Here is a 56,130-nt window from a genome sequence, read left to right as displayed (position 1 = left end):
GCGGGAAAGGCGATCAGGGTGGAGAGCGTCAGCGCATACAACGCCAGCGGCAGCGAGACCCACATCCGGTCCGCAATCATCTGCGATACGGGCGTGCGATAGGTGTAGGAGGTGCCGAAATCCCCCATCAGCATCCCGCCGACCCAATTGAAATACCGCTGCGCCTTGGAAACATCCAACCCAAGCTCGGCCCGTAACGCCGTCAGGGTATCCTCTTGCGCGTTTACGCCCAGCATGAACGAGGCCGGATCACCCGGCGCGACCTCGATCACCGCAAAGATGACCACCGAGGCGACGGCCAGGCTGATCAGCAGTGAAATCAGACGTTTGAGGGCATAGCGCAGCATCGAGGCCACGTTAGGCACACAACCCGCGCGGGTCCAGCGCCTAGGGCACCAGAAGATAGATGAATATCGCGTAGGCCACGATGGCGGCGTAACCCAGCGGGTAAATCCACTTGATCGCGTAATTGTCCAGCTTTCTGGCCGCACCCTCGCGCCCGGACACTTTCAGTTTGCGCAAGGCGACGTTGAACACGATCAGCGCCCCGGTCATCAGGAACATGCATTGCAGGATGAAATCCAGAAAGGTCAGATAGCCCAGCTTGGGCAGATCGGCGGAAATGGCCCAGTTGAAAGCCACGAAGACCAGCAGATTGCCCCCGGCGATCTCGATCCGGCGGCGGTATTCGTCAAGGAAGAACAGCGCCCAACCGACGGTGATCAGAACCAGCATCGGAAGGAACACCCGGATCACGTAATAGGTCAGATGCCGCTTGCCCTCGAAGGCCAGCGCCACCTGATCGCTGTCCCGACCGGACAATCCGATCACGGTCGAGCGTTCGACACGGGGGTTGTCGAGTATCCATTCCTCTTCACCCAGCATGTCACCGAGGCCCGAGTATTCTTCAAGCGGGTAAAAGGACACGTAGTCGGACGGAAAGACCGAGACGACCTCGAAAAAGAACTCCTGTGTGTCGAACGGGTACTTGCGGAAATCGAAATGCGGCGCCTGCAAGGTCAGCGAGGATTTCTCGACATAGACCACATGCCCGTCATGGCGCAGCGAGGCCGCGGATTCGTGGATCCATTTGTTGGATTGCTGGTTGTGGATGACAAACGCAGGGACAATCGCGCCCCGCCCCCGCGCGTGATCGGCCAGGGCCGGCGGGTTGAAGACCTGAAACTCGCGCCCGACCTCATCGCGATCAAAGGCCAGCGCAGGATCGGTCCATTCGGCCCGCAGAACAACGACGGCGCCATAATTCTCGGCCTTTTGATCGACGCTGGTGACCTGATCGATACGAATGCCGATCCCCACACGCAGCGGGTTTTCCGGCGTACCGACCAGCGGTCCCACCCCGCCTTCCAGCCCAATTTGCGCCTGCGCCTTACCACCAATGGCAAAGAGACAGGCAACAACAAGACAGAGGATGCGGACCAGGTTCATTGTCGGGCGTACTCGGAAACAGGAAACCGGGGCCGGCTGCGGCCCCGGAACGGGTTACTCGGACCAGCTGATCTGGGTCAGGTCAATCGCGGCGGTCGGCGCGTTCTTCCACAGACCCTGCACACCGGCCTTGGCCACCCCCAGCTTGGGCAGTTGGAACAAATAGCCGTTAACGTAATCCGTCGAGATCAGCCGCTGCATGTCGCCCAGCAGTTTCTTGCGCTCATCCGGGTCGGTGGTGGCGTTCAGCGTCTCCATCAGCGTCTGGGCGTCCAGACTGTCATACTGGAAATAGTAATCCGGGCGGGCATAGATACCGATATCCATCGGCTCGGTATGGCTGATGACGGTCAGGCCGTAATTCTTGCCCTTAAACACCGATTCCAGCCATTGCGCCCACTCCACATTGATGATCTCGGCCTTGATGCCGACCTCGGCCAGTTGCGCGGCAATGATCTCACCCCCGCGCCGTGCATAGGATGGCGGCGGCAGGTGCAGGGTGGTTTCGAACCCCTCTGCATAGCCCGCATCGGCCAACAGCTTGGCCGCCTGTTCCGGGTCATGGGCCGAGGTGCCGGTCAGATCGACATAAGCCGGGTTATGTGGTGCGAAATGGGTGCCGATGGGGGTGCCATATCCGAACATCGCCCCGTCGATGATCGCCTGACGGTCAATGGCATGGGCCAGCGCCTGCCGCACCCGGATGTCATCGAACGGAGGCTTCTTGTTGTTGGTCGACAGGATCGTTTCCCCCTCGGTCGAGCCAACCAGCACCTGAAAGCGCGGATCGGCCTCGAACTGAGCCAGATTTTCCGGCGCGGGGAAGTTGTCGAACACGTCCACATCCTCGGCCATCATGGCGGCGAAGGCTGCGGTCGGGTCCGAGATGAACTTGAACGTTGCAGTCTCTAATGCGGGCTGATCGCCCCAATAATCCGGATTTTGGTTCAGCGTGATACTGTCGCCCTGCACCCAGTTGCCAAAGGTAAAGGCCCCGGTCCCCACGGGGCTGGTCTTGATGTTCTCGATGCTGTCGGGGGAGACGATCACAGCATCGCCCCAAGCCATGTTGAACAGGAAATTGCCGTTCGGCTCGGACAGGGTGACCTTGACGGTCAGCGGGTCGATCACCTCGACGGCTTCGATCCCGGCAAACAGCGGCTTTTGCGCGTTGGCACTGTCTTCGGCGCGGGCGCGGTCGAGGCTGAACTTGACGTCCTCGGCATCCATCGCGGTGCCGTCATGGAAGGTCACACCATCCCGCAGCTTGAAGGTATAGACGGTGCCGTCCTCGGAAATTTCCCAGCTTTCGGCCAGCCCGGGCACGACCGAGCCATCGCCCATGAACCGGGTCAGCCCCTCGAAGATGTTGGTATAGACCACCGAGTCAATCGCCTGCGCCGCAGCACTTGTGGGGTCCAGATGCGGCGGCTCAAGCTGCATCGCGATGGTGATATCGGATTTGGCCAACGCCCCGGTGGCAAAGACACTGACCCCCAGCGCCAGGGCCGATGCAAAGGATTTCAACATCTGATTTGTCATAAAAATCTCCCACCGTTTTTATGGCTGAACCCGCTGTTTTACGGGCTATTCTGCGGTTAATGTCCCTTTAAACCTCGGGTCAATCAAGGAAATGTTCGCGCAACCGGGGTTTCTATGACCTTGTTCAATCTGCTATGCCGCGCTGCAACATGAACCCCGGAGGAGCAATCATGAGCGCCACCGCCCACAAAAAAGCCCCCAATGCCGAGGACATCCGCGCCCGCAAAGGCGGCACGCCGCTGGTCAGCCTGACCGCTTACACGACCCCGATGGCGCGGCTGATGGATGCCCATTGCGACTTTGTTCTGGTGGGCGACAGCGTGGGCATGGTGCTGCACGGGCTGGAATCGACGCTGGGCGTGACGATGGAGATGATGATCCTGCACGGCCAGGCCGTTGCGCGCGGGTTGGGCAAGGCGATGATGGTCATCGACATGCCGTTTGGCAGCTACGAACACTCTCCGGCGGACGCCTTCCGCAACGCCGCCCGCCTGATGGCGGAAACCAGCGCAGGGGCGGTCAAGCTGGAAGGCGGGGTCGAGATGGCCGAGACCATCCGCTTTCTGGTCAAGCGCGGCATCCCGGTGATGGCGCATATCGGCCTGACGCCGCAATCAATCAACACGCTGGGCGGCTACAAGGTGCAGGGCCGGGACGAACAGGCCGAGGCCGTGCTGGCCGACGCCCGCGCCGTGGCCGAGGCGGGTGCGTTTTCGGTGGTGCTTGAGAAGGTGCCGCAAGGTCTGGCCGACCGGATCACGTCCGAGGTCGCCATTCCGACCATCGGCATTGGTGCCTCTGCCGGATGCGACGGGCAGATTCTGGTCGTCGATGACATGGTGGGTTTCTTCACCGCCTTTAAACCGAAATTTGTCAAACGCTATGCCGAACTGGGCCCGCAGGCCGAAGCCGCCATTGCCGAATATGCCGCCGAAGTGCGCGCCCGCGCCTTTCCGGCCGACGAGCATGTGTTCGCGGATCAGGCGCCCTCCAAAGGACCCAAGACATGACAGCCCCCATCCTGCGCCGCCTGGCCGACCTGCGTGCGCTGACGACCGAATGGCGCCGCAACGGTGAAACCATCGGCGTGGTCCCGACCATGGGCGCGCTGCATCAGGGGCATCTGTCGCTGGTCGAGGCTGCAAAGGCCGGTACCGACCGGGTGATCGTGACCATCTTTGTGAACCCCAAACAGTTCAACAACCCCGAGGATCTGGCCAAATATCCGCGCACCGAACACGAAGACGCGCAGAAACTGGCCCCCTTCGGCGTCGATGCAATCTACGTGCCCGAACCCGAAGAGATCTATCCGCAGGGCTTTGCCACCAACATATCTGTCGCGGGCCTGACCGATGTGATGGAGGGCGAATTCCGTCCCGGTCATTTCGACGGCGTCGCCACCGTGGTCGCCAAGCTGTTCCTGCAGACGCAGGCGGATCGGGCCTATTTCGGCGAAAAGGACTACCAACAGCTGATGGTGGTCCGCCGCATGGCGCGCGATCTGGACATTCCCATCGAGGTGATCGGCTGCCCCACGGTGCGCGAACCTTCGGGGCTGGCGATGTCGTCACGTAACCTGCGTCTCTCGCCGGATGGGCTGGCGATTGCCGCCAACAAGCACCGGATCATGCAGGGCGTGGCTCAGTCGCTGAAAGCCGGTGCTGCCTTCGCTCCGCTGGCCGCAAAGGCCGAAACCGATCTGCTGGCCGCAGGGTTTACTCAGGTCGAATATATCCACCTGCGCTGCGCCGACACGCTGGAGCCTTTGACTCATGCCGACCGTCCTGCGCGGCTGTTTGCGGCGGCTTGGGCGGGTGGGGTCCGGCTGATCGACAACATTCCGGTCTGAACGCTCTGGCCCCCGCGCCGATGTTTGCGCTAAAGTCCCGCAAAACCAACGGGAGGGGCGCGAGGGATGACCTATATTCTCGCCATTGATCAGGGCACCACATCATCGCGGGCCATTTTGTTCGACGCAGAATTGCAGCGCGCAGGCACCGCGCAGCATGAATTCACCCAGCATTTCCCGCAGGAAGGCTGGGTTGAACACGATGCCGAAGAAATCTGGGAAAGCGTGTTGCGCGTCTGCCGCGAAGTGATGGAGACGACCGGTGTTACCCCCGATCAGATCGCGGGCATCGGCATCACCAACCAGCGCGAAACCACCGTGGTCTGGGACCGCACCACCGGCAAACCGATCCACAATGCCATCGTCTGGCAGGACCGACGCACCGCCGAGATCTGCGCCCGCTACAAGCAGGCCGGATGCGAGGATGACGTCACCGCCCAGACCGGTCTGCTGCTGGACCCGTATTTCTCGGGCACCAAGGTGAAATGGCTGCTGGATACCGTACCCGGCGCCCGCGACCGTGCCGAGGCCGGAGAGCTGATGTTCGGCACCATCGACTGTTTCCTGATCTGGCGCCTGACCGAAGGGCGCAGCCACGCCACTGACGCCACCAACGCCGCCCGCACCTTGTTGTTCGACATCCACAAGGGCGAATGGAGTGCCGAGATCTGCGACCTTCTGGACGTGCCGATGAACATGCTGCCCAAGGTGCACGATTGTGCCTCGGATTTCGGAAATACGACCCTAATTGGAGGAAACATCCCGATTCTGGGCGTGGCCGGAGACCAGCAGGCCGCCACCATCGGGCAGGCCTGTTTCCAGCCCGGCATGATGAAATCCACTTATGGTACCGGCTGTTTTGCCCTGCTGAACACCGGGGACCAGCCGGTTGAATCGAAAAACCGCCTGCTGACGACCATTGCCTATCAGTTGGACGGCAAGCGCACCTATGCGCTGGAGGGCTCGATCTTTGTCGCCGGGGCCGCGGTGCAATGGCTGCGCGACGCGTTGCAGATCATCGAAACCGCCCCCGAAAGCGGCGAGCTGGCGCAGCAGGCCGATCCGAACCAGCATGTGGTGTTGGTGCCCGCCTTTACCGGCCTCGGCGCGCCCTATTGGAAGCCGGACTGCCGGGGGGCCGTCTTTGGCCTGACCCGCAATTCAGGTCGCGCGGAATTTGCCAAGGCCACGCTGGAAAGCATCGCCTACCAGACCCGTGACCTGTGGCACGCCATGCAGGGCGACTGGGGGGCCGACACCGACGTGACCCTGCGTGTGGATGGTGGCGCCAGCGCCTCGGATTGGGCGATGCAGGGCCTGTCAGACTATCTGGGCGCCGAGGTTGACCGCCCCGTCATGCAGGAAACCACGGCGTTGGGTGCGGCCTGGCTGGCCGGGATGCGGGCGGGTGTTTATCCGGACCAACAGGGATTCGCGGAAACCTGGGCACTGGACCGCCGGTTTGAACCGGAACTGTCAGCCGAGGACCGCGACGCCGCCTATGAGCGCTGGAAACGCGCCGTTTCGGCGGCAATGGCGTTCTGAGCCAGGGGAAGGATCAGCTATGATCCTTCATCAACCGCTGCTTCTGACGTGACCAGTCACGTTTGGCCTGCGTCTCGCGCTTGTCGTGCAGCTTTTTACCTTTGGCGATGCCGATCTTCAGCTTGGCCCGGCCCTTGTGGTTGAAATACAGAACCAGCGGCACCAGCGTCATGCCCTTGCGCTGGGTCGCATTCCACAGGTTGGCCAGTTCCTTGCGCGACACCAGCAGCTTGCGGCGGCGGCGTTCCTCGTGTTTGAACACCTTCGCCTGCTCGTAGGGCGCGATGTAGCTGTTGATCAGCCACAGCTCTCCGTCATCGACCGAGGCATAGCTTTCGGCGATGTTCGACCCGCCCGCGCGCAGGGATTTGACCTCGGACCCCTCCAGCACGATGCCGCATTCGATATCGTCTTCGATCGCATAGTCGAAACGCGCACGCCGGTTTTCGGCGATGACTTTGTAATTCGGGTCTGAGTTCTGCTTTTGCTTGGCCATGACGCGTTGATTTAGGCGGCTTGGGCGGCCCTTGCAAGCCGTACCGTCAGGTCTTGGCCGAGATGATCAGATCGGGACCAAAAATCGTGTCGGCATGGTTATGCAGATAGATTTTCAGCCACGGCGTGAACCGCGTCGGATGCCGCTGCACCTCGGCCAGCAGATCGTGGTAGTCGATCCAGCGGATCTCCATGACTTCGTCCGGGTTAGGCTCGATTTTCAGCGGGCCACGCACATGCGCCAGAAAGACATCGACCACCTCATGCTCGACCATGTTGTTGCCGACATCGGCGTGATATTCCAGCCGGTGACGATATTCGGGATAAAGCCCGGTGATCCCCAGCTCTTCACGCAGACGGCGCACGGCACATTCCGAGGGCGTCTCACCCCAATCGGGATGGGTGCAGCAGGTATTCGCCCACAGGCCCGGCGTGTGGTATTTGCCCATCGCCCGGCGCTGCAGCAGAATCTCGGTGCCGCGGACGACAAAGACGGACACAGCCTTGTGTCTGAGGCCCTTTTCATGCGCCTCAAGCTTGTCCACGGGGGTCAATTCGCCATCAACCCAGGCCGGGATCATGATTCCCATCTGTCGTCTCCTGCTGCCGATCTGCCTGAAGGGCCATTAATTCGAAAGTGACTTGGGCCGGATCGGCGTGGCTTTGCGCAATCATGCGGGCAAGGCATGACGGATCGCGCATACCCAAGGTGGCGCTGATCTTTCCTGTGATCAAGCGCACGAAAGGCCGCAGGGGCTGCGGCCTTTTGTAACCTTAAGCGACGCGTGGCGTCAGGCGTTATTCGCCCGAAACGCTGACGATATAGGCGTAGACGTCTTCGCCGCCCTTCTTCAGCTTGAAGGTCATCTTGGATTTGGCAGCGGTGTCATCCAGATAGGTTTTCAGGAATGTCTTGGGGTCCTGAGCGTATTCGACAAAGGTGGCTTCGTCCCAGACCAGACCGTTTTCACCGGCTGCAACAATGCTGTCGCCATATTTGAAGCCTTCGACAGTGCCCGCAGTGCGGCCCGCGATGCCATAAAGGTTCGGACCGGTCTTGCCACCTTTGACGATTGCCTCGCCGTCGGGGGTGGCGATTTGGTGACAGGACTTGCATTTGTTGAAGGTTTTCTTCCCGGCCTCGGCGTCGCCTTCGGCGTAAACAGGTGCGGCCAGAAGGCCGATAATTGCGGTAGCGAGGATGCGATTCATAGCTTGTGCTCCGATACAAATTGGCTGCGCCGAATGGACCGTCAGCGCAAAAAAGAGTCAACGCGCAGATTGCCGCGCGCCGGCACTGTGCCACTGCGGCATATTGGTCGTCCTTAACTTAAGTCATGTGGCGCCGACCAACAGGGCAAAAGATCGCCCGCTGCCGGAGTGGCCAGATAGATCGCCCGCGCGATCGCCCGCGCAAGGCAGACCGAGGCCGCATGGCCGATCAGCCCCAATTCCGATTCAGCCGTGACCGGACGTGCGCCTGTGCCGACCCCAAACACCAGATCGCCGTCGCCCGGCGTGTGGGCAGGCAGGATCGCCCGGGCAATGCCATCATGGGCCGCCACCGCCAGCCGCTGGCATTGCGGTTTCGACAGCGCGGCATCGGTGGCAACGATGGCGATGGTGGTGTTGCCTTTGTCCGGCTCGGTCAGGCGCATGGCCTGAGCCTTGAGGCTGGGCGCGGGCTGACCAAGGCTAGCACTGGAATCAGGCCCTAATCCGCCGAATTCCCCGTTACACTCGAAGGGCGCGGCCCAGAAATGACGATCTCCGGGCGTGGTGACGCTGCCCAACGGGTTGGCGGCAACCAAGGCGCCAACAGTGATTCCATTGTCCAGCACCAGCGAGGCAGAGCCCAGCCCGCCCTTGTGCCGTGCAGTCATTGCCCCGGTGCCTGCCCCTGCCGTTCCCAGCGCGAAATCCGCAGCAGCAGCTTCGAATGCGGCCCGGCCCAGGGCGCGATAGGGGTTTTCGACCCAATCCTTGTCGCCGCCATTCAACAGATCAAACAGGATCGCACCGGGTACGAGTGGCACCACAGTGTCGCCAACCGGGTATCCCCGGCCCTGCGCCCGCAGCGCATCCGACACTCCGGAACAGGCGTCCAACCCAAAGGCCGACCCTCCGGACAGAGTAATCGCATCCACCTGCGAGACGGATTTGTCAGGAGCCAGCAGATCGGTTTCCCGCGTCCCGGGTGCGCCGCCCATGACGTGGACCGAAGCGGAAAAGGCCTGATCCGCCGTCAGGACGGTTGTCCCGGATTTCAGCGCAGCGTCCTGCGCGTTGCCGACCCGCAGGCCGGGGACGTCGGTGATCAGATTTCTGGGTCCGGGGGTCATTGCGGTCTTTGATGTTGAGGCCGGAAAGCGCGCAGGCGCGCTGCCTTCGGCGAGAGTATTTTGGAAAAGATGAAGCGCGGGTCAGATGCAGCGGCCACCGTCGACCTCCAGAGCTGCGCCGGTGATCATGCTGGCCTCGTCCGAGCACAGGAAACAGGCCGCGTTGGCCATGTCCTCGGGGGTCGAGAACCGGCCCAGCGGAATGGTCGACAGAAACTTGGCGCGCATTTCCGGGGTGTCTTCGCCCATGAAGGATTTCAGCAGCGGCGTTTCCCCCGCCACCGGGCAGATGGCATTCACCCGGACGCCCGAGGGGGCCAGCTCTACCGCCATGGTCTTGGTCGCGGTGATCATCCAGCCCTTTGAGGCGTTGTACCAGTTCAGGTTGGGGCGCGGCGACAGGCCCGCCGTCGAGGCCACGTTCAGGATCGCCCCCTTTCCCCGCGCTTTCATCGCAGGCACCAGCGCCCGCGCGGTCAGGTAGACGGATTTCATGTTCACGTTGAAGACACGGTCGAAATCGTCCTCAGCGACCTTTTCCAGCGGCATCGGCATATGGGTGATGCCGGCATTGTTCACCAGAATGTCCAGATGCCCGAACCGATCCCGCACAATGTCCGCCATGGCCTGTACCGAAGCTGCGTCCGCCACGTCCACCAGCTGCGCAATCGCGTTGGGTCCGAGCTGCTTGGCCTGAACCTCGGCCGCGTCGCCGTTGACATCGGCAATCATCACACGCGCGCCTTCCGACAGGAATTTTTGCGCGATCCCGGCGCCGAACCCCGACGCGCCGCCGGTGACGATTGCGGTTTTTCCCTCCAACCTCATGATCTTGCTCTCCCTTACCGGGTCAGACTAGCAAGGCGAGGCGAAACTACCAGATCAATCTTCCGAGACCTTGCCGCGCAGCGCTTTGACGTCCCCGCGCGCCTTTTTCGCCGCCAACCGCCGTTTGACCGACCCATAGGTGGGTTTCGTCGCAATGCGCCGCTTGGGTTTGACCAGCGCGCGGGTGATCAGTTCGGCCAGCCGGGCGCGGGCAATCTCGCGGTTGCGGGCCTGACTGCGCGTTTCCTCGCACTGAATGATGATCGCGCCGTCCTTGGTCCAGCGCCGCCCGGCCAGACGCTTCAACCTGTTCTTGACTGGATCGGGCAAGGACGGCGACCGTGCTGCCTCAAACCGCAGCTCGACCGCCGTTGACACCTTGTTGACGTTCTGCCCGCCGGGACCGGAGGACCGCACGAAGCTTTCCGTCATTTCCCAGTCTTGCAGGGTGATATCGTCGGTGATGCGCAACATGGGGTGGACCTTATCCGGCACAGGCAGAAACAAAAAGGGCCGCCCCGGCGGGACGGCCCTTCGAAAGTGTAAGGAGGTCGGGTCGGTTAGATCAATCGACCAGCCGGAGCGAACGCTCCACCAAGGGCTGCCTTAACAGGCGATCCCCCCGGTTGTTCCGACACCTCTCTCCAATCTCTTTCTCGACACTGGATCACCTCCTTTTCTATCTGTTGCGGTTAACTTTGAGCCTGACACAAGATGCGCCATTCTCAAAGCGTTTTTTTACGCAGGCTGTGCAGACAGGCGTGCAACGATCACCTTGAACGGGATCAAGGCGATCAGCGCCAGCGACAGTTTCACCAGCCAGTCGGCAAAGGCCAGCGTCACCCAAAGCGGGGCCATCGGGCCGGACAGCATGAAGGGCACGGGCTCCCACGCCCAGTTGATCGCGGCGTCTGCATTGGCCCCAAAGACCGTGACCGAGGCGGAAAACGCGATGGTGAAGAACAGCGCCGTATCCAGCGCCGAGCCGATCAGGGTCGAAACCAGCGGCGCGCGCCACCAGCGGCCACCGCGCAGGGAATTGAACACGGTCACGTCGGTCAATTGGGCGATCAGGAAGGCGGTACCGGACGCAACAGCGATCCGCAGCGGCACGGCGGCATAGGTGAAGCCGTCACCCTGCAGCATGATCTGGCTGCCGATCAGCGAGCAGATGATGCCGGTGATGAAACCTGCAAACACCACCTTGCGGGCGGTGGCCACGCCATAGACGCGGTTCATGATGTCGGTGACCAGAAAGGCCAGCGGATAGGTGAAGGCACCCCATGTCAGCAGCCCGTCAAAGATCAGGAACTGGACCAGGATGTTCGAGGCCACAACAATGGCGGCCATGGCAAGAATGCCGGGAATAAAAGCGCGTTGCATGTTTTGATGCCCGTTTTGACAAGGTAGCGGCGACTTGGCCGAGGGACCGTCCCAAGGCAAGCCGTGCGTTTAGACCCTTGGATGCCGCATGTCAATCCGGCAGCAGATATTCCACCAGTTCGGTGCGTTGCAGGGCCAGAAAGTTGTCATCCGAAATCATCGTGGCCCGCAGACGCCCCTGATCGTCGCGCCAGACCGACAGCCCTTCGAGGTTGTCATGGGCGCCGGTGCCGCTGGTGAACAGGGTTTCCTCGTCCCCGGGCACGTCCCCCGTGATCTGCCAGCGGCGCAGGCGAGTACGGAACCCGGTCAGCGACAGGCTGCGCTCCAACAGATAAAACCGACCGTCAGGTCCGAAATCGGCAGAGACGGGCAGAAACTTGCCCCGCTGCGGCAGCACAAAAGGCGTCGACCAGCCCTGCCCGTCCCAGCGATAGACGGGGATGTCACCCTGCCGGGTGCGGCTTTTCTCGGGCAGGGTATAAAGATGCCCCCGGTTGTCGATGGCCAGCGCCTCGAACGAACCGTTCTGTTTCAGGTCTTCAAACGCCTTAGGGCGCGGCAGCACCCGTGCGTTGGCATCGGGGGATGTATAGCGGGCCACGCGATGCAGCCATTCGAATGAGATGTAATAGCTGCCATCCGGCGCGACCGCGATGCCCTCGGAATCCCCGGTACCGCCCGACAAGGGCCGACCCTTGCTGGACAGAACCGGCCAGTTTCCGATGATCCGAACCCCAGTGATCTGATCCCCATCCCGCGCGATGGCCGCGCGGACAAGAACCGCCCGGTCGCTCAGCGCGATCATCTGGCGTCCGTTATCCGAGACATGCAGCGCCGAAAACCCGCCAAACCACTCGGCCTTGTGCCGCCACGCAAAGCTGTTCAGTTGGGTGGCCGTCTTGACCTCGACCGCCCAGACCGATCCGGCCAGCAGAACAGCAATCAGTTGGATTGCAAGACGGCTGCGCATTGCTGAGGCAAATCAGTCAGAACATATTCCCGGCGTTTCTTCGGCGGCGGCGCGTTCGGATCGGGCGGCGGCGGGTTGAGGATATTGCGCACCCATTGCTGCGCCTCGGCACAGCCATCCCCCGTGGGCGGCGGGTCCTGATTGACGCAGCCGCGCGAGCCTCTGGGACAATTCAGACGCACATGGAAGTGATAGTGATGGCCCCACCACGGCCTGATCTTGCGCAGATAGGCGCGATTGCCCTTCTCATCATTGCACATCTGAACCTTGGCACCGGGAAAGACGAAAATCCGCGCCACGCGCCTGTCCTTGGCGGCCTCGCGCAGCACTGCGTGGTGCTGTGCCGTCCAGTTACCATTCACATAGGCCCCGTTGGCGCGACGCAGGGAAACAGACGAAATTTTCTCGCGCGCCTTTCGGCTGAGACGCATGTTGTCACCGGGCAGCATCCAGATATCGATATCCAGACCCAGTTGATGCGAGCGGTGGCCCGAGGTCATCGGCCCGCCCCGCGGCTGGCTGATATCCCCGATATAGAGACCATTCCACCCCGGCTGCCGCGCCGCAAACCGGCTGAGGTCCTGCACATAGTCGATCGCCACCGGATGGCCCCAGTTGCGATTGCGCGACAGACGCATGGCCTGCCATGTCGGCCCGGTTTCGGGCAATTGCACCGACCCGGCGGCACATCCGCGCGAATAACTGCCGAACGCGGCCGGTTTTTGTTGTGAACTTTGCTTTTGCGCTCCGAACAATTGCTTGGCCAAGGGTTGCGCCCCGGCCGTTCCTGCCAATGTCATCGCGGCAATTAGTGCCAAAAAACGTAGTAAAATCATCTGCTCTGATCCCCTTCCGGTTTCACCCAGCGCATTAGGAACAGGCCCAGAATAAACAACAGAATGATCGGTGACACCCCTAGCCGTGCGCTACCGGTGGCAGCTGTGGCAATCCCGATCAGCAAGGGCGCGGCAAAGGCGGTAGCACGGCCCGAAAGACCGTAGAGACCAAAGCTTTCGACCGGCGCCTTGGGATCGGTGTGACGCACCATGAGCGAGCGGCTGGCCGATTGCAGAATGCCCCCCATACCGCCGATCAGAACGCCACAGCCAAAGAACACGATGTCCGGCAGGCCCGAGCCTTCAGGCAGCGCGATGCCGTAAATCTGCGTCCGGTCCATCGACACCACGGTGATGCAGACAAAGATCAAAACCCAGATCGCCACCAGAATGACCGGTTTAGGGCCGTATTTCTTGTCCATCTTGCCGCCGATCCACGCAAAAATAGCCGAGGCCAGCACGCTGACAATTCCGAACACGCCGATCTTGATCAGCCCCCACTCCAGCACCAGCCGCGCATAAACGCCGCCAAAACTGTAAAGCCCGTTCAGCGCGTCTCGATAGAACATGGACGAGCCCAGATAGGTCGCCAGACTGACCCGGTGGCGCAGGTCCGAGATCGATTTGCCCAGCAGGCGCAGCGCCTCACCAAAGCTGCCCGATTTGTTGCTGTCCGGATCATCGCGCACCCACAGGAAATACGGCACCATGAACAGGACGAACCACCCGGCGGTGAAGGGGCCGACGAACCGCGTTCCCTCTTGCTTGGCGGCGTCCAGCCCGAACATCGGCTCCATCCCGATCAGCGTTTTGCCGTTGGGCTGTTCGACAAACAGCAACAGCATGATCGCCAGCGAGATCAGCCCGCCGAAATAGCCAAAGGCAAAGCCCGAGCCCGAAATCTCTCCGACCTCGTTGTCATCGCCCAGATCGGGCAACTGCGAGTTGATGAAGATCAGCGCGTATTCCGCACCCACAAAGCCCAGCCCAAAGGCCGACAGCATCAGCCACATGTTCGAGCCATCCGGCATCGTGAACCACAGCGCCGCCGAGCCCACCGCATACATCACCGAAAACGCAAATATCCACGGGATACGCCGCCCCGACACATCGGCCATTGCGCCCAAAAGCGGCGCCCCGAACGCGATGATCAGCCCGGTGATCGTCAGGCAGTTGGCCCAGACCGTCTGCGCCCGCGCCGCTGCCGCCTGCGGCTCTAACCCGGTGCCCGAGAAATACCCCGCCGCAACCCCGGCGAAATAGGGACCAAAGACAAAGGTGACCAGAAGGGTGTGAAAGGGTTGGCTGGCCCAGTCGAAAAACCACCAGCCCCAAATGCGCTTGCGCTTGGAAATCTCTGCCATGACCGCCCCTGATTATCGTTGCGTTCATAAGACGGGCCTTTGTCCCGTTTCGCAAGCGTTCTGTTGGCACGGGCTTGCTCTTTGACGCGGGGGCGCTTAGGTCTCGTCAGACCAATACTCCGGAGGCCCCATGCTGTCGCTGATCCAAATTCTGCTGCTGATCCTGGACATTGTCTGGTTCATCATTCTGGCCCATGTGATCATGAGCTGGCTGATCAACTTTCAGGTGCTCAACCTGCATCAACAGCTGGTCGCGCAAATCTGGTACGGCCTGAACCGCATTCTGGAACCGATCTATGGCCCGATCCGCCGCTTTCTGCCTTCGATGGGCGGGCTGGACCTGACGCCTCTGGTCGTGCTGGTCGGCGTCTACGCGCTGAGGATCATCCTGATCAACAATATGGTCTATTTCGTCTGACCTCTTGTTCACCGAATCCTAGTATGTGATTGTCCTGTCTTGAGAGCAGATAAACCTTAAAACAGGGCAATCCCCACATGTTCGACGCCGCGCCTTTGCTGCGAGATGTCTTTGGATTCGACGACTTCCGCCCCGGTCAGGAAGAGATCGTCGATGCCGTGACCGCAGGCGAGAACGTGCTGGCCATCATGCCCACGGGCGGCGGTAAATCCCTGTGTTTCCAACTGCCTGCCCTGCTGCGCGACGGGGTGACGGTGGTGATTTCCCCGCTGATCGCCCTGATGCGCGATCAGGTGCGCGGGCTGCAAGAGGCCGGTGTCGAGGCCGGCGCCCTGACATCCGGCAACACCCCCGAAGAAACCGACGCCGTGTGGGAGGCGTTGGAGGCCGGACGGCTGAAACTGCTCTACATGGCCCCCGAACGGCTGGCCGCCGGGTCGGCGCTGGGAATGCTGCGCCGGATCAATGTCAACCTGATCGCCGTGGACGAGGCCCATTGCGTCAGCCAATGGGGCCACGATTTCCGCCCCGATTACCTGCGGATCGGAGAGCTGCGGCGCGCATTGGGCGTGCCTCTAGCGGCCTTCACCGCCACGGCAGATGCGGAAACGCAGGACGAGATCGTCGAGAAACTGTTCGACGGCACCGCGCCGCGCAAGTTCCTGCGCGGGTTTGACCGGCCCAACATCCATCTGGCCTTTGCCGCCAAGGACGGGCCGCGCAAGCAGGTGCTGGATTTCGCCGCCGCCCGCAAAGGGCAGTCCGGCATCGTCTATTGCGGCACCCGCAACAAGACCGAGGTGCTGACCCAAGCCCTGCGCGCCGAGGGCCACGTGGCCTGCCACTATCACGGCGGCATGGACCCCGAAGATCGCCGCATAGTCGAGACCCGCTTTGCCCGCGAGGACGGTCTGATCGTCGTTGCCACTGTGGCCTTTGGCATGGGCATCGACAAACCCGATATCCGCTGGGTCGCCCACGCGGACCTGCCCAAATCCATCGAGGCGTATTATCAGGAAATTGGTCGCGCCGGGCGCGATGGCGGGCCGGCTGAAACGCTGACCCTGTTTGGCCCCGACGACATCCGCCTGCGCCGCTCGCAGATCGACGAGGGGCTGGCCCCGCCCGAACGGCGCATGGCCGACCACGCCCGCCTGAACGCCTTACTTGGGTTGGCCGAGGCGCTGATCTGCCGCCGTCAGACCCTGCTGGGTTATTTCGGAGAACAGGCCGCGCCTTGCGGCAAATGCGATCTTTGCGACACCCCGCCCGAAGTGTTCGACGGCACCACCCCCGTCCGCATGGCCCTGTCCGCGATCCTGCGCACCGAGGAATGGTTCGGCGCGGGCCATCTGATCGACATCCTGCTGGGCAATGACACCGACAAGATCCGCGCCCGCCGTCATGATGCACTGTCCACCTATGGCATCGGCAAAGAGTGGTCGCGCCCGCAATGGCAGGCGATCTTCCGGCAGATGATGGGCCACGACCTTGTCCGCCCCGATCCTGAACGCCACGGCGCCCTGCGCATGACCGAGACCGCCAAGCCGATTCTGAAGGGCGAGGAACAGATCAGCCTGCGCAAGGATACGATCCGTAAGGCCACCCGCCGCCCCGCCGTCAAAATGATGGTGTCCGAAGAAGACGCGCCGCTGCTGAGCGCCCTCAAGGCCAAACGCCGCGCGTTGGCAGAAAGCGCGCGCGTTCCGGCCTATGTCATTTTCCCCGATCGCACCCTGATCGAGATGGCCGAAAACCGGCCCGTAACACTGGACGACATGGCCCGCATCGGCGGCGTCGGGGCCAAGAAACTGGAACGCTATGGCGATACCTTCCTTGAGGTGATCGCAGGTGCGGTCGAAACCGTGCACCCTGCCCGCCGCAAATTAGCCGGGCGCGATCAGGGCGAGATTTATGACCGGCTGCTGGAAGTTCAATCGCAACTGTCGCGCGGCCCCGACGGGATCGACAAGCCGTTGACCTGCTCGGCCTCGCAATTGGCCAAGGTGGCGCAATTGCGCCCCGGCGATCAGCGCGGGTTGGAACAAGTGCTGGGCGATCGTCGTCACGAAAGGTTTGGGGCCGCTTTTCTGGACGTCTTGCAACAAGCGGACTAGATACCCCGAACAGGCAAGCGAAGAGGGCGGATATGCTGGTAGTGATTTCCCCGGCCAAACGGCTGGACTGGGCAGAACGGGACGTCAAAGTCACGCAGCCCGACTTTCAGGACGACGCGATCCGCCTGTCGAAAACCGCCCGCAACCTGACGCTGGGCGATCTCAAGAAACTGATGGACCTGAGCGATGATCTCGCGCGTCTGAACCGCGACCGCTATCGCGCCTTTTCCGATGCGCCGGAAGCAGACGTCACCCGCCCCGCCGCGCTGGCCTTTGCGGGCGATACCTATCAGGGGCTAGAAGCGGCCTCGCTGGACACCGAGGAAATGGCATGGGCGCAGGATCACTTGCGCATTCTGTCCGGTCTCTACGGCGTGCTACGCCCGCTGGATGCGATTCAAGCCTATCGGCTTGAAATGGGCAGCAAGCTGAAAACCCGCCGCGGCAAGAACCTGTATGAATACTGGCGCGATCAGCTGAGCAAAGCCCTGAACACACAGGGCGTCGAGATTGGCGCGGACGTGCTGGTGAACTGCGCCAGTCAGGAATATTTCGGCGCGGTCGATCCCAAGGCGCTGAAACTGCGGGTGATCACCCCGGTCTTCATGGAAGACAAGGCAGGCACCCCCAAGATCGTCAGCTTCTTTGCCAAGAAAGCCCGCGGAGCCATGGCGCGCTACATCATCCAGCACCGCCTGACCGATCCCAAAGGCCTGCTGGATTTCGACACCGGCGGCTATGAATACCGCCCCGACCTGTCAGAAGAAGACAAACCCGTCTTCCTGCGTCCTTATCAGGCCTGATCCAGCATCGACCGGTCATAAGCAACAAGTTCGACCGTGTTGCCTTCGGGGTCTTCGGTGAAGATGCCGCGCCATCCGATCCAGCCGAAATGTTCGACGCGGTAAGGCTGGCTGATTTTGTCATACCAGCGCATCACAGCCTGTTGTTCCTCAAACGGCAGGGACAGCGCGATGTGGTGCAGCGAGGATCCGGCCCCGGTCGCGGGCCTGCTGGCACCGCTCGGGTGCAAACCGGGCCGCGGGGCAACCGTATGATGAAACAAGGCCAGCACCTGCGTGTGGCCGCCGAACCCTTCGGCAATGCGAAAGAATGTGATGGCGCTGTTGTGGTCGCCGGTCAGGCGTTCCAGCCCGATTACATTCTCATAAAATTCGACCATCGCACCCATATCGGCGCAACGAATGGCAATCTCGCCCAATGCACGGGGCTGAAATCCACGGTCTGACATTGGATCAGGCTAGCTGGTGGTGGCGTCTTCGGCAATGACGGGCAAAGCCTCTTCGGGCTGGTGATCCAGAATCATCTGATGGATTTTCCGTTTCTGCAGCGGCTTGGTCAGATAGTGATCCAGCCCCGCCGACAGGATACCCTGATCATCCCCGGCCATCGCATGCGCGGTCAGGGCCACGATCGGCACATGCCGTCCCGTTTCGATCTCACGCCGCCGGATTTCTGCCGTGGCCTGTTTGCCATCCATTTTGGGCATCGAGATATCCATGAAAATCAGATCGGGATCGAAGTCCTGATGTTTGTCCACCGCCTCGACTCCGTTGCCCGCGAATTGCAGGTCGATGTTCAGGTCCTTGACCATCTTTTGCAGGATCAGCTGATTGGTCCGGTTGTCCTCGGCGGCCAGCACGCGCATCTGCCGCTGGCGTTCGCTGGGCTGCGCAGGCGGGGGTTCCGGCGCCTCCGGTTCCGAGTCCGGTGCAGCGGACGACCGCCCCAGCGTGGTCAGGCGCGCATACAGCTCGGCCCGGGGGATGGGCTTCTGCAATACCCCTTCGATCAGGTGGCGGGCCGGGTTGGCGTGGATAACGCCGGGATTGGCCGACATCACCACCACAGGCAAATCGCCCCAACCCCTGTCCTTGAGCGTGGTCGCCAGCTCAAGCCCGTCCATGTCCGGCAGATCGTGATCGCACAGCAGCAGGTCGACGCTGTCATCGACGGCAGCCAGCGCCTCACCCCCCGAGGCGCAGACGGTAACCCGGGACCCCAGCCGCCCCAGCTGTTTCGAAAGGATGGCGCGGTTCACGGCCAGATCCTCGACCACGATCACATGACGCAGGCGATCCGCCAGATCGGGCGGCAAGGGTTGCGGGCCTTCGACGGTGGGCAGCGAAACCCGGAACCCGAAACACGACCCCTGCCCCGGTTCGCTCTCGACCCAGACCGTTCCGCCCATCAACGTCACCAGCCGGTTCGTGATGGCCAGCCCCAGCCCGGTGCCCTCGAATTCGCGGTTCTTCTCGTCTTCGACCTGATTGAATTCACCAAAGATATGCCCGATCTTGTCAGCCTCGATCCCGATGCCGGTATCCTCGATCGCGACGTGGATATCGCAAGTGTTGGTGTCTGAATTCGGCACTCCGGTCACGCGGATCAGCACATGCCCCTCAGCGGTGAACTTGACCGCGTTGCCCACCAGATTGGTCAGCACCTGCCGCACGCGTCCGGGATCGCCCACAAACAGGGTCGGCAGGAACAGGTCATAATCCACCAGCAGCGACAAACCCTTGTCACGCACGCTGGGCTGCAACAGCATCGCGACCTCAAGAATACAGCGTTCGAAATCGAACTGTTCAGGGTGCAGGATCAGCTTGTCGGCCTCGATCTTGGAATAATCCAGCACATCGTTGATGATCACCAGCAATGCCTCGCCCGAGTTGCGGATGGTGTTGAGATACAGGCGCTGCTCCTCGTCCAGCGGGGTTTCCGACAGCAATTCCGTCATCCCGACAATGCCGTTCATCGGCGTCCTGATCTCATGGCTCATATTGGCCAGAAAGGCGGATTTGGCCCGGTTTGCGGCCTCGGCCCGTTCGCGGGCGGCGTTCAGTTCGGCCTCATGCCGGACCGAGGCGGTGATGTTCAGGCCCAGGCTGACCACGTCGCCGCCATTGCCGCGCTGGTCGATCATCTTGAAATATTCGCCGTTCCACAGCTTGATCACCACCGGATCCGGATGCGGTTGCGCCCAGCGCGCCTGCATTCTTGCCTGCCAGTCCGCCGCCTTTTCCGCCCCGGTATCGACCAGCCCCTCATCTGTCAGAATCTCGAGGATACGGGCGTAGGTGATGCCGGGCTCTACCTCATCCAGACCGTCAAACAGGCTGAGGTAAGTCGCGTTGGCCCCGATCATGCGGTTTTGATGGTCAAAGAAGGCAAAGCCGTCCTGAATGGTCTGCATCGAATGCCACAAGCGGCGTTCGGCCACCTCGATCTTGGCATTGGCCTCGGTCAGGTCGGATTTGACCTTTTCATTCTCGTCCCGGACGGTTTCAACCTCGGCCTGGGTTTCGCCGATGCGTTTGGTCAGCGCCACCGCGTGCAGGCCCAGCTTCCGGTTGGCCGAGGAAAGCTCGGCCTGTTTCATCGCCAGCAGACGCTCGGCCGCCAGCCGCGCGCGCCGTTCCTGTGCCAGTTTGTTTGCAAGACTCATCTTTGGTGATCCCGGACCGTTCCGCGACCAGCATCCGGGCAGAGCGTGAAAAAGTGTTTAAGCCGTTGCCGGACCCGCGCGCCCCGTGTCAAAGTTTCAAAACCGGAGGTCTGCCATGCGCTTTACTCTCGCCACATCGGCACTTTGTTTTCTTGCCTCAATCGCATCGGCGCAGGCCGATTGCGCCACGGATGCGCAGATGGATCAATACGTGCAGGACTATCTGGCCAAGACGCCCACGCTCGCCCTTTCTGCCGGTGGCAGTATAGAGGGCGCGTTGTGCACCCAAGCCAAGATTATTGCCGCATTAGAGCCACATTTAGGCCCGGTCATCGGCTACAAGGCAGGCCTGACCAGCGCCCCGGCGCAGGAGCGTTTCGGAGCGTCCGAGCCGGTTCAGGGCGTCCTGTTCCGCGACATGATGCTTAAGGACGGCGCAACGGTGCCGATCACATGGGGCGCCCGTCCGGTGTTCGAGGCCGATCTGGTTCTGGTCGTCGGGGACGCGGGCATCAATCAGGCCACGACACCCGCCGAGGTCATGGCACACATCTCGGGCATCCGCCCCTTTATCGAACTGCCCGACCTGACACTGGCCGAGGGCGAACCGATCACCCCGGTGACCCTGACCGCCATCGCGGTTGCACCGAAACTGGGCGTGTTAGGCTCTGAAGTACCGGTTTCTGACCCTGTGGCGATGACACAGGCGCTGGCGGACATGACCGTCACGCTCAGCGCCGCGGATGGAGAGGTTCTGGCACAGGCCCCCGGCACGGTGGTTCTGGGGCACCCCGCCAATGCAGCCCTGTGGCTGATGTCCAAAGGGATCGCGTTCCAGCCCGGAGACATGATCTCGGTTGGATCCTTCGGACCGCTTGTGCCGCCTGCCAAAGGCAAGGGCGGCGCATCGGCCACCTATACCGGATTGCCCGGCGATCCGACGGTCAGCGTGATGTTCGAGTAATCAGCGCCGCCCCTCGCGCAGCCAACCGGCCAGCAGGAACCCTCCGGCCAGCACCAGCACCAGCCACGGCGGCAGCAGCCCGGCCTGCGTGACGTCGCGCGTTTCATAAGCGTTGCGCGGGGTCAGGCCGATCCAACCGCGACCCGAGGCCGGACGCCCGGCGCGGACATTGCGGATTGACGGCAACCCGTCCTCCAACCGCATCGCACCGCCGCGCAACTCGTCCAGCACAGGTTCCAGAACCTCACTGGTGGCAATGGTGCGTTCGAACTCCTTCGGCGCGGCGGGGCCCAGCCCGATCACCGCCATCTGGTCACCTTCCTGCAGACGGTAAAGGCCGATCTCGGGGCCGTAATACAGCGACTCGAACCGGCCCGGAGACACTTCGTCCAGCGTGATCTCAAGCGTTTCGCCATTGGGAAGGGTGATGGTCACAGGCCCGACCTCATCTTCCAGCGTCTGCCGGATGATACGCATGAATTGGCCGTTGGCCTCGGCCCACAGGGCTTCTTCCTCCAACTCGGGCTCTTTCATCATCCAATGGGCCAGACGGCGCAGCAGTTCCAGCTGCGGGCCGCCGCCCTCAAAGCCCCGGCTCCAGAGCCACGCATGGTCCGAGGCCAGCAGCGCCACGCGCCCGTCGCCCACACGGTCCAGCACCAGCAAGGGGCGTTCATCCACGCCGGTCATCAACAGCTCACCCGTGCGGTGGTTCACGTCAATCTGGCGCAGCCACGCGCCCCAATCCTCGGAATCGCCCAGATTGGTCGTCACCGGATGGCGATGACCCAGATCGGTGACCATGGGCACAAAGCGTTCCTCGATCACCCGCGCGGTAGGTTGCGCCGGCAGGATCGACGCCAAGGGCGAGCGGAAGATGCTGTCGGCGCTGGCAAAATCCGGCCCTGCGGCAATCAGGACCGCGCCGCCTTCGTTGATATAGTTAGTGACATTGTCCAGATAGATCGCTGGCAGGATGCCGCGCCGCTTGTAGCGGTCAAAGATGATCAGGTCGAAATCGTTGATCTTTTCCAGAAACAGCTCACGCGTGGGGAAGGCGATCAGCGAGAGTTCGTCCACCGGCACACCGTCCTGTTTCTCGGGCGGACGCAGGATGGTGAAATGCACCAGATCGACCGAGCTGTCGGATTTCAGCAGGTTGCGCCATGTCCGCCCGCCGGGGTGTGGCTCGCCCGAGACCAGCAGCACCCGCAGCCGGTCGCGCACGCCGTTCATCTGGATCAGCGCGGTGTTGTTGCGGTCGGTCAACTCGCCCTCGGCCTGCGGTACGGTGAATTGGATGACGTTGCGGCCGCCATGGGGCAGCGTGATGGGCAGTTCGACATCAATGCCGATGGGGATGTTCAACTGTTCCGGCTCGGCCCCGTCAACCGACAGCTCAAGCGGTGCGGTCACGGCCCCGGCGGGCGCAGCCCCGCTGTCCTCGATCCGCAGGGTCAGGGTCACGGGCTCGCCGATAATGGCAAAGGCGGGGGCGTTGCGGACGATCAGGCGACGATCCCAGTCGCTGTCGCGCCCGGTCTGCAGCAAGTGCAACGGCGCGGGTAGGTCCGGGGCCTGATCGACGTCATGCACGATGCCATCCGACACCACCAGAATACCGGCGATCCGGGCACGCGGTTCCTCGGCCAGCGCCTCGTTCAGCGCGGTCATGACCTGTGTGCCTTCGTCGCCGTTGCCATCACCCACCCTGATCCGGCGCAGTTCTGTATTGTCGCGAGATTCGATTTCGACGGCTAGGTCCTCAGCCGCCTGCGCGGTCTGCTCGGCCCGGTCCGAGAGGGTCTGGCTGGCGCTTTCATCCTCGATCATCAGCACGATGTCGGTCAGCGGCGCGCGGTCTTCGACCTGATAGACCGGTTCCGCCAGCGCGGCGATCACGACCAAAGCCGCCAGCCCGCGCAAGGCCCAACCGGACAGGCCGCGCCACAGGGCCAGACTGACACCCGCCACCGCAATTGCGGCAACGATGGCCAGAACCGGCCACGGGATCAGCGGATCGAATATGACGGTTCCGGTCATTGTCCCAACCTGTCCAAAAGCGCAGGCACGTGGACCTGATCGGATTTGTAGTTCCCGGTCAGCACATGCATCACCAGATTGACGCCAAAGCGATTGGCCAGCTCGCGCTGACGTTCACCTGCATAACCGCGCCCCACCGGCAGCAGCGCCTGCCCGTTGCGGTCCACCGCCCAGGCCGAGGCCCAGTCATTGCCTCCAATCACCACCGGGGTCACGTTGTCGTTGAGGTTGCGGAAGGGCATCCCTTCGATCTGTTCCGCATCCATCGGCGCGGCCTCGACCCAGACCTCGGTGCCTGCATACCGGCCCGGGAAATCCTGCAGCAGATAGAAGGCACGGGTCAGCACATGGTCACGAGGAACAGGCTCTAACGAAGGGATATTCAACGGCCCGGCCAGCTGCTGCAGCTTGCGTCCATTGGGGCTGGCGGCGCCATACCGCGCCACATCCGCATCCCGCGTGTCGAACAGGATCATGCCGCCCGAGCGCAGATAGGCGTTGAGCTTGGCATAAGCCTCGACCGAAGGCTGCGGCTGATCCGGCGTGATCGGCCAGTAGAGCAGCGGGAAAAATGCCAGCTCATCGCGTTCCAGATCCACCCCGATCGGTTCGATCGGCTCGACCGAAGTACGGTAATACAGCGTTTGCGACAGCCCACGCATCCCCGCGCCGGCCACTTCGTCAACCTGCGCATTGCCGGTCAGCACATGGGCCAGCACCAGTTCCTGCGTGGCGCTCAGGGCAAATTCGGTCTCTTCCGGCGTCTGCGCCTGCGCCTCGGGCACCAGCATTACCGCACCCAGCGCGACCGCCGCCGCTTTGGCCAGACCGAGACGACCGGACAGGGCCAGCGAGGCGATCACGTCCAAGGTCAGCAGCAACAGTGCAAGGCTGAGCAGCAGCCCCCCGATCGGTGTCTCGTTGTTTACTTCCTGCCCCTTGATCGGCACATCCGAGGGCCAGCTCACCGGGTTCAGCACCGCATCCTCGGACAGAACATTCAACGCCAGCTTCTGCTTGCCGCTTTCATAAAGGCCGGGCTGCAAATCCGGCCCGATGGTGCCCGAAATCAGGTCAGAGCCCTCAACACCCGCCAGATTGCCCGCATCCGAAAGGGTGCCAAACCCGTCCATGACCTGTATCGGCTCCCACGTGGTGCCTTGCAACTGAGCCTCCTGCCGGGATTTGGCGGCCGAGGCCACGGCAAGGCGATCCAGCATTTCGACAAACAGACCGGACAGCGGCAGGCTGGACCATTCTGCATCGGCGGTCACGTGGAACAGCACCACCTGCCCCAGCCCCAACGCCTTGCGCGTGACCAGAGGCGTACCGTCCGATAGTGACGCAATGACCCGATCCGCCAGGTTAGGGTCTGGTTGCGCCATGACCTGCGTGGTCACCGTGACATCGTCCGGCACCTGCAGCCCGTAGAAAGGCGAGTTTTCCGGGAAGGGCGCCAACCCTTTCGCCTCACCCCAGCTCATCGCGCCACCGACCGAGCGGCCACCACTGCGCAGACGAACGGGCAACAGGGGATCCTCGGCATCGCGTCCCATATCGCTGGCGGCCATGCGCGGGCCGGCAAAGCGCAGCAGCAATCCGCCCTGTTCCACCCATTCGATCAGCGCGGCCTGTTCGCCGTCGGACAGTTTTGCCACATCGGCCAGAACGATCACATCCGGGTTGGCGGGCAGAACCTCCAGCAGCCCGCCTTCAACAAAATCCGCCGTGGGTTTCAGAACCTGCGTCAGGTAATGCAACGGGGACAGCAGCTCCAACCCTTCGCGGTTCAGCGTCCCGGCGATCAGGGCGACCTCGCGCCGACGCAGGCTGTCATCGGTCAGCGTCACCGCTCCGGCGGAACGCTGGCCTTGAATTTCGAACCTTGTGATCCGGGCGCGCAGCTCGGATGGCAGGGCCAGATCCACCTGCGCTAACGTTTCTCCGCTGGGGAATTCCATCTCGGCCGATTGCAGGACACGCATCGCACCGGCCGGATCGCGGCCCTGCGCCAGCACGGTAATTCGGTCGGCGGGCCCCGGCACCGCGCGTTGGGCGGTCAACTGGATCACACCATCCTGATAGGCGGCAGGCAGGATCGCGACCACCGGTGCCGCGGATTGATATACCGTCACCGCTCCCCGCGCCTGCGCCGCCGCCAGAACCCGGTCATGGCCGTCAAAGGCCAGGCGGTCACTGAACCAATGAGTATCAAACCCTCCGTCCAGTTGATCCAGCGCGGCCAGCGCCTGATCGATCTGAGTTTCGGTGGGCTGCCACGGGGTTGGCGTCAGGCCCGGCAGGCGTCCGCGCCACGCCTCGGCGGCCTGGAACACCGGCACTTCGGGTTCGGTCAGGCGCAAGATGGCCACGGTGCGCCCGGCCCGCCCGGCCTCGGTCAACTGCACGTCGATCTGATCCAGCGTCGAAGACCACCGCGTCGCCCCCGCCCAGCTGGCATCCAGCACCAGCAAGAGCGGCCCCGTCCCGGTTTCATCCCGCGAGGGATTCAGGACTGGTCCGGCCAGCCCGATGATGATCGCCGCCGCCGCCAGCATCCGCAACAGCAGCAGCCACCACGGCGTGCGGTCCGAGACGCTTTCGTCATCCTTCAACCCCAGCAGCAGCGTCACCGCCGGGAACAGACGGCGGATCGGTGCGGGCGGCACGGCGCGCAGGATCAGCCACAGGATCGGCAGGGTCAGCAGACCCAGCAGCACCCATGGGGCGGTAAAGCCAATGCCCGCCAGAATCGTCATCGCGTACCCCCGTCCAGCGCCCGATAAAGCCACAACAGAGCCGCTTGTGCGCTGTCCTCAGTATGGTGCAGACCCAACTGCCAGCCGGTCGCGCGGCACAGCTGCGTCAGCGCGTCCTTGCGCTTGGCAAGGCGTTCCAGATAGCGCTCGCGCAGGTCTCCCGCCTTGAGGGTTTCGTGCCGGACCGAGCCGCCAACGCTTTCAAAGATGGTCCGGCCGCGATAGGGAAAGGTCTCTTCACCGGGATCGAGAACCTGCAATAGAACCCCCCGAACACCACGGTCGGCGGCTTTGGTCAGGGCAAGTTCGACCTCGTCCAAAGGGCCAAGAAAATCGGAAATGAACACGGCGCGGGCATGGGGGATCATGGCCCGGTGTTCGGGTGGGGTATAGTCGGTGTCGGAATCTTCGGACCAGGCCTGCGCCAGACGGATGACCTGCGCATTGCCGCGCCGGGGCGGCAAGGTGGTGCCGGTCAGGCCGACCCGCTCACCGCCGCGCACCAGCAGGATGGCCGTGGACAGGCCCAGCAGCCGCGCGCGGTCGGCTTTGGAGGGCAGAGACTTGTCGGAGGCAAACCGCATCGACGCGCCCTGATCCACCCACAGCATCACCGATTGCGCAATCTGCCATTCGCGTTCCCGCACAAACTGCTGATCCCCGCGGGCCGAGCGCCGGTGGTCAATCATCCGGCGACTGTCGCCGATCTGCGCCGGGCGGTATTGCCAGAAGTCATCGCCAAGGCCTGAGCGTCTGCGCCCGTGGTCGCCCAGCAGCACCGTTCCGGCCAGATGTTCCGCCCGCGCTAAAAGGGGCGGCAGCCGGGACGCCTCGGCCTCGGATCTTTCGCGAAGGGTCAGCGCGGCATTCACGCCGCAGCCTCGGTGCGGATCAGCCCGGCCGCGGTCGAGTCGATCAGATCGGCCAGACTGTCACCGCGCGCCCGTGCCGCAAAGTTCAGCGCCATCCGGTGGCTGAGCACCGGGCGCGCCATGTCCAGCACATCCTCAGCATTGGGCGCCAGCCGCCCTTGCAGCATCGCCCGTGCCCGCACCGTCATCATCAGCGCCTGCGCCGCGCGCGGACCAGGGCCCCAAGCGACGGTTTCGGCCACCCGTTCGGACACGCCAGCCTCTTCGGGGCGGAAGGCGCGGACCAGATCGAGGATAAGCTCCACAACCGACTCTCCCACCGGCATCCGGCGCAGCAGGACCTGCGCGGCCAGCAATTCCTCTTTGGTGAAAATCTCGTGCGCGTCATCTTCTTCGACGCCGGTGGTCGCCAGCAGGATATCGCGTTCGGTCTGACGATCCGGATAATCCACGTCGATCTGCACCAGAAAGCGGTCCAGCTGCGCCTCGGGCAGCGGATAGGTGCCCTCTTGTTCGATCGGGTTTTGCGTGGCCAGCACGTGGAAGGGTTCACCCAACGAGCGATCCTCGCCCGCCACGGTCACCGTGCGTTCCTGCATCGCCTGCAGCAGCGCCGACTGGGTGCGCGGGCTGGCACGGTTGATCTCATCCGCCATCAGAAGCTGACAGAAGATCGGGCCGGGAATGAACCGGAAATGGCGGCTGCCGTCATCGGCGGTGTCCAGAACCTCGGACCCCAGAATATCGGCAGGCATCAGATCGGGCGTGAACTGAATGCGATTGCCGTGCAGGCCCATCACGGTCGAAAGCGTCTCAACCAGTCGCGTCTTGCCCAGACCCGGCAGACCGATCAACAATGCGTGACCACCGCAAAGCAACGCGGTCAGGGTCAGATCCACGACCCTTTCCTGCCCGATAAAGCGGCGGGTGATCGAGGATTTGGCCTCTTGCAGCTTATTTTCCAACGCTTCGATCTCGGACACGAGGTCGGCAGGTTCGGTCATGACTTTCCCTTCCGTGGACTATTATGATTGAAGTGTATCGCGCTGAGAGGAAATGGCAAAAGCAATGAGCGGACAAAAACCTGTGACACCTTCGCCTGATGGCCTGGCTGCATCAGTCAAAGCGGCCAAATCCAGGGGATTGCCCCCCGTTCACCTGTGGAATCCTCCGTTTTGCGGCGATCTGGACATCCGGATCGCAAAAGATGGCACATGGAGTTATTTAGGCTCGCCCATCAACCGGTTCGAGCTTGTGAAGCTTTTTTCCTCAATTCTTAAGAAAGAAGACGGGAAATACTATCTGGTGACCCCGGTCGAAAAGGTGGGAATCACCGTCGAGGACGCCCCCTTTGTTGCCGTCGATTTCGATATCGAGGGCGAAGGTGAGGCGCAAAACCTGAGTTTCACCACCCATGTCGGTGACACGGCCGTGGCCGGGCCAGACCATCCGATCCGCATTGTCATTGATCCCGAAACAGATGAGCCGTCACCCTATATATTGGTGCGCGCAAACCTTGAGGCGCGGATCGACCGCAAAAGCTTCTACCGCCTCGTGGACATCGCCGAACACAGTGGCGATTGGTTCGGCGTCTGGTCCGGCAGGCAGTTTTTCCCGCTGATCAAGTCAAACGACCTGCCCGATTAAGCGGGGTTCGCGACCTTCCGGTCCTGCGCCAGCACAACCGCCATCGCCACGATCCCCGCGCCCAGCGCTCGGGTCCAGTTCCACTCCTCCCCCAGCACCAGCATGATCAGCATCACGTAAAACGGCGCGATGTTGATGTGGAACGAGGCCAGCGCCACACCCAGCCGTCCGACCGATGAGATGAACAGAACCTGGCTGATGCCCAACGCCACCAGCGCATAAATGCCCAGCATACCGACCTGCTGAACGTCGATCGGCGCGGTCGGCATGACCTCCATCCCAAATTGCCCCGCCACAAAAAACAGCAGCAAAGCCACACCCAGCCCACCGGCAAAGGTAATGGTGCTGCGCCCGGTCTGGCTGAGTTCGGGAAAGTCCCGCGCGGTCGCCATGCAGGCCCAGCAGAACAGCCCGGTGGACACGATGGCACAGGCCGCGCCCAACCCCAATTGCGCCGGAGCCACGGCGCTGGTGGCGATCAGGCCGCCAATGATCGACACGACCACGCCAAGGGCAAAGTTCCACCGCAACCGCCGTGTTCCCGCCGCCAGCTCGATCAGCGTCGCAAACAGAGGCGCGCAGGATGCGATGATCGCCACGGTCACCGGGTCGGTCATCTTTTGCGCCAGAATGATCAGGAACATGCCCGCGCCCAGCATTGCGCCGACAAACAGCGCATGCCCCCAGCGCGCCCGCAACACACGATCCCAACCGTCGATCAGAAACCAGACCGGCAGCATGACCGCGACCGCCAGCGCCAGCCGTGCAGCAAACAACGCGACCGGAGGCCAGCTTTGCAACAACACCTCAGCCGCCGGGAACCCTGCTGCCCATGTCAGCATCGAGGCCACGGCCAAACCATTGCCGGACAAGGCAGAATTGCCGCCACCAGACACAGAGAGAGTGTTCCCGCGCGCGGGGTCAGGGCTCATTGCCATGGGGTTCATACCTTCTGTTGGCACGGCGCCGTTGAAATGATTCGCCGTCTAACTCGGACCGTCTCTGATTCACGGGCGGCGTTCTGGCCGATTTTCGACAATCTGTCGTTTTTGATCCTCTTTCGCTGAAAACGCCTCGCCGCTAATCTCCGCGCAGAAACTGACCGAGACCGCCCATGCCCAGATTTGCCGCCAATATTTCCCTGCTCTTTACCGAACTTCCCTATCTGGAACGCTTTCAGGCAGCGGCCGAAGCCGGGTTCAAAGCGGTCGAGATCTTGTTCCCTTACGAACTGGCCGCCAAGGAAACCCGCCGAGCGCTGCTGGTCAACGGGCTCGACCTGGTCCTGATCAACGCCCCGCCGCCCAATTACACCGGAGGGCAGCCCGGCTATGCCGCCATTCCGGGCGGCGACGCGCGGTTCCAATCCGATATCCGCCGCGTGCTGCGCTATGCCGATATCCTGCGGCCGGGGCTGATCCACATCATGTCCGGCTATGCCTCCGGGCAGGATGCGTTGGAAAGCTTCGTGCGCAACCTGCAATGGGCCGCCGACTTCGCCCCGCAGCAACAGTTCACCATCGAACCGCTCAACCCGGTGTCCCAACCCGGATATTTCCTGAATGACTATGATCTGGCAGTGCAGGTGCTGGACCGGGTGGACCGCCCGAATATCGGCCTGCAATTTGACAGTTTCCACGCCCATATGATCCACGGCGATGCGCAGACGGTCTGGGACCGCTTTCACCCTCGGGTCGTCCACGCCCAGATCGGTGCCGCCCCGGATCGCCGCGAACCAGGGCGCGGGCCAACAGATTTCGGTCACCTGTTCACCGCCATGGACGCCGCAGGCTATGCCGGTTGGGTCAGCGCCGAATACACGCCCTCAACGCCCCGCACTCCCGACAGTCTTGGCTGGATGCGGGTCTAGCTCTGGTCTTTTGCCGGAAAATGCAGCACATCTGGAGCGACTCGACCCTTAGGATGTCCAAAATGATTTCTGCCCGTTATGCCCGCGCCGTGTTCAGCCTGATCATGTCGGGCCTGATGTCCTGCATCGTGACCGGTATCGCGACCGTGAAAGCCATTGGATTTGGCCCCAACACCCTGGCGGACTGGTTGGCGTCCTGGGCCTTTTGCTGGCCCATCGCCTTCATCGTCATCCTGTCGCTTGGCCCATCGGTGCAACGGCTGGTGAACCGCATGGTCAGTCCGCAGGGCTGACCCGCTGCGAAGAGGGCCCGCCGGGCCTGATGAGCGGCGCCCCCCTAGTGCGCCTCGGCCCAGTTCGCACCCTGGCCTGCATCCGCGACCAGCTTGATGTCCAGCTTCACCGCCGGGTCCGCCGCGCCCTCCATGACGTCGCGCGCCACGCCGATCACCTGATCCACCGCGTCTTCGGCCACTTCGAACAGCAATTCGTCATGTACCTGCAACAGCATCTTGGCGGGCAGCCCGTTGATCGCATCGGGCATCCGCACCATCGCCCGCCGGATCACATCCGCCGCCGTGCCCTGAATCGGCGCGTTGATCGCCGCCCGGCGCGAAAAGCCAGCATGCGGCCCCTTGGCATTGATCTCGGGCGTGTGGATTTTGCGTCCGAATAGGGTCTGCACATAGCCATTCTCTTTGGCAAACGCGACCGTGTCGTCCATATAGCGGCGAATACCCGGGAAGCGTTCGAAATAGCGATCGATAAAGCCCTGCGCCTCGGCCCGCGGGATGCGCAGATTGCGCGCCAGACCAAAGCCCGAAATGCCGTAGATCACACCAAAGTTGATCGCCTTGGCCTGACGGCGGATATCCGGTGTCATCTCGTCCAGCGGCACATCGAACATCTCGGACGCGGTCATGGCGTGAATGTCCAACCCATCCGCAAAGGCCTGTTTCAGGGCGGGGATATCGGCGATATGTGCCAGAATGCGCAACTCGATCTGGCTATAGTCGAGGCTGACCATCACATTGCCCGGCTCAGCAATGAACGCCTCACGAATACGCCGCCCTTCTTCGGTCCGTACCGGGATGTTCTGCAGGTTCGGATCGGTCGAGGCCAGACGCCCCGTATTCGCGCCGGTGATCGAATAAGACGTATGCACCCGGCCCGTATCGGGATTGATATGGGTCTGCAGCGCGTCGGTGTAGGTCGATTTCAGTTTGGAAAGCTGCCGCCAATCCAACACCCGGCGGGGCAATTCGTGCTCGGTCGCGAGGTCTTCCAGAATATCAGCGCCAGTCGAGTATTTCCCGGTCTTGCCCTTCTTGCCGCCCTCAAGCCCCATCTTGTCGAACAGGATTTCACCCAGTTGCGCGGGCGATCCGACGTTGAAGTTTTCTCCGGCCAGTTCGTGGATTTCAGCCTCTAACCCGGCCATTTTCTGCGCAAACGCGTTGGACATGCGGCTCAGAACATCGCGATCAACCTTGATGCCGTGCATCTCCATCTCGGCCAGCACCGGCACCAGCGGACGTTCGAGCGTTTCATAGACCGTCGTCACCTGCACCTGATGCAGTTGCGGCTTGAACAGTTTCCAAAGGCGCAGGGTGATGTCCGCATCCTCGGCGGCGTAAGCCGTGGCCTCGTCAATCGGCACCTTGTCGAAGGTGATCGCCGACTTGCCCGAGCCCAGCAGCGGTTTGATCGGGATCGGCGTGTGGCTCAGATACCGTTCGGACAGCGTATCCATGCCATGCCCATGCTCGCCTCCGTGCATGGCATAAGACATCAGCATCGTGTCATCGATCGGGGCCACGTCGATGCCATAACGCGCGAAAATCTTGGCGTCGTATTTCATGTTCTGCCCGATCTTCAGGATCGACGAGTCTTCGAACATCGGTTTTAGCAGTGTTAGAGCCTGTTCCACCGGCATCTGTCCCTCGGCCAGCGCGTCCGAGCCGAACAGATCATCGCTCGCGCCCTCGCGGTGGGTCAGAGGGATATAGCAGGCCTCACCGGCCTCAACGCACAGCGAAATGCCCACCAGATCGGCGATCATTTCGTTCAGGCCGGTGGTCTCGGTATCGACGGCGATCCAGCCGCGCTCATAGGCCCGGTCGATCCACTTTTGCAGGGCACCGGCGTCGCGGACGCATTCGTACTTCGACGCATCGAAGGGCAGCGCCTCAGCTTCTTCGACCTCGGCAACCGGCGCGGGCGCGTCAGCAATCACCGGAGCTTCGGCCCCCAGCTTGTCCGCGATGCGCTTGGTGAGGGTGCGAAACTCCATATCCGCCAGAAAACCCAAGAGGGTGTCGGGATCGGGATCCTTCACCTCCAGATCGTCCAGGGTGAAATCCAGCGGTGTCTGCTCATCCAATTGCACCAGCTTCTTCGACAGCTCGATCTGCTCGCGCTTTTCGATCAGGGTCTGGCGGCGCTTGGGCTGTTTGATCTCTTCCGCGCGGTCCAGCAGCGTTTCCAGATCGCCATATTCGTTGATCAGCAGGGCGGCGGTCTTGATCCCGATCCCCGGAGCCCCCGGCACGTTGTCGACCGAATCCCCGGCCAAGGCCTGCACGTCGACCACCCGTTCGGGGCCAACGCCGAATTTCTCGAACACACCATCGCGATCAATGCGCTTGTTCTTCATCGCGTCCAGCATTTCCACGCCGCCGCCGACCAGTTGCATCAGGTCCTTGTCGGAACTGACAATGGTCACACGGCCCCCCGCCTCGCGCGCCTGCACGGCCAGAGTGGCAATGATGTCGTCGGCCTCATAGCCCTCAAGTTCCTTGCAGGCGATGTTGAAGGCACGCGTTGCCTCTCGGGTCAGAGGCATCTGCGGGCGCAGGTCCTCGGGCATCGCCTCTCGATTGGCTTTATACAGGTCATACAGATCGTTGCGGAAGGTGTGAGAGCCTTTGTCGAAGATCACCGCCACATGGGTCGGCGCATCGGGGCCCGCGTTATCCTCGACATATTTCTGCAACATGTTGCAGAACCCCGACACAGCGCCAATCGGCAAACCATCGGATTTCCGCGTCAGCGGTGGCAGCGCGTGATAAGCCCTGAAAATAAAGGCCGATCCATCGATCAGATGCAGGTGACACCCTTTTCTGAAATTGCTCATGCGCGCTCTCCCTGTCGGTCTGGAATGGTTCTGCCACAGGGCCGGACGGGTGGCCAGCCAAGAACGCGCCTCGCCATCATTGCGGCGGGCGGTTTCTGCGTTCCGTCAGGCGATGCTGAAGGCGCGTTGCGCCTTGTCCCAGTGCAGCCCGGTCCGCCCGGCAATCAATTGCATCTGCTTGTTCAGCGAGCGGTCGTTCAGCCGACGGCTCAGCGACCGCAGCGGGATGAGGTTACGCTCTCCATACCCGTCGATCAGGAGGAACATCCGGGCCCGGCCGCGAACACCGTAGACAATGTTCTGTTCGTGAATGTCCCGGCCGACGATCTGAAGCTCGAACAGCTTGTGCACAAAACTGTTGAGATCGGCCAGAATCTCATCGTTGAGCAATTGCTGCTGGCTCATCCATAACAGGTGATGCGCAAGTTGGCCGTCATCGGATTGTATCCGTTCAACCACAACCCCCGGCCCGACATCCGTCTGCACCACGCCAAAGGACCGCGCCAACGGCAGCTGCGCAATATCACCGCCGCTTTTCAGCGCCGCCTTCATCTCGCACTCAAGCTCTTTCAACGCATTGCGAAAGGCCGAATCCGGTAGGATCCGCCGTATCAACCGCTTGGAGAAGGAACGATTCGGGCGTGTGCGTGGCCGTGTCACCTTGATCAGAAGCTCTGGCTGGCCCGGACAGGCATACACGTTTCTGTGGCCGCCTTTTGCCAGCAGGTCCTGATCGGATAACCGCAAAAGCTGTAGTGAAAAAAACATCCAGCCTCCGCGCTGTATCAGGTCATCGACACCCCGCGGGCTTTGACGGATCACACGCCAGCCGGGAACATGTCACTATATCAGGCTTTGGCCTCGGCCCCAGCCAGCACATATTTGCAGTCGCAATAGGGGCACTCGACCCAGCCGGTATCCTCGGGGATCTGCAGCCAGACGCGCGGATGGCCCAATGCGCCTTCGCCGCCATCACAGGCGACACGGGCGGTTTCGACGGTCTTGGTTTCCGGCGCTTCGATTGTCACGGCTTGCGATCCTTCTTCGGTTGTCGGCCTCGCGGGCATGTAATAGGTGCGTTTATGAGCGATGAGCAAACCGGGGGCAAGAGCCACATGAGCGATGCGGCAATCAGGATCGACGGGCTGCGCAAGACCTATCGGGGCGGCAAGGGTCAGCCCGAGAAACACGCGCTGAAAGGCATTGACCTGACGGTTCCGCGCGGTTCGGTCTTTGGACTGCTGGGGCCGAACGGGGCGGGGAAATCGACCCTGATCAACATTCTGGCCGGGCTGGTGGTGAAATCTGCGGGCAAGGTGTCGATCTGGGGTTTCGATCAGGACCAGAACCCGCGCTCGTCCCGCGCCGCGATCGGTGTGATGCCGCAAGAGCTGAACCTGGACCCGTTCTTCACCCCGCGCGGCGCGCTGGAGGTTCAGGCCGGGCTTTATGGCGTGCCTAAGGCGCAGCGACGCAGCGATGAGATTCTGGAACTGGTCGGCCTCAGCGACAAGGCCGAGGCCTATGCCCGCACCCTGTCCGGCGGGATGCGGCGGCGTCTGCTGCTGGCCAAGGCGCTGGTACATCACCCCAAGATTCTGGTGCTGGACGAACCCACAGCGGGCGTGGATATTGAGCTGCGCCAGATGCTCTGGACCAATGTGCGCAAGCTGAACGAACAGGGGATGACCATCATCCTGACCACCCATTACCTGGAAGAAGCGCAGGAAATGTGTGACGAGATCGCCATCATCAACCACGGCGAAAAGATTGCGCAGGACAGTACCGCCAACCTGCTGGGCCGCATGGACAGCCGCACCATGGTGATCGCCCCGGACAGCCCGGTCACCGATCTGCCCGCAACTGAAGGCGTCGAAGCCACGCTACGCGATGATGGCAGCCTGGTGCTACAATACCGCAGCGCCCAGACCAGCGCCGAGCAGGTGCTGGAATCCGTCCGCGCCGCCAACATCCGCATCCGCGACGTTCGGACCGAGGAAGCCGACCTTGAGGATGTGTTTCTCGCCCTCACCTCTGCGCGTGGGGATAAAACCCCGGCAGATGATCAGGATCAGCCCCGCCGGGGGATGCATCGGGTCAAGCTGTGATGCTGCCAACCCGCCGCTGAAAGCGACGGCATCAGTTGCAATTAGGCCAGTTCCTTCTTGATCCTCGCAACGATCTTGTCGATCAGATCATCCTCGTCGAAACTTGCGTAAACCGGTTTGGTCGCGTTGAATTTTCTGTTTTGAGCATCAGAAATTCTCTCGCGGAGGTAATCCCCGACTTCCACAACATCCCCCGGCTTGGCCATATGAGGCAGCCACATGATATCCCACTTGTCCTGCGGCACGCCCAATGTGACATCGACCTCTTCGTGCGAAAGAACGTGGCGGCGATCGATTGGGATATCATAGGTTTCCGCATATTCGGCAACCATGTCGATGAACACACCCAGCTGGGTCTCTGTCATCGGGTATTTCCCCTTCTTGAAGGGTCTCTCCTTCGCGCCCTGCATACAGCACATTGCCAGACCAATCGACCCTGTGTTCTTGGCCCTGACATGCGCGGCATAGTCTCCGTCATTCACGTTGTTGTTGGCTTCCGGTCTCCGCTTGCAAAGCCGGCGCGTTCCGTCGCCCTCAACAACTTCGTGGTATTTGTCATAGTCGCTACCGGACATTTCATACTGCCCGGCAGTCCAATGCATTACGATTCTCTGTGGCTTGGAAACGGCCATAATAATTTCCTTCCAAAATTGTTCTGTTAAATTGAGGGGCGTATTATAGCACAAACCCCTCCCTTCTTCCTCGGCCCCCATCATCCAGGTCAAACCACCGCAAAAACGTCAGTCCTTACGCGCATTGCAACTGACAGTGTTTTTTTGGGCGGCAGCCGCTATTTGGGACATCGGACTTACCCTCAATCTCAGCAAAGGACTCGGAAAAAGAACAAAACGTGAATATAATATGGAATCGCCATGTATGCCGAGTTGTCGATCACGTCGAACTTCACCTTCCTCACCGGGGCCTCGCACCCCGAGGAATACATGAAACGTGCCGTCACCCTAGGCCTGCCCGCCATCGCGATTGCCGATGACAACTCGGTCGCCGGGATCGTCCGCGCCCATACCCAAGGGCGCGAGATCGCCCGCAAGGTCCGCGAACGGCAGGCGTGGGAGGCGCAGAACACCCCCATAGGCCCGCCCTGCCCCGATCACATCCCGAAACCGCCGTCATACCCCGTCCACGCCGTGCCCCGCCTGATCCCGGCGGCACGGCTGATCTTCACCGATGCGCCCACCGTCACCGCCCTGCCGCTGAACCGGCAGGGCTGGGCCAACCTGTGCCGCATCCTCTCCAAAGGCCGCCTGCGTGCCGCGAAAGGCGACTGCATTCTGCATCTGTCGGACCTGCTGGAGTTTTCTGACGGCCTCCACCTGCTGCTCTGGCCACAGGTGACCCCGTCGAAGGGCGGCGCGAGCGTGTGGCGGACACAGGCGCAACAGCTGACGCGCCGCTTTGCCGGGCGGATGCATCTGTTGATGCACCCTCGGTATGACGGTGCAGACAGTGCTTACTTCTCTTTATTAGAGACTGAATCACAGCAGCTCGGCATCCCCACCCTCGCCAGTGCCACGCCGATGATGCATCACGGGGCCCGCCGCAAACTGGCCGACGTCCTGACCGCCATCCGCCTGCGCCGCAAAGTCGACGATCTGGGCCGGGACGCGCTGGCCAATGGCGAACAGCGCCTACGCTCGGAACCCGAGATGTTGCGCCTTTTCAAAGGCCATGAAGGGGCGGTCGCGCGGGCGCATACGCTCAGCGAGGACCTCACATTCTCATTGGACGAACTGCGCTATGAATACCCCAATGAAGGCAGCGAACAGGAAACCCCGGCCGAACGCCTGCACCGACTGGCGCATGAAGGGTTGAACTGGCGCTATCCCGAAGGGGCGTCAGGCAAGGTGAAGAAAATGCTGGCGCATGAACTCAATCTGATCGGCAAGTTGAAATATGAACCCTACTTCCTGACTGTCCGCGACATCGTCAAATTCGCCCGGTCCCGTGATATTCTATGTCAGGGGCGCGGCTCGGCTGCCAATTCCGTGGTTTGCTACTGCCTCGGCATCACCGAGGTCAGCCCCGAAAAAGGCACGATGGTCTTTGAACGCTTCGTGTCCGAGGCGCGGGACGAGCCTCCTGATATCGACGTCGATTTCGAACACGAACGCCGCGAGGAAGTCATCCAATGGATCTATGACCACTACAAACGCGAATGCGCCGGTCTCTGCGCCACCGTGATTCATTATCGCGGCAAACGTGCGATCCGCGAAGTGGGCAGGGCGATGGGCCTGACTGAAGACACCATTGCGGGCCTCAGCTCCCAGCTTTGGGGATTCTTCTCAGCCAATGGGCTGGAGGCCGAGCGGATGCGCGAGATCGGCCTCGACCCCCAAGATCGCCGCCTGAAACAGACTCTAACACTGGTCTATGAGATCGACGGCTTCCCCCGTCATCTCTCACAGCATGTCGGCGGTTTCATCATCACCGAGGGGCGCCTGGACGAGCTTGTCCCCATCGAAAACGCCGCGATGGAAGATCGCACGGTCATCTGCTGGGACAAGGATGACATCGACTCGTTGGGTATCCTCAAGGTCGATGTGCTCAGCCTTGGGATGCTGACCTGCATCCGCAAGGCGTTCGACCTGATCCAACGCCATCATCACACCGGCTATACGCTGGCCACCCTGCCACCCGAGGACCCGGTGGTTTATGACATGCTCTGCAAGGCGGACAGCATCGGCGTGTTTCAGGTGGAATCACGCGCACAGATGAACTTTCTGCCCCGGATGCGCCCGCGCAATTTCTATGATCTGGTGATCGAGGTCGCCATCATCCGTCCCGGCCCCATTCAGGGCGACATGGTCCATCCCTATATCCGCCGCCGGAACGGAGAAGAAGAGGTCAGTTTCCCCTCGGACGAACTGGGTGAGGTGCTGGGCAAAACGCTGGGCGTGCCGCTGTTTCAGGAACAGGCGATGCAGATCGCCATTGTCGGTGCGGGTTTCACCCCGGAACAGGCGGACCGCCTGCGCCGCTCGCTGGCGACCTTCAAGAAACACGGCAATGTCAGCGAATTCCGCGCGTTGTTCCTGCGCGGCATGAAACGCAACGGGTATGAGGACGACTTCGCCGAACGCTGTTTCTCGCAGATCGAAGGCTTCGGATCGTACGGCTTCCCCGAAAGCCACGCGGCCAGCTTTGCGCTGCTGGTCTATGCCTCGGCCTGGATCAAATGCCACCACCCGGGCATTTTCGCCTGCGCCCTGCTGAACTCGCAGCCTATGGGATTCTATGCGCCCGCCCAGATCGTGCGGGACGCGCGCGAACATGGGGTGCAGGTGCGCCCGGTCTGTATCAACGCCAGTTTCTGGGACAATGTGATGGAGCCCGACGGCTGCGGCGGGCTGGCCCTGCGGCTGGGCTTCCGCCAGATCAAAGGCCTCAGCGAAGAGGATGCCGGCTGGTTAACGGCAGCGCGCGGCAACGGCTACACCCAAGTCGATGACGTCTGGCGGCGCGCGGGGCTTGGGCCTGCGGTGATCGAGCGGCTGGCCGAGGCCGACGTCTTTGCTGCCTGTGGCCTGACCCGGCGCGAGGCCTTGTGGCAGGCCAAGGCGATTGCCACCGCGAAACCTCTGCCGCTGTTCTCGCAGGATCTGGAGGGCGAGGCGCTGGACGAGCCCGAGGCCTATCTGCCGCAAATGACCTTGGGCGAGCAGGTGGTCGAGGATTATGTCGCCACTCGCCTCAGCCTCAAGGCGCATCCGGTGGCCTTGATACGGCACCTGCTGACGCCAGAGCCGCGCGACAAAACCACCCCTGTTGGGTAAAAGCTGGACAAGGTATTGCCCACGAACAGAGTCGAATTTCGGGACCTTCATGACCAGACCAACCCTGCCGCCGCGCTTTCCGGCCACGCCGGACCAGATCAACGCGCAGGTCCGCGCCTTTTATGCCCGCGTGCGCGAGGACGCAGTGCTGGGTCCGGTCTTCAACACCCATGTCACCAACTGGCCCGCACATGAGGACAAGATCGCCGCCTTCTGGCGCAATGCGATCCTGTTTGAACGCAGCTATGACGGCAACCCGCAGCGGGTCCATGCCGAACGGCCCGACGTGAAACCCGAAATGTTCGCCCATTGGCTGGACCTGTTCGAAGAGGTCGCCACCCAGACCCTACCCCCGGAAACAGCCACCCCGTGGGTCGCTCTGGCCCGGCGGATCGGGGTGGGGATGAAGGCCGGTGTACAATCGGCGCGCCAACCCAAGGACGCCCCGCCGGTCTTGCGATGACCTTGGATCATGGCAGCCATGCGATGTTAGCGATAAAATAGGGGCTATGCGCCCTGCCAAATTCGGTTTACTTGAGGGCAAGACAGCCCCTTTCGCGCTGCGCACCTACACCGACACATCACCCGAGGCCGATTCATGAGCACTCAGAACACCACCCTTAGGGGTCTTGGCTATGCGTTTGCGGGCTTTGCGGTCTTTGCCAGCCATGACGCGCTGATCAAGGTATTGGGCGGCACCTATTCGGTGATGCAGATCATCTTTTTCGCCACATTGTTTTCCTTTGTGCCGATGGCTGTCACGATACTGGCCGACCGCACGACCGGGAACTTCCTGCCGCGCCACCCGTGGCTGGTGCTGCTGCGCTCGGCCCTCGTGGTCACGTCCATGGTCTGCGCCTTCTATGCGTTTTCTGTGCTGCCGCTGGCCGAGGTCTATTCGCTGCTGTTCTCCTTCCCGCTGATCGTCACGGTGCTGTCGATTCCCATATTGGGAGAGATCGTCCGCGCCCAACGCTGGGCCGCCGTGGGGGTCGGCCTGATCGGGGTGCTGATCGTCCTGCGCCCCGGCGCGACCGAGATCACACTGGGCCACCTCGCCGCGCTGACAGCGGCGTTTTGCAGCGCATTAGGCTCTGTTTTGGTGCGCAAGATCGGCAATGAGGAACGCTCGGCGGTGCTGATCCTCTATCCGATGCTGCTGGCCATTGTGGTGATGAGCCTTGCGCAGCCTGCCGTATATCTGCCCCCGTCACTGCTGCATCTGGCGATGATGGCACTGGTGGGTGTGTTCTCGGTGATCGCACAGCATCTGATCATTCTGGCCTACCGCGCAGCCGCTGCGGGGGTTGTGGCCCCCAGCCAGTACAGCCAGATCATCTGGGCCACGCTGTTCGGCATGATCTTCTTTGACGAGCGCCCCGACGCTTGGGTCGCAGTCGGGGCTGGCATCATCATCGCATCGGGTGTGTTCGTGGTCTGGCGCGAGAGCCGCTCGAACGCCTCGGTCAATACACCGGTTCTGCGGGTCCGGTCGCCGCGCTCAGATACCGGGGCATCGCGGCCGGGCAAATGAAAACGGCGCGCCAATCAGCGCGCCGAATAAGCAATTTCAGCTGATTTAGAGCCTCAGTAAACCACAACCGAACGGATGCTCTCGCCCTTATGCATCAGGTCGAAGCCGTGGTTGATGTCGTCCAGCCCCATGGTGTGGGTGATCATCGGATCGATCTCGATCTTGCCTTCCATGTACCAGTCGACAATTTTCGGCACATCGGTCCGGCCCCGCGCGCCGCCAAAGGCCGTGCCGCGCCATGACCGGCCCGTGACCAGCTGGAACGGGCGGGTCGAAATTTCGGCCCCCGCAGGCGCCACGCCGATGATGATCGATTCACCCCAGCCCTTATGCGCCGATTCCAGCGCGGCGCGCATCACGCCGACATTTCCGGTGGCGTCAAAGGTATAATCACCGCCGCCCTTGGTCAGATCGACCAGATAGGGGACCAGATCGCCCTCAACCTCGGCCGGGTTGACGAAATCTGTCATGCCGAATTTGGTGGCCATCTCGACCTTGGCGGGGTTCAGGTCGACACCGACAATCTGGTCGGCCCCGGCCAGACGCAGGCCCTGGATCACGTTCAGACCGATACCGCCCAGACCGAACACGATGGCGCGGCTGCCGATTTCCACCTTGGCGGTGTTGATCACCGCGCCGATACCGGTGGTCACGCCGCAACCGATATAGCAGATCTTGTCGAAGGGCGCGTCCTCACGCACCTTGGCCAGCGCAATCTCGGGCAGAACCGTGTGGTTCGAGAAGGTCGAACAGCCCATGTAGTGCAGGATCGGGTCACCATCCAGCGTCGAAAACCGCGAGGTGCCGTCGGGCATCAGCCCCTGCCCTTGCGTGGAGCGGATCGCCTGACAGAGGTTGGTCTTGGGATGCAGACAATATTCACACTCGCGGCATTCGGGCGTGTAGAGCGGGATCACGTGATCGCCCGGCTTCAGGCTGGTGACGCCCGGGCCGACCTCGACCACGACGCCGGCGCCTTCGTGGCCCAGAATGGCCGGGAACAGGCCCTCGGGGTCGGCACCCGACAGGGTGAATTCATCGGTGTGGCAGATGCCGGTGGCCTTGATTTCAACCAGAACCTCGCCCGCCTTGGGGCCTTCGAGGTTCACATCCATCACTTCCAAAGGTTTGCCCGCCTGAACGGCGACGGCGGCACGGGTACGCATGGTGCTTGTCTCCCAGTCAAATTTGCCCCGACCCTGCGTCAATTGCAGGGTGTTTTCAACTGTCGTTTCGTGACAGATTGGCTAATGACTTGATATTGCAGAAACGACATTGCCGGAAAGAGGAACGCCAATGCACCGTTTTATCCCGATCCTGATCCTGCTGGCCGCCTGTGCCGAGACACCGCCCGCACCCGAAGACGCCCGCCTTGCACCCGAGGCCGCTCCGGTCGATCTGGCCTTTTGCGAGGGCGACGCCTTTGCCAGTTCCATCGGTCAGCCGGTCTCGACCATTCAGGCTTCGCTGCCCGAACGTGCGCGGGTGCTGGGGCCGGACGGGTTGGCCACGCAGGATTACCGCATCGACCGGTTGAACGTGTTTGTTGACGAGGCCGGGATCGTTCAGCGCCTGACCTGCGGGTAAGCGTGGACTCTGCAGGCGATTCTACGGTAAGAACAAAATGGGAACATTTTGATGTCTGCCGATGCCCAAACGCCGAATACTCTCACTGTGGTTCCCCCGTCTGGGGGCTGAACGGCTGGTCCGCGCCGCGCGGGGCCTGCAGGATGGGCCTTTGGCTGTGGTGGCCGAACAATCGAACATGCAGGTCATCACCTCGCTGAATGCTGAGGCTCAGGCCGCCGATTTGCGCGTCGGTCAGCCGGTGCGCGATGCTCATGCCATGTGTGCGGCGCTGGTGACGCGCCCCCGCAACGCCCCGGCCGAGGCCGTGTTTCTGACCGCGCTACGTCGCTGGGCGGGCAAGTTCAGCCCGTGGGTGGCCGAAGAGGCGCCGGACGGGCTGATTGTCGACCTGTCGGGCTGCGCCCATCTGTTCGGCGGCGAAGAGGCACTGATGCGCGCGCTTGAAACCGACTGCGCCGATATGGGGCTGAGCGTTCAGATGGGCATTGCCGACACGCTGGGCGCGGCCTGGGCGCTGGCGCGGTACGCGGGGCAAGAGGCCATCTCCGATCGCAATGGCGACGCCATCAGCCAGGAGGCCCGCGCCACCCGCGCCCGGGCTACCAAGCGGCGGCACTGGACTAGGGGCGGCGCCGCGCCACAGGTGGTGGCGTTGGGCGGCGGCGCACGCATTGCGGCGCCGGGGCAATCCTATGGCGCGCTCAGCCCGCTGCCCATCGCGGCGCTGCGGCTCGAGGATCAGGTGGTCGCGCAGCTGAACCGTCTGGGCCTGCGCCGGATCGGCGATCTGCTGGGGCAGCCGCGTGCGTCTCTGGCGCGGCGGTTCGGTCGCGGGCTGGTGCTGCGGCTGGATCAGGCGATGGGCAGCGCGCCCGAGCCGGTCTCGCCCGCGCGTCCGCTGCATCATTTCGCGGTGCGGATGACCCTGCCCAACCCGATCGGGTTGACCGAGGACGTGATGGCCGCCATCGACCGGGTGCTGCCGACACTCTGCACCAAACTGGAAGACAAAGGCCGCGGCGTCCGCACCCTGCGGCTGGAGGCGCATCGCGCCGATCAGGCGGCTGAGATCATCGAGGTCGGACTGGCCCGCCCGACCCATGACAAATACCGCATTCGCCCTTTGTTAGAGATGAAAATCGACCAGATCGATGCGGGCTATGGCATCGACATGCTGCGGCTTGAGGCGATCCAGACCGAACCCATCCACGCCCGCACGGTGGCAGGTCACGCCGAGGCCCGCCGCGCCGTGCAGGACCGGTTAGCGGGCAACACCGCCGTCGAAGACCTGATCGGCAAACTGGGCGCGCGGGTTGGGCTGGATGCGATCACAAGGCTGCACCCCGCAGCCTCGCATATCCCTGAGAAAACGGCGCAGGTTCTGGCGGCGGCATGGTCGGAACCGGCGCGCGACTGGCCCGCCCCGCCGCGTCCGCGCCCCCTGCAGATGTGGCAGCCCGAGCCGGTGATGGCCCCGGAAACTCCCGATGTTCCAACCGCCTTTCGCTGGCGTGGCCGCGACTGGCAGCTGGCACAGGCCACCGGCCCCGAACGGATCGCGCCGGAATGGTGGCTGGACGATCCCAACTGGCGCAGCGGCGTGCGTGATTATTGGGTGGTGGTGACCGAACAGGGCGAACGGCTGTGGCTGTTCTACGGCCACGGAGGCACCCTGTCGGCGGGCTGGTTCTGTCAGGGGAAGTTTGGCTGAAATGACCTGATTAGGGTCTATTTTCCACGATAGATCAGCCAATCTGGCAGGTAGTCAATCAACCGGATAAACCACGAAAACGGCGCCGGGAAATCGGTGCGAAAGCGGCGGCGTGACATCGCCTTGACCACCCGATCCGCCGCATCTTCGGGCGTCATCAGCATCGGCATCTTGAACGTGTTCTTCTCGGTCAGCCGGGTCTTGATGAAACCCGGATTGACGATCCGCACCGTCACCCCCGCGCCCGCCAGATCGAACCGCATGGTCTCGGCCAGAGAAATCAGCGCCGCCTTGCTGGCCGCATATCCCACCGCAGCCGGCAGCCCGCGATAGCCGGACAGCGAGCCGATCAGCGTGATATCCCCCCGCCCCGCACGCACAAACCCGGGCACCGTCTCGCCCAGGACCCGCAGCGCGCCGGTGTAATTCACATCGGTCATCGCTAGGACGGCATCGGTTTCCCAATCACCCGAGCGCATCGGCTCATAAGCCCCGGCATTGTAGACCAGCCCATCCACCTCTCCGGCCTCAACTGCGGCGCGGCGCACCGACTCCAGATCGGTCACGTCACAGGGCACCGCCTGCGCATTGGGCAGCGCGGCGCAGATTTCGGCCAGACGATCGGCATTTCGGGCGGACAGGATCAGATGCGCACCCTGACGGCTCAGCACCTCGGCCAACGCCCGGCCCAGCCCTTCGCTGGCACCAATGATCCAATAGGTTTTTCCGTCAAAACTGCTCATGCGCCCATTCCAGTCGAGTCTCATCTGTTACGGGCGGGACAAAGGGCTGGATCACTTCACCAGACTTCACGACATAGTGCATTTGAGAAAAACTTCTAACCAGATTGATCCACCCCGGCCCATCCTGCGTATCCTATTGTAAAATGTCGCACAAAGAGGATGGCATGTTCGACGAAACCCGGGGCGTACGCAAGAAAATCGCAGTCGTAGGGGCAGGTATCTCTGGCCTGTCGGCTGCCTACTATCTCTCTGACAAAAACGATGTCACCGTGTATGAGGCCGAACCCCGGCTGGGTGGCCACGCACGCACTGTGATGGCGGGCAAGACCGGGGATCAGCCTGTCGATACCGGCTTCATCGTCTTCAACTATGGCACCTACCCCTATCTGACGCGCCTGTTCGATGAGTTGAACGTACCTGTCATCAAGTCCGAGATGAGCTTTGGCGCCACCATTGACGATGGCCGTATCGAATACGGCCTGAACAACCTGCGCACGCTGACGGCGCAGAAACGCAACCTCGCGCGCCCGGCCTATTACAAGATGATCGCCGACATCCTGCGGTTCGGCAAAGAGGCCCCCGAAGCCGCGCGGGATGACGACACCACGATCGGAGAACTGGTCGACCAGCTGCGCCTGGGTCACTGGTTCCGCCACAACTACCTGATGCCGATGTGCGGCGCGATCTGGTCGACCCCGGTTGAGTTTGTGGATCAGTTCCCGGCGCGCTCGCTGGTGCAGTTTTTCAAGAACCACGCCCTGCTGGCCAGCGGTCGCGCCAATCAGCATCAGTGGTACACGGTCAAAGGTGGCAGCATCGAATATGTCCGCCGCATCGACGCCGCCTTGCGCACGCGCAATAGCGAAATCCGTCTGGCCGCGCCCGTCGACCGCATTCAGCGGGATGAAACCGGCGTGACCGTTCACAGCCAGGGGCAGGCCGATCTGTATGACGAGATCATCCTCGCCACCCATTCCGATCAATCACTCGCCATTCTGGGTGAGGCCGCGACGCAGGCCGAAAAAGCCGCGTTAGGGTCTATTCGCTATCAGCCCAACACTGCCATCCTGCATTGTGATCCGCGCCAGATGCCGCGCAGACGCGCCTGCTGGTCCAGCTGGACCTATCGCTCGCAAGCCGGGAATGTCGGGGTCACCTATTGGATGAACCGGCTGCAGAACATCCCGGACAGCGATCCGTTATTTGTGACGCTGAACGCGTCGTCAGAAATTCCCGCGGACAAAATCTATGATCAGGTCGAATTTGCCCATCCGGTGTTCGACAAGGCAGCCCTGAAGGCCCAAGGGCAAATCCGCGAGATGCAGGGACAGAACCGAACATGGTTTGCCGGTGCGTATAATCGGCATGGGTTTCACGAAGACGGGATTGCCAGCGCGATGCATGTTGTCGAGCGCCTGAGCGGCACCCCGCAGACACTCGGAGCTGACAATGGCATTCTTGCAAAAGATCCGGTCATCCCGGCCTCGGCCGACATCTAACCCCGTTCGGGCCGCACTTGTGTCGCTTGCCCTGCTGGCCCCGGACGGGTTGGTGGCGTCTTCGGGCCTGAATGCGCTGGACGGCGCTCAGCTGCGCGGCACCGCGACGTTTCGCTATCTCGGACTTCCAGTCTATGACGCGCAATTGTTCACTCCGGGTGGTGCGGCGTTCAGTTGGAACCAGGATTTCGGGCTGCAACTGCAATACCGCCGCAACGTGAGCCAAAAGGCATTGGTGAATTCGACCCTTGATGAAATGCAGCGCATCGGCCGCGCCGCGCCCGTACGTGATCAGCTTCAGACCTGTTTCAAGGCGGTCAAAAAGGGGGATCGCTATCTGGCGGTGTCCGAGGGGCCGGACAGGGTGTCCTTCTGGCTGAACGGGCGCAAGACCTGCACGATGTCATATCCCGGCATCAAACGCAGCTTCATGTCGGTTTTTCTGGGTGAAAACACCCGCTCTGCCGCCTTCACGCAGAGATTGCGCGGGCAGTGATGCTGTATCCGCGGGTCAGTCTCTACGCGCTGATGCTCGCTGCGGCGGGTATCCCGCTGTATATCCACCTGCCGCGCTTTGCAGCCGTCAATCTGGGCATCGGGTTGGGGATGATCGGGACGGTTCTGCTGGTGATCCGCATCGTCGATCTGGTGCAGGACCCGCTGATTGGCTGGGCCATCGACCGCTGGCCACGGGCGCAACTTATGTTCGCCATCACCGCCGCGATCGGGCTGGCCATCGGGTTTCCGGCATTGTTCGGCCTGTCCGAAGGGACAAGCATTGCCGTATTAGTTTCTGTTTTGGTAGTTTTGTTCTCGGCCTACAGTCTGGGGACCATCCTGCTTTATGGTCGCAGCGCGACGCTGGCGAAGCAGGCAGACGCCAAGGAACTGATGACGTTGGCCGCCTGGCGCGAGGGCGGGCAGCTGACCGGAGTTATCCTGGCCGCCAGCGCCCCCGCCCTGTTTGTGGCCTTCGGGGCCAGTGCGCAGGGTTATCCGGCGTTCGGGCTGTTTCTGGGCCTGCTGGCCGTCCTGACCCTGATCCTGACCATTCCGATCTGGCGTCGGACCCCGATCACCGGGCAAGGGTTGTCTTTCGCCGGGCTGGGTCAGGCCGGGGCGCTGCGCCTGTTGTTTCTGGCGCTGGTCAACAGCCTGCCTGTGGCGATCACCTCAACCCTGTTTCTGTTCTTTGTCGAGGACCGGCTGCAATTGCCCGGAAAAGCCGGGTCACTGCTGATCCTGTTCTTCCTCAGCGCCGGGGCCAGCGTGCCGCTTTGGGCCAGGCTCAGCAACCGGATTGGCCCGAAACAGACCCTGATCATTGCGATGCCGCTGTCGATCGCAGGCTTTATCGGGGCGGCCACATTGTCGGCTGGCAATCTGACCGGATTTGCGGTGATCTGCCTGACCTCGGGCGCGGCGCTGGGGGCGGATATGGTGGTGTTGCCTGCCATGTTCTCGGTGGTGCTGACGCGCGCGGGGCTGAACGCCTCGACCGCTTTTGGCATCTGGTCCTTTGCAGGCAAGCTGGGCCTTGCGCTCGCTGCCTTTTTCACTCTGCCGCTGCTGGAACGCAGCGGGTTCACTCCGGGGCAGACAAACTCGGCCGAGGCGTTGCGGACACTCAACCTCGCCTATGCCGTGCTGCCCTGCATCCTGAAACTCGGCGCGTTCGGGCTGGTCCTGACGCTGCCTACCGAGGTCTCAGCCAAATGACGGTCATAGCCATCCTTCTCGTTGCTACCCTTGTTCTGATCATCGCCCAGCGCCGGTTCCTGAGTTTCCGGTCGCAGGCACCATCGTATTACACCGCCACCGGGCCTGCCTTCAAAATGAAGGAAAACCTGAACGGAGAAATCCTGTCCGAAGGCCTGATCTATGGGCCCAATGGCAAGATGTCGAACAGCTTTGTCGCGCGCATGGTCGGCGAATGGGACGGCAATACCGGCACGCTGGCCGAGTATTTCACCTATTCCAATGGCAAGCAGATGACCCGCAAGTGGTACCTGACACTGGGCACCGGCAACACGTTCACCGCCACGGCGGAGGATATCGTAGGCGAGGGCAAAGGCATCATTTCGGGGTCGACGGTGAAACTGACCTATCGCATCACCCTGCCCAAGAACGCGGGCGGTCACACTCTGGACGTCACCGACTGGATGTACCTGACTGAAAACGGTGTGATCATGAACCGCTCCGAGATGCGCAAATTCGGCTTCAAGGTTGCCGAGCTGATCGCCACGATGCGCCCGGCGCCCGAGGCGAAGCCCGTGCATGTCAGCGGCTCGAACGGCTATGACGCCACGGCGGAGACGAGGACATTGCAATGATCACCCGCCGGTTTCTGATCGCCGCCCTCGCAGTTCTGGGGCTTGCCGCGCTGGCAGCCTGTTCGGCCAAACCACGCATCCCCAAGACCTTCCTGTCCGACCGGCAACTGAACCTTGAGGAATTCTTTGAGGGCAAAACCGTCGCCTATGGTCAGTTTCAGGATGTGTTGGGCAATGTGCCCCGCCGCTTTACGGTCGAGATCGACGGCACTTGGGATGGCGAAACCCTGACCTTGGTCGAGGATTTCGTCTATGACGACGGCGCCACCGAACAGCGCATCTGGAGCCTGACCAAAACCGGCGAGGATAGCTGGACCGGCACCGCGCCGGGTGTGTTGGGCACCGCCAGCGGGATCGAGCGCGGGGACACGTTCAACTGGAAATACAAGATCGACCTGCCGGTGAAAGACGGCACCATGCGGGTGAATTTCGACGACTGGATGTGGCTGCTGAGCGACGACCGCCTGCTGAACCGGGCCTATGTCTCGCGCTATGGCGTACGGCTGGGCGAGGTCATTCTGTATTTCGAGAAACTGTAAGCTACCGGCGGTTCAGTTGCTGGAATAGACAAAAGACAGCGACCTGCTGACACCCCCAGGAGGTTTCGGGAACGGAGAGGCCGCCTGGACCTGCGCCTTGGCCGCCCGTTCAAGATCAGGTGAGCCATTGGTGTCCACGACCTCGACATAGGCCAGGGTTCCGTCCGCGTTGATCACGAAAAACACCACCGCAAAACCCCGCGCCGCCGTGTAAACGACTCGCGTGCGGTTCAGATGGACCAGAACCTTCCCGGCATAATTGGTTCTGTCCGAGTTTCCGGGACCCCGCCCGCCCGAACGCGTGCCGCTGTTGCCTGAGGTGAACAAATCCCTGCCTTGGCGTTGATAGGTGGTCAGGGGCGACTCGACCTCTTGGGTCGGGTATTTCAGATCACTGAAATCCCGTGCCCCGCGCAACGTGCCTTGCGGTTCAGGCTGCGTAGTCCGGTCCGGCAGGCGTGGCCGGATCGACGAGGTCAGGGCCTGCTCCGGCTCCTCGCTGTTTTCCTCGGCATCGGGCACCGGTTCGGTCGGGGCGGCGGGGATATCGGCCTCGACCGTGTCACTCTCAGCAGGCACGACCGGAGCAACCGATGGCACCGGGTCTTTCGTTGACTCCGGCAGGGCGGCAATCTGCTCGGCCTCGGTGGGCTCGGGCGCGGTCGGGGTTTCTTCGGCCGGTTCCGTGGCTTCGGGGCTGCCTTCTGGCGTTTCGGCAACCTCTGCCACTTCGGCAGGTGGGGTCTCATCCACTTCATCGCTGGCAGATTTGTCGCCATCGGTGGTGTCCTGCGTTTCGGGGGCCTCGACCGGATCGGGCGCGACCGGTTGCAGGATTTCGGACGTGCCGGTATCGGGAGAAAAGGTTTTCTGCGGATCGTCCGAGGCCACATGCACCTCGCTGGTCGGAATCTCGGCCGGTTCGGGCGCAGGTTCCGGGGCCTCTTCCACCGGCGGTTCCGGCGCCTCGGGCGGTTCGGGTTCCACCGGTTCGGCGACTGTGTCCACAAGATCCTCGAAACTGTTGCTCAGCTCAACCGAGTCCCCTCGGCCTGCGTCATCCGGCTGCTGTATCAACCTGGGTGCGGTCAGGCCCAACCCCATCAGGTGCAGCAGCAGCGACAACAGCGCTGCAAGGACCGCGACGACAATCGAACCCCGGATCATTCCAGCGCCTTCTCGGTCACGACAAAGACGGAATCCGCCCCCAGGCGGCGCAATTCGCCAGTGACCTCGATCAGCCGCGCGCCCGAGGCCTCGCGATCCGGCACGATCCGCACCGGCCCGGGGTCGCGCCCGGCCATATAGGTGTCCGGGTCCATCGGCGCACCGCGAAAGCTGAGCGTGCCGTCCCGGTGCAGCACCAGCGCATCCGGCGGCTCTTGCCCGTCCAGTTCCGAGGTGTCGACCAGATCCAGATCGGGGTCCAACGGCGTGGCCACGGTGCCCGCGATCAGAAAGAAGATCAGCATCAGAAACACGACATTAATCAACGCTATGGTCGAGTCGCGTTTGCGGCGGGGGCGGCTGCGGCGGATCATTCCAGCACCAGCACGCTCAGGCCCTCACGCCCGCGCAGCAGGACAAGCAGGTCCACCAGCCGCTGCGCCGTCGTGTCGGCATCGAGGCTGACCAGAACCTGCCCTGTGGTCACCTGCGCCGTCAATTCATCCAGCGTGACAGGCGCACCGTTCAGCACCAGCCGGTCTTCGCTCAACTGGACAAAGGCGCGGTCCTGCGGTGCGTCCGTCGATGCACCTCCGGTCGTGGCGTTGCTCAGCTCGATCTCACCATATTTCGAAAAGGTCGAGGTCAGCATGAAGAACAGCAACAGCAGAAAGATCACGTCGATGAGCGGTGTCATCGCCATGGGCCGCCTGACGAAGGGTGCAGGGTTACGCATGTCCGGGCGTGGCCGCCATGGGTTGCGTTTCCTCGGCCGGCGGAACAGCCTGCCCCGGCACCAGCACCGTGCGCAGGGCCTTGTCGGCAAATACCCGTTCGCGCGCGGTGCGGCTTTCGAACCACGACAACACCATCGAGGTCGGCATCGCCACTGCCAGACCCACGGCCGTGGTCACCAGCGCCACCCAGATACCGCCCGCCAGCAGCGACGGATCAACCGAAGAGCCGGCGGATTGCAGGCTGCGGAACGCCTCGATCATGCCCAGAACGGTACCGAACAGTCCCAGCAAGGGCGCAAGCTGCGCCACCGTATCCAGCAGGCGGAAACCACGTTCAAGCCCGGCCAGCGCCAGCCCTGCCTCGGCATCCAATCGCTGATCCAGACCGGGCGCATCCGGCGCGTCCATTGCGACCCCGACCAGCGGCGCAAGGTAACTGTGGCTTTTGGCCAGACGCGCGCGGGCGGTCTGCTTGTCACCGGCATCCCAGGCCTCCAGCGCCTGCGACAGCACCCGGTGCCGCCCGACGCCCGAGGCCGCGAATTGCCAGAGCTTGTAAAGCGTCACCGCCAGCGTCACCACGGACATGGCGATCAGGATGGCAACCACCGGCCCGCCAAGGGCCAGGATTTCACGCAGGGCGTCAAGAAAACTCATCCCAAAAGCTCCACTTCTGTTCGGCTGTGCAAGGTTGGTGTCCGGTCGCAGATATCGCTGTCGGCGCCCCCGACGGTGCAGCTGCTGACGCCATTGATCAGAACACGCCCGAGGTTTTCGCAGGTGATGCCCCGGATATCAAATTGCCTGACCCGCGGGCGTTCCGCTGGCAGATCCCGAAATCCGAACAGGGTGATCCGTTCGAACACACCCTCGGCATCGAAAATCACCACCTGATAGCTGGCGCTGTCGATCGACGTTGTGGTTTGATTTTCGACCAGAAAGGTCAGGCGGCAGGCGCCTTCGACCTCTTCCACCGCATTCAGCTCGACCATCAGGCCCGGCGCGTCTTGCGGGGTTTCAGCCAGAGCCACAAAAGGCAGCGCACAAAGGATGGCGGCAAGGGCCGGACGGCGAAACTTCATGGATGCGCTCCCGATTGTTCAACGCAGGCAGGTCTTTGGCGGCGTTCCACCCGTCATATCCAAGACCGTTGGGGCGCGAAAGGGTTGCCGACACCTTTGTGATAAAGGGCGATTTACGGCCCGTTCAACCCTGCCGTTTCGTGAAGACCGGTGCAGATGCGTGCTATTGCGAGGGCTCGGGGCTGGTCTGATTGACCATCGCGCAGGCCACCAGCCATTCCAGAGCGTTGGATTTGATCCCGTGTTCGGCGCAGATCGCGATGCTTCGGCTTTCGAAAATCTGCGCATAGATGGGCCAGTCCTATTGCTCGGCCGGGAATATCGCGTCGGCGGTCTTGCGCTGTTCCCACTGATGCAGCTTGCCGCCCGCCACGCCAAAGCTGATCTGCCCCGGAATCGGAGGATCCTGGTTCGGGTCCAGCATCAGCGGATCCGAGAAATCCCGGTGCCCCAGCCCCTGAACAAAACTGGTATTGGACGGGTTGCAGCCCGCCCGATGAACCCTCCGGTTCCCGCGACCATCACTGTTGTTTTTTCAGTCTTCGAACTCGTCATGGGAAAGTTGTCTTTCCTTGGAATCGCTGCGGGCTCAGCGCTGGATCAGCGGCCACCCCGCGTCTACTTTAGAAACAATCGTTACAGATTGCGGCCATTGTATATTCAACGCCGGATCATCGTATCGCAATCCATGCTCGACCCCGGGGGTGTAGACCTCGCTGGCCGAATAATAGGCCTGTGCCCCGTCAGTCAGCGCCAGATAGCCGTGGGCAAACATCTCGGGCACGTAGAGCGCAGGCCGGTTCTCGGCCGACAGCTCGATCCCGAAATGCTGCAGATAGGTGGCACTGTCCGGACGCATATCCACGATCACGTCGTAGATGGCACCGGTGATGCAGCGCATGAACTTGGCCTCACGCGCCGGGGCCTGCTGGTAATGCAAACCGCGCATCGTTCCTTTTCTTTCATTGAATGAAAGGTTTATCTGCGCAATGGCCGGTTTCAGGCCGTGTTTTTCAAACTCGTTTGCGCAAAAGGCACGGGCAAAAAAAACGCCTTCTGAACCGCAACCAGTTAACCACACCGACCCTCATTTACAAAACGTGCCGTGGCGCAGCCGGTTAAACTCCGCTGCGCCGTTTTCGGCACGTGAAGGCTATATCGAAAGCTAACCAGACAATTGGCCCGGTTTCCATGATTCTCGGGCTTTTCTGCCGAAATCGCGGATTTTGGAACCTTCTGCCAAGGCGCGTCGGCGGATAAATTTTGCGAACGCCCTGCAGAAACATGACTGGCTGAACCGCTGGGCGGATATTCTGCAACACCTGAACCTGCCGGAAACCGAGGCAATGGCAGTGCGCAGGCAAACCCTGTATCGAATGGCCGCAGGGTTGACGGGCGAACACGCCTCGCACCCGAATTCGGTGGAACCTGCCTCAGTACCTTGAGGCCAGTTGCCGGGACTCACCCGGCGCTTGCAACCGAGTCGTCGGACAACAGCCCAAGATGGGACAACTGGTTGCCACAGCTGTTTTCGACCGGATGGAAAATCCCGACAGACCTTTCTGAATCACTAAGGTCTCACAAGCGTCGCAAAACGCCTGCGCGGCGGGCCGCGCGGCGATGTCCGCGCCATAGACCCGAGCGATGACCCGCCTTGCATGGGCCGCGATCCTGCCCGGTTGCAGGGCAAACCCAATCCCGCACGCAACAGCGGCCAGACATACACCCCCCAGCAATGCGTTTCGTCTGGATATCATCATCGAACCACCTCGGCGGCACGCAGCGACATTGCCGACAGGGTCAGGGTCGGATTGGCGGGCGAGCAGGTCGGGAACGCCCGCCCCCAAGGCAAAGACATTCGGAATCTCGTGCAGGCGCAGATACTCATCCACCACCCCTTCGGCCGGGTCGGTACTGATCCGGTGCGTGCCCTGAATATGGGCCTGACTCGGAAGGAAACCGCCAGCGGTCACGCCGTCCAGCACATCCGGAATGATACCCGGCAACCCGCCCAGCGCGCGCTGCAACCCCCGATAGGCATAGGGGTGGTGCCCGGTCCATTCGATCACCGGTGCGTCACCTTCCGACAGCACCCGATTTTCGGCGATGGGCAGGTCCTCGGCCACAAGGGGCAGGACCAGACGGTTGGTCCACTTGCCCGGCTCTTTGCGGATATTGGGGGGCGAATTCGAGCTTTCGATCAGCACCGCCGCCGCCTCGGACCGGTCTATGTCGTGATAGAAATGATAGCCATGGCTGGTATCGGACGTGCCGCCGAAATAGTTCTTTAACGTGGCCGTATCGACAAGGACGGATTGCGAGGGTTCTTCGTGCAGGAAACGCCCCAGCGCCGATGAGGTGACACCCGACCGCAGCAGGATTGCCGCGTGCCGCCATTTGCGCGCGCGGAAGGCAGCGGAACCCAGGACTTGCTGTGGTTCTACAACGCAACATCCGCACGGGACTTGGCGTGCTCGGGATAGGGAAACGGCGTTTTGAGGGGCAGGATATGAGCCGACCCGCCGCCTGCGATCTCCATCAGCGTTTCCGCCCGCTCGCAATAGGGGGCCAGATCGTCATACCCGAACGGCCAATCCATTCCGACGCCGAACCGGGACTGCAGCCGGAAGTCATCGGGATGAAATCGCGGAGTATCGCCCCACCAGAAATTCGAGTTTCCGCCAAAAACAACGAAGCTGAGCCAGTCTTTCCGAAAACCGGACGAGTTGCGCTGAGTGATCTCCTCTCCGGTGCGCCAGCCATCGCGAAGCTGCGCCTCATGCGGGCGGAACCCGCCTTTTTCAATGATGAGAATGTCCAGATCCTGGGCAGGGTATGCGCAAAAAAAACATCGATGCAAAGCTACTGCCAACAAGCACCACATCCCATTCCCGGGACGCAACCTCTGCTAGGTCAATGCGGTTCATCTATTCACCCGTGCCTCTGAAGAGGCTCAAACCAACGTCACTGATACACTTAAATAGGATGATATAGGGTACCCCGAGACCGGGGTTTGTCAAATCACCGAAGATGATCGGTTTCTTCCGGAATCAATCTACAAGCCATTCCGCAGTGTCCCGATCCGGCGGCCGCGTCACTCAGAGGCCTTCGCCCCGCCGGTCTTGCGGTTGCCCGCCGCGCGGATGCGATCGGCAATGCTTTGCGCCCACTCCAGCCGCTCGCCCTGTGTCTCCAGGGTTTCGACACTGTCGGCGTCCAGCCGGAACGTCGCCCGCATGGGCAAAAACCCGTCGACCACCATCATGTTCTGCTCTGACGGATCGATGGTCAGCCTTCCGGTCAGCCGGACGGGCTCGTGGACATAGCTGGGCGCCCAGTCACCGTTCAGCCGCACCCGGATCATCTGATTGGGCGGCGGTGGCGGCATGTGGCTG

At 62.1% G+C, this 56,130-nt stretch carries 57 protein-coding genes (2 of these 57 cut by a window edge); 21 read left to right on the top strand and 36 right to left on the bottom strand.

The genetic code is table 11. From position 1 onward, the window contains the following. The 3 genes in view from ACR0NT_RS09090 to ACR0NT_RS09080 are tightly spaced (at most 54 nt apart) and all read right to left on the bottom strand, a layout consistent with a single transcriptional unit that may run on beyond the window. On the bottom strand, window positions 1-347 hold the start of the coding sequence (locus ACR0NT_RS09090) for an ABC transporter permease (protein WP_170672836.1). Its footprint begins 601 nt before the window's first position; only the first 347 of its 948 coding nucleotides appear in the window; its start codon is at window positions 345-347; its stop codon lies off the left edge, out of view. A 40-nt stretch (window positions 348-387) separates the two neighbouring features. Beyond that, window positions 388-1,449: a ligand-gated ion channel gene (locus ACR0NT_RS09085; protein ID WP_170672835.1), complete on the bottom strand. Its 1,062-nt coding sequence runs from the start codon at window positions 1,447-1,449 to the stop codon at window positions 388-390. A gap of 54 nt (window positions 1,450-1,503) precedes the next feature. Beyond that, entirely contained in the window at window positions 1,504-2,991 is a 1,488-nt protein-coding gene (locus tag ACR0NT_RS09080) for an ABC transporter substrate-binding protein (protein ID WP_170672832.1), read from the bottom strand. Window positions 2,992-3,161: 170 nt separating this feature from the next. Here ACR0NT_RS09080 and panB point away from each other — a divergent pair, with 170 nt between their 5' ends. The 3 genes from panB (at window position 3,162) to glpK (ending at window position 6,385) form a co-directional block, all read left to right on the top strand. Then, window positions 3,162-4,001, top strand: coding sequence for a 3-methyl-2-oxobutanoate hydroxymethyltransferase (panB, locus tag ACR0NT_RS09075; RefSeq protein WP_170444115.1), 840 nt, complete (start codon window positions 3,162-3,164; stop codon window positions 3,999-4,001). Next, complete coding sequence (panC, locus tag ACR0NT_RS09070; RefSeq protein WP_170444118.1) at window positions 3,998-4,840, top strand: pantoate--beta-alanine ligase; 843 nt, start codon at window positions 3,998-4,000, stop codon at window positions 4,838-4,840. Before panB ends, panC begins: the two co-directional genes overlap by 4 nt. A 66-nt stretch (window positions 4,841-4,906) precedes the next feature. Continuing rightward, the gene (gene glpK, locus ACR0NT_RS09065; RefSeq protein ID WP_170444122.1) at window positions 4,907-6,385 is read left to right on the top strand and encodes a glycerol kinase GlpK; all 1,479 of its coding nucleotides are present in this window, start codon (window positions 4,907-4,909) and stop codon (window positions 6,383-6,385) included. Between the two features lie 13 nt (window positions 6,386-6,398). Here glpK and smpB read toward each other — a convergent pair whose 3' ends face one another. The 10 genes from smpB to ACR0NT_RS09015 form a co-directional block, all read right to left on the bottom strand. Further along, window positions 6,399-6,881: an SsrA-binding protein SmpB gene (smpB, locus tag ACR0NT_RS09060; protein ID WP_170326303.1), complete on the bottom strand. Its 483-nt coding sequence runs from the start codon at window positions 6,879-6,881 to the stop codon at window positions 6,399-6,401. Window positions 6,882-6,927: 46 nt separating this feature from the next. After that, window positions 6,928-7,470 (bottom strand): isopentenyl-diphosphate Delta-isomerase, encoded by a 543-nt coding sequence (gene idi, locus ACR0NT_RS09055; RefSeq protein ID WP_170444125.1) that lies wholly within the window; start codon window positions 7,468-7,470, stop codon window positions 6,928-6,930. 208 nt (window positions 7,471-7,678) lie between these two features. After that, window positions 7,679-8,092: a c-type cytochrome gene (locus ACR0NT_RS09050; RefSeq protein ID WP_170326301.1), complete on the bottom strand. Its 414-nt coding sequence runs from the start codon at window positions 8,090-8,092 to the stop codon at window positions 7,679-7,681. Between the two features lie 113 nt (window positions 8,093-8,205). After that, the gene (locus ACR0NT_RS09045) at window positions 8,206-9,222 is read right to left on the bottom strand and encodes a P1 family peptidase (protein ID WP_170672830.1); all 1,017 of its coding nucleotides are present in this window, start codon (window positions 9,220-9,222) and stop codon (window positions 8,206-8,208) included. An 81-nt stretch (window positions 9,223-9,303) separates the two neighbouring features. After that, window positions 9,304-10,050 (bottom strand): SDR family oxidoreductase, encoded by a 747-nt coding sequence (locus ACR0NT_RS09040; RefSeq protein WP_170444131.1) that lies wholly within the window; start codon window positions 10,048-10,050, stop codon window positions 9,304-9,306. Window positions 10,051-10,104: 54 nt separating this feature from the next. After that, window positions 10,105-10,524, bottom strand: coding sequence for an alternative ribosome rescue aminoacyl-tRNA hydrolase ArfB (gene arfB / locus ACR0NT_RS09035; RefSeq protein WP_170444134.1), 420 nt, complete (start codon window positions 10,522-10,524; stop codon window positions 10,105-10,107). A 264-nt stretch (window positions 10,525-10,788) separates the two neighbouring features. Then, window positions 10,789-11,433: a queuosine precursor transporter gene (locus ACR0NT_RS09030; protein WP_170444137.1), complete on the bottom strand. Its 645-nt coding sequence runs from the start codon at window positions 11,431-11,433 to the stop codon at window positions 10,789-10,791. Window positions 11,434-11,524: 91 nt separating this feature from the next. Beyond that, the gene (locus ACR0NT_RS09025) at window positions 11,525-12,406 is read right to left on the bottom strand and encodes an esterase-like activity of phytase family protein (protein ID WP_170444140.1); all 882 of its coding nucleotides are present in this window, start codon (window positions 12,404-12,406) and stop codon (window positions 11,525-11,527) included. After that, entirely contained in the window at window positions 12,379-13,242 is an 864-nt protein-coding gene (mepA, locus tag ACR0NT_RS09020) for a penicillin-insensitive murein endopeptidase (protein ID WP_170444143.1), read from the bottom strand. The genes ACR0NT_RS09025 and mepA overlap by 28 nt, the downstream gene beginning before the upstream one ends. Beyond that, complete coding sequence (locus ACR0NT_RS09015) at window positions 13,239-14,606, bottom strand: MFS transporter (protein WP_170444146.1); 1,368 nt, start codon at window positions 14,604-14,606, stop codon at window positions 13,239-13,241. The genes mepA and ACR0NT_RS09015 overlap by 4 nt, the downstream gene beginning before the upstream one ends. A 130-nt stretch (window positions 14,607-14,736) precedes the next feature. On the opposite strand from ACR0NT_RS09015, the gene ACR0NT_RS09010 reads away from it, so the two are divergent. The 3 genes from ACR0NT_RS09010 (at window position 14,737) to yaaA (ending at window position 17,944) form a co-directional block, all read left to right on the top strand. Next, the gene (locus ACR0NT_RS09010) at window positions 14,737-15,024 is read left to right on the top strand and encodes a YggT family protein (protein WP_170672828.1); all 288 of its coding nucleotides are present in this window, start codon (window positions 14,737-14,739) and stop codon (window positions 15,022-15,024) included. Between the two features lie 77 nt (window positions 15,025-15,101). After that, a complete protein-coding gene (gene recQ, locus ACR0NT_RS09005; protein WP_170444151.1) occupies window positions 15,102-17,141 on the top strand; it encodes a DNA helicase RecQ in 2,040 nt (679 codons plus the stop codon). Between the two features lie 32 nt (window positions 17,142-17,173). After that, window positions 17,174-17,944 (top strand): peroxide stress protein YaaA, encoded by a 771-nt coding sequence (yaaA, locus tag ACR0NT_RS09000; protein ID WP_170444154.1) that lies wholly within the window; start codon window positions 17,174-17,176, stop codon window positions 17,942-17,944. Here yaaA and ACR0NT_RS08995 read toward each other — a convergent pair. Both ACR0NT_RS08995 and ACR0NT_RS08990 read right to left on the bottom strand, forming a co-directional pair. Beyond that, the gene (locus tag ACR0NT_RS08995; protein ID WP_170444157.1) at window positions 17,935-18,393 is read right to left on the bottom strand and encodes a VOC family protein; all 459 of its coding nucleotides are present in this window, start codon (window positions 18,391-18,393) and stop codon (window positions 17,935-17,937) included. The genes yaaA and ACR0NT_RS08995 overlap by 10 nt on opposite strands. Window positions 18,394-18,402: 9 nt before the next feature. Further along, window positions 18,403-20,610: a response regulator gene (locus ACR0NT_RS08990; protein ID WP_170444160.1), complete on the bottom strand. Its 2,208-nt coding sequence runs from the start codon at window positions 20,608-20,610 to the stop codon at window positions 18,403-18,405. A gap of 115 nt (window positions 20,611-20,725) precedes the next feature. On the opposite strand from ACR0NT_RS08990, the gene ACR0NT_RS08985 reads away from it, so the two are divergent. Continuing rightward, a complete protein-coding gene (locus ACR0NT_RS08985; RefSeq protein WP_170672826.1) occupies window positions 20,726-21,574 on the top strand; it encodes a fumarylacetoacetate hydrolase family protein in 849 nt (282 codons plus the stop codon). On the opposite strand, the gene ACR0NT_RS08980 is transcribed toward ACR0NT_RS08985, so the two are convergent. From ACR0NT_RS08980 to ACR0NT_RS08965, 4 genes are read right to left on the bottom strand one after another with little or no spacing between them, the layout of a single operon-like run. Next, complete coding sequence (locus ACR0NT_RS08980; RefSeq protein ID WP_170672818.1) at window positions 21,575-23,617, bottom strand: hypothetical protein; 2,043 nt, start codon at window positions 23,615-23,617, stop codon at window positions 21,575-21,577. Then, window positions 23,614-26,376 carry a DUF4159 domain-containing protein gene (locus ACR0NT_RS08975; RefSeq protein ID WP_170672816.1) on the bottom strand — a complete coding sequence of 921 codons (2,763 nt, stop codon included), beginning with the start codon at window positions 26,374-26,376 and terminating at the stop codon, window positions 23,614-23,616. The genes ACR0NT_RS08980 and ACR0NT_RS08975 overlap by 4 nt, the downstream gene beginning before the upstream one ends. Then, window positions 26,373-27,248 (bottom strand): DUF58 domain-containing protein, encoded by an 876-nt coding sequence (locus ACR0NT_RS08970; RefSeq protein ID WP_170672814.1) that lies wholly within the window; start codon window positions 27,246-27,248, stop codon window positions 26,373-26,375. The genes ACR0NT_RS08975 and ACR0NT_RS08970 overlap by 4 nt, the downstream gene beginning before the upstream one ends. Further along, window positions 27,245-28,252 carry an AAA family ATPase gene (locus ACR0NT_RS08965; RefSeq protein ID WP_170444176.1) on the bottom strand — a complete coding sequence of 336 codons (1,008 nt, stop codon included), beginning with the start codon at window positions 28,250-28,252 and terminating at the stop codon, window positions 27,245-27,247. The genes ACR0NT_RS08970 and ACR0NT_RS08965 overlap by 4 nt, the downstream gene beginning before the upstream one ends. A gap of 64 nt (window positions 28,253-28,316) precedes the next feature. Between ACR0NT_RS08965 and ACR0NT_RS08960 the strand changes: the two genes are divergently transcribed. After that, window positions 28,317-28,895: a DUF1285 domain-containing protein gene (locus ACR0NT_RS08960; RefSeq protein ID WP_170672812.1), complete on the top strand. Its 579-nt coding sequence runs from the start codon at window positions 28,317-28,319 to the stop codon at window positions 28,893-28,895. Here ACR0NT_RS08960 and ACR0NT_RS08955 read toward each other — a convergent pair. Continuing rightward, window positions 28,892-29,827, bottom strand: coding sequence for a DMT family transporter (locus ACR0NT_RS08955; protein ID WP_170672810.1), 936 nt, complete (start codon window positions 29,825-29,827; stop codon window positions 28,892-28,894). The genes ACR0NT_RS08960 and ACR0NT_RS08955 overlap by 4 nt on opposite strands. Window positions 29,828-30,009: 182 nt before the next feature. Here ACR0NT_RS08955 and ACR0NT_RS08950 point away from each other — a divergent pair, with 182 nt between their 5' ends. Further along, complete coding sequence (locus ACR0NT_RS08950; RefSeq protein WP_170672807.1) at window positions 30,010-30,765, top strand: TIM barrel protein; 756 nt, start codon at window positions 30,010-30,012, stop codon at window positions 30,763-30,765. A 62-nt stretch (window positions 30,766-30,827) separates the two neighbouring features. Further along, complete coding sequence (locus ACR0NT_RS08945; RefSeq protein WP_170672805.1) at window positions 30,828-31,058, top strand: DUF2798 domain-containing protein; 231 nt, start codon at window positions 30,828-30,830, stop codon at window positions 31,056-31,058. 44 nt (window positions 31,059-31,102) lie between these two features. On the opposite strand, the gene polA is transcribed toward ACR0NT_RS08945, so the two are convergent. From polA to ACR0NT_RS08930, 3 genes are all read right to left on the bottom strand, one after another. Continuing rightward, window positions 31,103-33,901 carry a DNA polymerase I gene (gene polA, locus ACR0NT_RS08940; RefSeq protein ID WP_170672804.1) on the bottom strand — a complete coding sequence of 933 codons (2,799 nt, stop codon included), beginning with the start codon at window positions 33,899-33,901 and terminating at the stop codon, window positions 31,103-31,105. A gap of 105 nt (window positions 33,902-34,006) precedes the next feature. Further along, window positions 34,007-34,669 (bottom strand): YrbL family protein, encoded by a 663-nt coding sequence (locus ACR0NT_RS08935; RefSeq protein WP_170672802.1) that lies wholly within the window; start codon window positions 34,667-34,669, stop codon window positions 34,007-34,009. A gap of 80 nt (window positions 34,670-34,749) precedes the next feature. Then, window positions 34,750-34,929: a zinc-finger domain-containing protein gene (locus ACR0NT_RS08930; protein ID WP_170672800.1), complete on the bottom strand. Its 180-nt coding sequence runs from the start codon at window positions 34,927-34,929 to the stop codon at window positions 34,750-34,752. A gap of 87 nt (window positions 34,930-35,016) precedes the next feature. Between ACR0NT_RS08930 and ACR0NT_RS08925 the strand changes: the two genes are divergently transcribed. Continuing rightward, entirely contained in the window at window positions 35,017-36,009 is a 993-nt protein-coding gene (locus tag ACR0NT_RS08925; RefSeq protein ID WP_170673317.1) for an ABC transporter ATP-binding protein, read from the top strand. Window positions 36,010-36,050: 41 nt separating this feature from the next. Here the strand turns inward: ACR0NT_RS08925 and ACR0NT_RS08920 are convergent, their stop codons facing one another. After that, window positions 36,051-36,641: a peptidoglycan recognition protein family protein gene (locus ACR0NT_RS08920; RefSeq protein WP_480442932.1), complete on the bottom strand. Its 591-nt coding sequence runs from the start codon at window positions 36,639-36,641 to the stop codon at window positions 36,051-36,053. Between the two features lie 240 nt (window positions 36,642-36,881). Here ACR0NT_RS08920 and ACR0NT_RS08915 point away from each other — a divergent pair, with 240 nt between their 5' ends. The 3 genes from ACR0NT_RS08915 (at window position 36,882) to ACR0NT_RS08905 (ending at window position 41,334) form a co-directional block, all read left to right on the top strand. Next, entirely contained in the window at window positions 36,882-39,800 is a 2,919-nt protein-coding gene (locus ACR0NT_RS08915; RefSeq protein WP_170672798.1) for an error-prone DNA polymerase, read from the top strand. A 49-nt stretch (window positions 39,801-39,849) separates the two neighbouring features. Continuing rightward, a complete protein-coding gene (locus ACR0NT_RS08910; RefSeq protein WP_170672796.1) occupies window positions 39,850-40,263 on the top strand; it encodes a group III truncated hemoglobin in 414 nt (137 codons plus the stop codon). Between the two features lie 135 nt (window positions 40,264-40,398). Further along, window positions 40,399-41,334 (top strand): DMT family transporter, encoded by a 936-nt coding sequence (locus ACR0NT_RS08905; protein ID WP_170672794.1) that lies wholly within the window; start codon window positions 40,399-40,401, stop codon window positions 41,332-41,334. Between the two features lie 53 nt (window positions 41,335-41,387). Here the strand turns inward: ACR0NT_RS08905 and ACR0NT_RS08900 are convergent, their stop codons facing one another. Then, the gene (locus ACR0NT_RS08900; RefSeq protein WP_170672792.1) at window positions 41,388-42,500 is read right to left on the bottom strand and encodes an S-(hydroxymethyl)glutathione dehydrogenase/class III alcohol dehydrogenase; all 1,113 of its coding nucleotides are present in this window, start codon (window positions 42,498-42,500) and stop codon (window positions 41,388-41,390) included. A 130-nt stretch (window positions 42,501-42,630) separates the two neighbouring features. Here ACR0NT_RS08900 and ACR0NT_RS08895 point away from each other — a divergent pair, with 130 nt between their 5' ends. Then, the gene (locus tag ACR0NT_RS08895) at window positions 42,631-42,921 is read left to right on the top strand and encodes an I78 family peptidase inhibitor (protein ID WP_170444218.1); all 291 of its coding nucleotides are present in this window, start codon (window positions 42,631-42,633) and stop codon (window positions 42,919-42,921) included. Between the two features lie 61 nt (window positions 42,922-42,982). Next, window positions 42,983-44,635 (top strand): Y-family DNA polymerase, encoded by a 1,653-nt coding sequence (locus ACR0NT_RS08890; RefSeq protein ID WP_170672790.1) that lies wholly within the window; start codon window positions 42,983-42,985, stop codon window positions 44,633-44,635. A 17-nt stretch (window positions 44,636-44,652) separates the two neighbouring features. On the opposite strand, the gene ACR0NT_RS08885 is transcribed toward ACR0NT_RS08890, so the two are convergent. Next, window positions 44,653-45,378 carry an SDR family NAD(P)-dependent oxidoreductase gene (locus ACR0NT_RS08885; protein WP_170672788.1) on the bottom strand — a complete coding sequence of 242 codons (726 nt, stop codon included), beginning with the start codon at window positions 45,376-45,378 and terminating at the stop codon, window positions 44,653-44,655. Window positions 45,379-45,542: 164 nt separating this feature from the next. Here ACR0NT_RS08885 and ACR0NT_RS08880 point away from each other — a divergent pair, with 164 nt between their 5' ends. Genes ACR0NT_RS08880 through ACR0NT_RS08860 form a run of 5 tightly spaced genes read left to right on the top strand, consistent with a single transcriptional unit; the run spans window position 45,543 to window position 49,749 of the window. Beyond that, window positions 45,543-46,877 (top strand): FAD-dependent oxidoreductase, encoded by a 1,335-nt coding sequence (locus ACR0NT_RS08880; RefSeq protein ID WP_170672786.1) that lies wholly within the window; start codon window positions 45,543-45,545, stop codon window positions 46,875-46,877. Between the two features lie 19 nt (window positions 46,878-46,896). Beyond that, on the top strand, window positions 46,897-47,373 hold the full coding sequence (locus ACR0NT_RS08875) for a chalcone isomerase family protein (protein WP_480442928.1): 477 nt from the start codon (window positions 46,897-46,899) through the stop codon (window positions 47,371-47,373). Continuing rightward, window positions 47,373-48,596, top strand: coding sequence for an MFS transporter (locus ACR0NT_RS08870; protein WP_170673314.1), 1,224 nt, complete (start codon window positions 47,373-47,375; stop codon window positions 48,594-48,596). The genes ACR0NT_RS08875 and ACR0NT_RS08870 overlap by 1 nt, the downstream gene beginning before the upstream one ends. Then, entirely contained in the window at window positions 48,593-49,210 is a 618-nt protein-coding gene (locus ACR0NT_RS08865) for a DUF3833 family protein (RefSeq protein ID WP_170672782.1), read from the top strand. Before ACR0NT_RS08870 ends, ACR0NT_RS08865 begins: the two co-directional genes overlap by 4 nt. After that, window positions 49,207-49,749 (top strand): DUF3833 domain-containing protein, encoded by a 543-nt coding sequence (locus ACR0NT_RS08860; RefSeq protein WP_170672780.1) that lies wholly within the window; start codon window positions 49,207-49,209, stop codon window positions 49,747-49,749. The genes ACR0NT_RS08865 and ACR0NT_RS08860 overlap by 4 nt, the downstream gene beginning before the upstream one ends. Window positions 49,750-49,761: 12 nt before the next feature. On the opposite strand, the gene ACR0NT_RS08855 is transcribed toward ACR0NT_RS08860, so the two are convergent. The 10 genes from ACR0NT_RS08855 to ACR0NT_RS08810 form a co-directional block, all read right to left on the bottom strand. After that, window positions 49,762-50,916, bottom strand: coding sequence for an energy transducer TonB (locus ACR0NT_RS08855; protein WP_170672778.1), 1,155 nt, complete (start codon window positions 50,914-50,916; stop codon window positions 49,762-49,764). Continuing rightward, window positions 50,913-51,290, bottom strand: coding sequence for an ExbD/TolR family protein (locus ACR0NT_RS08850; RefSeq protein ID WP_170672776.1), 378 nt, complete (start codon window positions 51,288-51,290; stop codon window positions 50,913-50,915). The genes ACR0NT_RS08855 and ACR0NT_RS08850 overlap by 4 nt, the downstream gene beginning before the upstream one ends. After that, a complete protein-coding gene (locus tag ACR0NT_RS08845) occupies window positions 51,287-51,613 on the bottom strand; it encodes a biopolymer transporter ExbD (RefSeq protein WP_170672774.1) in 327 nt (108 codons plus the stop codon). The genes ACR0NT_RS08850 and ACR0NT_RS08845 overlap by 4 nt, the downstream gene beginning before the upstream one ends. Before the next feature lie 31 nt (window positions 51,614-51,644). After that, on the bottom strand, window positions 51,645-52,310 hold the full coding sequence (locus tag ACR0NT_RS08840; protein ID WP_170672772.1) for a MotA/TolQ/ExbB proton channel family protein: 666 nt from the start codon (window positions 52,308-52,310) through the stop codon (window positions 51,645-51,647). Next, window positions 52,307-52,735 (bottom strand): hypothetical protein, encoded by a 429-nt coding sequence (locus tag ACR0NT_RS08835; protein WP_170672770.1) that lies wholly within the window; start codon window positions 52,733-52,735, stop codon window positions 52,307-52,309. The genes ACR0NT_RS08840 and ACR0NT_RS08835 overlap by 4 nt, the downstream gene beginning before the upstream one ends. 301 nt (window positions 52,736-53,036) lie before the next feature. Continuing rightward, a complete protein-coding gene (locus ACR0NT_RS08830) occupies window positions 53,037-53,159 on the bottom strand; it encodes a hypothetical protein (protein ID WP_480442926.1) in 123 nt (40 codons plus the stop codon). Between the two features lie 165 nt (window positions 53,160-53,324). Beyond that, window positions 53,325-53,816, bottom strand: coding sequence for a dTDP-4-dehydrorhamnose 3,5-epimerase (locus ACR0NT_RS08825; RefSeq protein ID WP_170444258.1), 492 nt, complete (start codon window positions 53,814-53,816; stop codon window positions 53,325-53,327). Window positions 53,817-54,168: 352 nt separating this feature from the next. Then, the gene (locus tag ACR0NT_RS08820) at window positions 54,169-54,942 is read right to left on the bottom strand and encodes a GMC family oxidoreductase (protein WP_170444261.1); all 774 of its coding nucleotides are present in this window, start codon (window positions 54,940-54,942) and stop codon (window positions 54,169-54,171) included. Between the two features lie 233 nt (window positions 54,943-55,175). Then, window positions 55,176-55,595, bottom strand: coding sequence for a GMC family oxidoreductase (locus ACR0NT_RS08815; protein ID WP_170672769.1), 420 nt, complete (start codon window positions 55,593-55,595; stop codon window positions 55,176-55,178). Between the two features lie 234 nt (window positions 55,596-55,829). After that, window positions 55,830-56,130: the 3' end of a DUF3299 domain-containing protein gene (locus tag ACR0NT_RS08810; protein ID WP_170672766.1), read on the bottom strand. The gene runs 464 nt beyond the window's last position; 301 of the gene's 765 nt are visible here — the last part of the coding sequence; its start codon lies beyond the right edge, outside the window; its stop codon occupies window positions 55,830-55,832.

This window comes from Ruegeria sp. AB10 (assembly GCF_056542745.1).
The sequence above is the reverse complement of the archived record's forward strand: the minus strand, read 5'-3'. Positions and strand labels throughout refer to the sequence as shown.

Coding starts and splice junctions, on each gene's coding strand:
- ACR0NT_RS09085 (WP_170672835.1), bottom strand. CDS start 1,449: ATGAACCTGGTCCGCATCCTCTGTCTTGTTGTTGCCTGTCTCTTTGCC.
- ACR0NT_RS09080 (WP_170672832.1), bottom strand. CDS start 2,991: ATGACAAATCAGATGTTGAAATCCTTTGCATCGGCCCTGGCGCTGGGG.
- panB (WP_170444115.1), top strand. CDS start 3,162: ATGAGCGCCACCGCCCACAAAAAAGCCCCCAATGCCGAGGACATCCGC.
- panC (WP_170444118.1), top strand. CDS start 3,998: ATGACAGCCCCCATCCTGCGCCGCCTGGCCGACCTGCGTGCGCTGACG.
- glpK (WP_170444122.1), top strand. CDS start 4,907: ATGACCTATATTCTCGCCATTGATCAGGGCACCACATCATCGCGGGCC.
- smpB (WP_170326303.1), bottom strand. CDS start 6,881: ATGGCCAAGCAAAAGCAGAACTCAGACCCGAATTACAAAGTCATCGCC.
- idi (WP_170444125.1), bottom strand. CDS start 7,470: ATGGGAATCATGATCCCGGCCTGGGTTGATGGCGAATTGACCCCCGTG.
- ACR0NT_RS09050 (WP_170326301.1), bottom strand. CDS start 8,092: ATGAATCGCATCCTCGCTACCGCAATTATCGGCCTTCTGGCCGCACCT.
- ACR0NT_RS09045 (WP_170672830.1), bottom strand. CDS start 9,222: ATGACCCCCGGACCCAGAAATCTGATCACCGACGTCCCCGGCCTGCGG.
- ACR0NT_RS09040 (WP_170444131.1), bottom strand. CDS start 10,050: ATGAGGTTGGAGGGAAAAACCGCAATCGTCACCGGCGGCGCGTCGGGG.
- arfB (WP_170444134.1), bottom strand. CDS start 10,524: ATGTTGCGCATCACCGACGATATCACCCTGCAAGACTGGGAAATGACG.
- ACR0NT_RS09030 (WP_170444137.1), bottom strand. CDS start 11,433: ATGCAACGCGCTTTTATTCCCGGCATTCTTGCCATGGCCGCCATTGTT.
- ACR0NT_RS09025 (WP_170444140.1), bottom strand. CDS start 12,406: ATGCGCAGCCGTCTTGCAATCCAACTGATTGCTGTTCTGCTGGCCGGA.
- mepA (WP_170444143.1), bottom strand. CDS start 13,242: ATGATTTTACTACGTTTTTTGGCACTAATTGCCGCGATGACATTGGCA.
- ACR0NT_RS09015 (WP_170444146.1), bottom strand. CDS start 14,606: ATGGCAGAGATTTCCAAGCGCAAGCGCATTTGGGGCTGGTGGTTTTTC.
- ACR0NT_RS09010 (WP_170672828.1), top strand. CDS start 14,737: ATGCTGTCGCTGATCCAAATTCTGCTGCTGATCCTGGACATTGTCTGG.
- recQ (WP_170444151.1), top strand. CDS start 15,102: ATGTTCGACGCCGCGCCTTTGCTGCGAGATGTCTTTGGATTCGACGAC.
- yaaA (WP_170444154.1), top strand. CDS start 17,174: ATGCTGGTAGTGATTTCCCCGGCCAAACGGCTGGACTGGGCAGAACGG.
- ACR0NT_RS08995 (WP_170444157.1), bottom strand. CDS start 18,393: ATGTCAGACCGTGGATTTCAGCCCCGTGCATTGGGCGAGATTGCCATT.
- ACR0NT_RS08990 (WP_170444160.1), bottom strand. CDS start 20,610: ATGAGTCTTGCAAACAAACTGGCACAGGAACGGCGCGCGCGGCTGGCG.
- ACR0NT_RS08985 (WP_170672826.1), top strand. CDS start 20,726: ATGCGCTTTACTCTCGCCACATCGGCACTTTGTTTTCTTGCCTCAATC.
- ACR0NT_RS08980 (WP_170672818.1), bottom strand. CDS start 23,617: ATGACCGGAACCGTCATATTCGATCCGCTGATCCCGTGGCCGGTTCTG.
- ACR0NT_RS08975 (WP_170672816.1), bottom strand. CDS start 26,376: ATGACGATTCTGGCGGGCATTGGCTTTACCGCCCCATGGGTGCTGCTG.
- ACR0NT_RS08965 (WP_170444176.1), bottom strand. CDS start 28,252: ATGACCGAACCTGCCGACCTCGTGTCCGAGATCGAAGCGTTGGAAAAT.
- ACR0NT_RS08960 (WP_170672812.1), top strand. CDS start 28,317: ATGAGCGGACAAAAACCTGTGACACCTTCGCCTGATGGCCTGGCTGCA.
- ACR0NT_RS08955 (WP_170672810.1), bottom strand. CDS start 29,827: ATGAGCCCTGACCCCGCGCGCGGGAACACTCTCTCTGTGTCTGGTGGC.
- ACR0NT_RS08950 (WP_170672807.1), top strand. CDS start 30,010: ATGCCCAGATTTGCCGCCAATATTTCCCTGCTCTTTACCGAACTTCCC.
- ACR0NT_RS08945 (WP_170672805.1), top strand. CDS start 30,828: ATGATTTCTGCCCGTTATGCCCGCGCCGTGTTCAGCCTGATCATGTCG.
- polA (WP_170672804.1), bottom strand. CDS start 33,901: ATGAGCAATTTCAGAAAAGGGTGTCACCTGCATCTGATCGATGGATCG.
- ACR0NT_RS08935 (WP_170672802.1), bottom strand. CDS start 34,669: ATGTTTTTTTCACTACAGCTTTTGCGGTTATCCGATCAGGACCTGCTG.
- ACR0NT_RS08925 (WP_170673317.1), top strand. CDS start 35,017: ATGAGCGATGCGGCAATCAGGATCGACGGGCTGCGCAAGACCTATCGG.
- ACR0NT_RS08920 (WP_480442932.1), bottom strand. CDS start 36,641: ATGGCCGTTTCCAAGCCACAGAGAATCGTAATGCATTGGACTGCCGGG.
- ACR0NT_RS08915 (WP_170672798.1), top strand. CDS start 36,882: ATGTATGCCGAGTTGTCGATCACGTCGAACTTCACCTTCCTCACCGGG.
- ACR0NT_RS08910 (WP_170672796.1), top strand. CDS start 39,850: ATGACCAGACCAACCCTGCCGCCGCGCTTTCCGGCCACGCCGGACCAG.
- ACR0NT_RS08905 (WP_170672794.1), top strand. CDS start 40,399: ATGAGCACTCAGAACACCACCCTTAGGGGTCTTGGCTATGCGTTTGCG.
- ACR0NT_RS08900 (WP_170672792.1), bottom strand. CDS start 42,500: ATGCGTACCCGTGCCGCCGTCGCCGTTCAGGCGGGCAAACCTTTGGAA.
- ACR0NT_RS08895 (WP_170444218.1), top strand. CDS start 42,631: ATGCACCGTTTTATCCCGATCCTGATCCTGCTGGCCGCCTGTGCCGAG.
- ACR0NT_RS08890 (WP_170672790.1), top strand. CDS start 42,983: ATGCCCAAACGCCGAATACTCTCACTGTGGTTCCCCCGTCTGGGGGCT.
- ACR0NT_RS08885 (WP_170672788.1), bottom strand. CDS start 45,378: ATGAGCAGTTTTGACGGAAAAACCTATTGGATCATTGGTGCCAGCGAA.
- ACR0NT_RS08880 (WP_170672786.1), top strand. CDS start 45,543: ATGTTCGACGAAACCCGGGGCGTACGCAAGAAAATCGCAGTCGTAGGG.
- ACR0NT_RS08870 (WP_170673314.1), top strand. CDS start 47,373: ATGCTGTATCCGCGGGTCAGTCTCTACGCGCTGATGCTCGCTGCGGCG.
- ACR0NT_RS08865 (WP_170672782.1), top strand. CDS start 48,593: ATGACGGTCATAGCCATCCTTCTCGTTGCTACCCTTGTTCTGATCATC.
- ACR0NT_RS08860 (WP_170672780.1), top strand. CDS start 49,207: ATGATCACCCGCCGGTTTCTGATCGCCGCCCTCGCAGTTCTGGGGCTT.
- ACR0NT_RS08855 (WP_170672778.1), bottom strand. CDS start 50,916: ATGATCCGGGGTTCGATTGTCGTCGCGGTCCTTGCAGCGCTGTTGTCG.
- ACR0NT_RS08850 (WP_170672776.1), bottom strand. CDS start 51,290: ATGATCCGCCGCAGCCGCCCCCGCCGCAAACGCGACTCGACCATAGCG.
- ACR0NT_RS08845 (WP_170672774.1), bottom strand. CDS start 51,613: ATGACACCGCTCATCGACGTGATCTTTCTGCTGTTGCTGTTCTTCATG.
- ACR0NT_RS08840 (WP_170672772.1), bottom strand. CDS start 52,310: ATGAGTTTTCTTGACGCCCTGCGTGAAATCCTGGCCCTTGGCGGGCCG.
- ACR0NT_RS08835 (WP_170672770.1), bottom strand. CDS start 52,735: ATGAAGTTTCGCCGTCCGGCCCTTGCCGCCATCCTTTGTGCGCTGCCT.
- ACR0NT_RS08830 (WP_480442926.1), bottom strand. CDS start 53,159: ATGCTGGACCCGAACCAGGATCCTCCGATTCCGGGGCAGATCAGCTTT.